Raw genomic sequence first — 55,984 nt, 5'->3', positions numbered from 1 at the left:
GGCTGAAGGGCAGCGGCCACGAGTGGCCGGAGTGGTCGAAGAAGCTGGGCCTCGCCTACATGCCCACGCAGGCCGGCCAGTCGCCCGGCAAGGTGAGCATGTCGGGCGGCTGGACCTGGGCCGTGCCGAGCAAGGCGGCCAACCCCGACCTGGCCTTCGAGTTCATCAAGACCATGCAGACGAAGGCGAACGCCCAGAAGTGGTACATCGCCAACTCCGGTATCGCGGTGCGCACGGACGTGGCCGAGGACCCGGCGTACGTGAAGGCGCAGCCCGGCATCGACTTCTTCACCGGTCTGGTGGCGAACACGCACTACCGCCCGGCCTACCCCGCGTACCCGAAGGTCTCCACGGCCATCCAGGAGGCGATGGAGGGCGTGACGACGGGCGACAGCTCGGTCGCGGAGGCGGCCAAGGGCTACGACGAGGAACTGAAGTCGGTCACGGACAACCAGGTCATCAAGAAGTGAGCGCAGCACGGCGAGAAGTGAGCACAGTGTGGTCGTAAGTCAGCGGGGGGCCGGTCCCGGTGAGCGCACGGTGGTCGTCAAGGAGGGCGGGAGCACCCGCGCTCCGCGGCTTCGCACCCTCACCCGGGCCCTCCCCGTCACCCCCGCCCTCGTCATCCTCGTCCTGTTCCTGGCCGGGCCGATCGCGTACTGCGCCTACATCGCCTTCACCGATCTGCAGCTCACCGGCCAGGCAGAGTCGTCCTTCACCGGGTTCGACAACTTCCGTACGGCCTTCAAGGACGACGCGTTCCTCAACGCCGTATGGCTGACGCTCGTCTTCACGTTCCTCAGCTCGATCGTCGGCCAGAACACGCTGGGCCTGGCCCTGGCCGCGCTGATGCAGCGCGCGTCGAAGCCGGTCCGTACGCTCACCGGCGGGATCGTCGTCACGGCCTGGGTGCTCCCCGAGGTCGTGGCCGGCTTCCTCCTGTACGCCTTCTTCCGCCGCGAGGGCACGCTCAACGCGATCCTCGACTGGCTGCATCTGCCGTCCCAGAACTGGCTGTTCACGCTGCCGATCCTGGCGGTGTCGTTCGCGAACGTGTGGCGCGGCACGGCCTTCTCGATGCTGGTCTACTCGGCCGCCCTGAACGAGATCCCCAAGGAGATCACCGAGGCGGCGGAGGTGGACGGCGCGGGCGGCTGGCGCCGGATGTGGCACATCACGCTGCCGATGATCCGCCGGTCGATCGGCACGAACCTGATGCTCAACACCCTCCAGACCCTGTCGGTGTTCGGGCTGATCTGGGTGATGACGAGGGGCGGCCCGGGAAACCGCAGCCAGACCCTGCCGCTCTTCATGTACGAGCAGGCCTTCCAGAAGAGCATGATCGGCTACGGGACCGCCGTCGCCCTCCTCCTGCTGGTGGTCGGCTCGCTCTTCTCCCTGGTCTATATGCGCCTGCTGCGGACGGAGGTCTGAGATGGCCGCGCGTACGACTCTCAACTCCCGGCGGGCCAACCGCCGTTACGCGGCCGACGCGAGCCTCCTGTTCGTCGCGGCGGCCTTCGTGCTGCCGCTGGCCTGGGTGGTCCTGTCCGCCCTGGACCCGCACGCCGGGCTGAAGGTGAAACTGCCGGACGGGGTCACGCTCGACAACTTCGACGCGGTCCTGAAGCCGGACATCACCTACACGCCGATGCTCAACAGCCTGATCCTGTGCGGCTTCGCGACGCTGCTGACGGTGGTCTGCGCCGCGCTGGCCGCGTATCCGCTCTCGCGGTTCCGGTCCCGGCTGAACCGCCCGTTCCTCCTCACGATCATCTTCGCGACGAGTCTGCCGATCACGGCGATCATGGTTCCGGTGTACGCGCTGTTCGTGCAGGTGAACCTGATCGACACCATGCAGGGCACGATCTTCTTCTTCACCGCGTCCCAACTGCCGTTCGCCATCTGGCTGATGAAGAACTTCATGGACGGCGTGCCGAAGGAGCTGGAGGAGGCGGCCTGGACGGACGGGGCCTCGTCGTTCCAGTCGCTGCTGCGGGTCGTGCTGCCGCTGATGGGCCCGGGGATCGCGGTGGTGACCGTCTTCTCGTTCGTGGCCATGTGGGGGAACTTCTTCGTCCCCTTCATGCTGCTGCTCTCGCCGGAGCAGATGCCGGCGTCGGTGAGCATCAACGACTTCTTCGGCAACCGCGGCACGGTGGTCTACGGACAGCTGGCCGCGTTCTCCATCATCTACTCGACGCCGGTGATCCTGCTGTACGTGCTGGTGGCGCGGAGGCTGGGCGGGGGGTTCGCGCTGGGCGGGGCGGTCAAGGGATGACCGCCCCGCCCAGGACTCGTACCGGACCCGTACCGGATCTACCGGATCTACCGGGGGGTCAGCTGGTCGTGACGGCCGTGTCGTCGACGACGAAGCTGGTCTGCAGTGAGGTGTCCTCCACGCCGCTGAACTTCAGGGCGACGGTGGAGCCCGCGTAGGAGGACAGGTCGAAGGTCTTCTGGACGTACCCCGTGGCCTTGTTGAGGTTGGAGTAGGTGGCCAGGGTGGTCGAGCCCGCGGTGACGGTGAGCTTGTCGTAGGCGGTGCTCGTGGACGTCTCCGCGGTGTCGATGTGCAGCCAGAAGGTGAAGCTGGCCTTGCAGCCGGCGGGGATGGTCACCGACTGGGACAGCGTGTCGGTGTGCGTGGACCCGTACCCGTCGAGCCACGCCTTGTACGAGCCGCCGTGGGCCGCCTGGTCGGTGTCGCTGGTGATGACACCGCTGGTCGCGGTCCAGGTGGTGTTGCCCGACTCGAAGCCCGCGTTGCCGAGCAGCTGCGCCGAGGTGCAGGTGCCGCCGCCGGTGGAACTGACGGTCCAGGTGAAGGACGCCGTGCCGGTCGCGCCGGTGCTGTCGGTGACGGTGACCGTGGTGCTGTAGGTCCCGGCCGCGGTCGGGGTCCCGGTGATCGCGCCGGAGCTGCTGATCGACAGGCCGGTGGGCAGGCCGGTGGCGGCGTAGGACAGCGAGCCGCTGTTGGTGCTGCTGGCCGAGATCTGCAGGCTGACCGCGGTGCCGACGACGGAGGACTGGCTGCCCGGGTTGGTGACGGTGACGCCGCCGGTCGGCGGGGTGACGTGGCTGCCCACGTTGATCCCGGCGAAGGCGTTCGCGACGCCCGCGTACTGGGTCGAACTGGCCCCGTACAGCGAGGTCGCGGCGTTCAGGGCGGCGGTGCGGGCGCCCGCGTAGTTCGTCGTCGACGTCATGTACGTCGTCAGCGCCTTGTACCAGATCTGCAGGGCGGCGGCGCGGCCGATGCCCGCGACGGCGACACCGTCGGAGGTCGGGCTGTTGTAGGAGACGCCGTTGATGACCTTGCTGCCGCTGCCCTCGGAGAGCAGGTAGAACATGTGGTTCGCGGGGCCCGAGGAGTAGTGGACGTCGAGGTTGCCGATGCCGGAGTACCAGCTGTCGGAGGAGCCGCCGTCCTTGTCGGGCTCGTCCATGTAGCGCAGCGGGGAGCCGTCGCCGTTGATGTCGATCTCTTCGCCGATGAGGTAGTCGCCGACGTCGTTGGAGTTGGCGGCGTAGAACTCGACGCCGGTGCCGAAGATGTCGGAGGTCGCCTCGTTCAACCCGCCGGACTCACCGGTGTAGTTGAGGTTCGCGGTGTTGGAGGTGACGCCGTGGCTCATCTCGTGGCCGGCCACGTCGAGCGAGGTCAGCGCGTGGGTGCTGCTGGTGCCGTCGCCGTACGTCATGCAGAAGCAGTCGTCGTCCCAGAAGGCGTTGACGTACGCCGAGCTGTAGTGGACGCGGGAGTAGGCGGCGACACCGTCGTTCTTGATGCCGCTGCGCCCGAACGTGTTCTTGTAGAAGTCCCAGGTCGTCTGGGCGCCGTAGGCGGCGTCCACGCCGGCGGTCTGGGTGTTGGAGCCCGACCCGGTGCCCCACACGTCGTCCGCGTCGGTCATCAGGGTGCCGGTGCCCGAGGTGCCGTTGTTGAGCGAGTACGTCTTGTGGCCGCCGCGGGTGGTGTCGTACAGCTGGTACGTCGAACCGGACAGCGTGGTGTTCAGCGTGACCGTGCCGCTGTACTGGCTGTTGCCGGTGCCGGTCTTGACGTCCTGGAACTCGTGGAGCTTCGCCCCCGTGCTCGCGTCGGTGATGACGTGCAGCCTGCTGGGGGTGCCGTCGTCCTGGAGGCCGCCGACGACGGTCTCCCAGGCGAGCTTCGGGGTGCCGTCGCCCGCCCAGATGACCTTGCGGGCGCTGTCGGCGGTGGGCTTCCGGGCGTCGAGCGCCCTGGCCGCCTTGAGGGCCTTGGTCTCGGCCGCCGCCTTGGTGTAGGTCGCGGTGGTGGAGGAGACCTTGAGGGTGCGCTTCCCGGCGAAGGTGGTGCTCACCGTTCCCTTGGCCACGGAGGCGGGCGGGGTGTGCACGACGAGGTCGCCGCCGAGGACGGGGAGCCCGGCGTAGGTGCGCTCGTAGCGGGTGTGGAGCGTGCCGTCGTTGTCCTTGACGACGTCCTTGACGAGCAGCTTCTCCTTGGCGCCGAGGCCCAGGGAGTCGGCCGTCGTGCCGGTCTTCTTCGCCGCGCTCCTGATCAGCGCGGTGTGCTGGGCCGGGGTCAGTTCGGCCGTGAGGCCCCCGCTGCGCACGGGGCTCGGGTGGGGGGCGGCGGGCTCGGCGGCTGCGGGGACCGTCTGTACGCCGACGGCGAGGAGGGCTGCGGTGGCCACCAGGGCTCCGGCTGCGGCCGCCTGGCGGGGGATTCGTCTCACTCGTACTCCTACTGCGACGGCCGCGGATCGGCGGCCGGTGACAGCCCGGACAGACGGGATGTGCTGCCCGGGACGAGCTGAGCAGGGGGTGCGGGACCGTCACCGCGGGCAGGCTGTGGGGGAAACCGGGCCGTGGCTGGGGGAAGGATGGCACCGTTGACCTATACATGTCAGTCCCCGGCAGATGATCCTAGGGTTATCCCTCTGTAGCCCTGTGTGACCCCTGTGCGGTCGCTGTACGACTCCTGTACGACGTCGTTCGGCCCACAGGCACCACCCTCGGGGCAGCCCCGACCGCTCGCCCCGACCGCCCGCCCCGACCGCTCGCCGCACACATCGGGCGGATGCCCGAAAGGGCAGCCTCCGTCACCCCTCGCTCTTCCCCGACGCCTCTTCCCGTCCGCCGCCACCGGCCCGACAATCGGCTCGGAGAAAACCCAGAGGAACGTGATGCACGGACACGACCGCTCGCAAGCAGCCGAAATGGGCAACAGCGCGGGGCACGCGCGACGCGGGGCCCCACGGCCGGGACCGGCGCACCGGTCGGCGGCCCTGCTGGCCGCCGGACGCCCGTCGGCCGACGCCCTGCGGTCGGTGCAGCGCTCCGCGGGCAACGCCGCCGCCGCGGCGTCCATGGCCGCACTGCCCGTCCAGCGCGCCAGCGCCTATGTCGCGACCGGCAGCAGGGAATCCCAGACGCTCGCGGACAAGCTCAAGGAACGCCACGGCCTGAGCGCGGACCCGAAGAGCGTCAAACCCGGCGAGATCCTCTGGATCATCGGACACGGTTCGGAGATCGGCGACGGCACCGCGTCGGCGAACGAGGTCCGCCGGGCAGGCTTCCGTCCGGGCGGTGGCAGGGAAGTACGGCTGGTGGTCTGCAACGCCGGGCGCCGGCCGGTGGACGCCCACGCCGCGCCCGCCCAGAACATCGCGAACATCCTGCGGACCCCGGTGCACGGCTCCACCGCCATGGTCATGCACGTCAACGGCGGCGACAGCGACATCATCGAGGGCAAGTTCCACAAGTTCATGCCGCAGAACCCCGTCGAGGACATCACCAGTCGCATGAGTCACCTGTCGACGAGAGACGCCGGCCCGACGGACGAGCTCACCAGCAGGATGGGGCAGTTGACCCTGGACGCGGACGGGTGGAGCTCCCACAACGGCGCGGGCGGCTCCTCCAGCCTGCGAGGGGACGGCGTGGACGCCGCCATCAGAGGCATGCGCCACCTGTCCGTGCGGGACCGGGACTCCGACTCCGGCGGAGGATGACGTCCCCGGCGGCACCCTCCGCCGGACGCCGTACACCGTACGCCTGGCGCACCGAACGGTTCGCGCCGTGCGTTTACGCTCCCCCACCCGTGCACCACACGCGCCAGGCGGTACCGGGACGGGCGGCACCCGCCATTCCCCGCCCGGCGTCGCACCCGCCGGAAGCACACGCTCCGCCACTGCGGCTTGCTTCCCGCATATGCCCTCCGACGCTGCTCATGGCGCGTGCCGCGGCGGCCCGGCGGCCCGACACCACCGCTGACCGCCCTCGCTCGCGCCGCGGTCCCGGCACATCGGCCTATGCACGCGTTCACTGGACAACTGTCCGAAATAGTAGGTTCACACAATCTGTGAGCCTGGCCGAACAGACCGTAGTCACCGCAGCCCCGCGGCCATACGTTGTGCCCGTGCACCAACAGTCGGCCCCGCAGCCCACCCCGCCCTTCGACGCCCCGGCCGCCCGGAAACTGCGTATCGCCCTCGGCATGGGTCCCGAACATGTCGCCTACGGGATACGGACCTCGTTCGGACTGCCCCATGTGACACCCGACCTGGTCGACGCCTGGGAGCGCGGCCTGGTCAGCCCCGGCAACGGTGAACTGATAGCCCTCGCGGGCGTGTTGTGGTGCTCGCCGGGCGAACTCATCGGCGCACCGAGGACGTTGCGCGAGCACCGGATCGCACGCGGCCTGCCCGCCGAGGACGTCGCGCGCTCCGTGGGGCTCGAACTCCTCGCGTACGTACGGATGGAGGAGGCGGACGAATGGCGCGGCAGCGAACGGCAGTCGGCGGCGCTCGCCCAGGTGCTGGACCTCTCGCCGGCCGACCTCGTCACGGTCACCGGCCGTGAGCCGAAACTGGCGATGATGCTGCGCGGCGCGGTGACGACCCGCTGGCAGGCGTACGTCCGCCCGGTGGGCAAACTCCTGACGATGGAGCGCCGGATCGTGGGGCACGCGCTGCGGGCCCTGCACACCGAGTACCAGGGCCGGATGGTGCCGACCCTGAGCTGGGGCGGCGGCGCGGCGGCGGCCGAGGCCGACGACGCGGGCCGGGACTTCCTGGACCGGATCGTCGACCGCTTCTGGTCGACGATCCGCCACGACGCCGAGAGGTACAGCGACGGGTGAGGCCCGCTGTCGGCTAGAAGACCGACTCCGCCTCGTCCATGCGGTCCTTCGGGACCGTCTTCAGTTCTGTGACCGCCTCGGCCAGGGGGACCATCACGACGTCCGTGCCGCGCAGCGCGGTCATCCGGCCGAACTCGCCGCGGTGCGCCGCCTCCACCGCGTGCCAGCCGAAGCGCGTGGCGAGGACCCGGTCGTACGCGGTCGGCGTGCCGCCGCGCTGGATGTGGCCGAGGATGACCGGCTTGGCCTCCTTGCCGAGGCGGCGCTCCAGCTCGTACGCCAGTGCCGTGCCGATGCCCTGGAAGCGCTCGTGGCCGAACTGGTCGATCTCGCCGTGGCCGTAGTCCATGCTGCCCGCGGCGGGGTGCGCGCCCTCGGCCACGCAGATGACCGCGAACTTCTTGCCGCGTGCGAAGCGCTCCTCGACCATCTTGATGAGGTCGGCCGGGTCGAAGGGGCGCTCGGGCAGGCAGATGCCGTGGGCGCCGGCGGCCATGCCGGACTCCAGGGCGATCCAGCCGGCGTGGCGGCCCATGACCTCGACGACCATCACCCGCTGGTGGGACTCGGCGGTCGTCTTGAGGCGGTCCATCGCCTCCGTGGCGACCCCGACGGCGGTGTCGAAGCCGAAGGTGCGGTCCGTCGACGAGATGTCGTTGTCGATCGTCTTGGGGACGCCGACGACGGGCAGGCCCGCGTCCGACAGCATCCGCGCCGCGGTCAGCGTGCCCTCGCCGCCGATCGGGATGAGGACGTCGATACCGAACTCGCGCGCCATGTCCTGCGCGTTCTCGCAGGCCTCGCGGAGGCGGTCGCGCTGGAGCCGGGAGGAGCCGAGGATGGTGCCGCCGCGGGCGAGGATGCCGCTGACGGCGTCCAGGTCGAGGGAGCGGTAGCGGCCTTCGAGCAGTCCCGCGTAGCCGTCCTCGAAACCGACGACCTCGGCGTCGTAGTTGGTGACGGCTCGGTGCACGACCGACCGGATGACGGCGTTCAGTCCCGGACAGTCGCCGCCTGCGGTAAGAACTCCGATACGCATCGTGCTGTGTCTCCTGCTCGCTGTGGGGCCGTGTCTCCTGGGGTGCCTGAGAGCCAGTCCGATTGTTTCATGGGCCACAGGGGGCCGCTGTCCGCACCCTTCGCGCCCCCGCGACAGCCGGCACGCCCCTCTCACGCCCCCGTCAGGCCCCCCGGGCCTCTCCCCCGCCCCTCCGGAGCGCCTGTCCGCCCTTGGCCTGACGGGCGCCTTAGCCATGCCCGGAGGTATTGTCAAGAGGGCTCAGCCGGCGACGTCGGCTGCGTTTTTACCGACATCGGAGGAAACGGAGAGCACGCGTGACGCGCAGCGTGTACGTGACCGGGATCGACCGAGGTGACGGCCGCCAGGTCATCGAGCTGGGAGTCATGGAGCTCCTGACCCGCCAGGTGGACCGGGTGGGGGTGTTCCGCCCCCTCGTCCACGACGGACCCGACCGGCTCTTCGAGTTGCTGCGTGCCCGCTACCGCCTCGCGCAGGACCCGGCGACGGTCTACGGCATGGACTACCACGAGGCGTCCGCGCTCCAGGCCGACCAGGGCACGGACGAACTGGTCTCGCAGCTCGTCGACCGTTTCCACGCGGTGGCCCGCGACTACGACGTGGTCCTCGTCCTCGGTACGGACTACGCCGACACCCAGTTCCCGGACGAGCTGGCGCTCAACGCCCGGCTGGCGAACGAGTTCGGCGCGTCCGTGATCCCCGTGGTGGGCGGCCGCAAGCAGACCGTGGAGTCGGTGCTCGCGGAGACCCGCAACGCGTTCCGCGCCTACGACGGCCTGGGCTGCGACGTCCTCGCGATGGTGGTGAACAGGGTCGCCCCCGCCGACCGCGGGGACATCCACGACCTGCTCGACAACCGCCTCCCCGTGCCCTGCTCCGTACTGCCGGACGAGCCCGCGCTCTCCGCGCCGACGGTCGCCCAGATCACCCACGCCCTCGGCGGCAAGGTGCTCCTCGGCGACGACGCGGGGCTCGCCCGCGACGCCCTGAACTTCGTGTTCGGCGGCGCGATGCTGCCGAACTTCCTGGGCGCGCTGACCCCCGGCTGCATGGTCGTCACCCCCGGCGACCGCGCCGACCTCGTGGTGGGCGCCCTCGCCGCGCACAGCGCCGGCACCCCGCCGATAGCGGGCGTGGTGCTCACCCTGAACGAGCGCCCGAGCGACCTCGTCCTCACCCTGGCCGCCCGCCTCGCCCCCGGCACCCCGGTGGTGGCGGTCGAGACGGGTTCCTTCCTCACGGCGTCCGAACTCTTCGCCATGGAAGGCAAGCTGAACGCGGCCACGCCCCGCAAGGCGGAGACGGCGCTGGGCCTCTTCGAGCGGTACGTGGACAGCGGCGACCTCCTCAAGCGTGTCTCGGCGCCCAGCAGCGGCCGTGTCACGCCGATGATGTTCGAGCACAAGCTCCTGGAGCAGGCCCGCTCCGACAAGCGGCGCGTCGTGCTGCCCGAGGGCACCGAGCCGCGCGTCCTGCACGCCGCCGAGGTGCTGCTGCGCCGCGTTGTCTGCGACCTCACCCTGCTCGGTCCCGTCGACCAGATCCGCAAGAAGGCCGCCGACCTCGGCATCGACCTCGGCGCCGCCCAGCTGATCGACCCGCAGACCTCCGGACTGCGCGACCGGTTCGCCGAGCGGTACGCCGAACTCCGTTCCCACAAGGGCGTGTCCGTCGAGCTGGCGTACGACGTCGTCTCGGACGTGAACTACTTCGGCACGCTGATGGTCCAGGAGGGCCTCGCCGACGGCATGGTCTCGGGGTCGGTGCACTCCACGGCGGCCACCATCCGCCCGGCCTTCGAGATCATCAAGACCAAGCCGGAGGCGTCGATCGTCTCCTCGGTCTTCTTCATGTGCCTCGCCGACAAGGTCCTCGTGTACGGCGACTGCGCGGTCAACCCCGACCCGGACGCGGAGCAGCTGGCCGACATCGCCATCCAGGCCGCCGCCACGGCCGAGCAGTTCGGTGTCGAGCCGCGGATCGCGATGCTCTCGTACTCGACCGGCACGTCCGGCTCGGGCGCGGACGTCGACAAGGTGCGTACGGCCACCGAGCTGGTCCGCTCGCGGCGGACCGATCTGAGCATCGAGGGACCGATCCAGTACGACGCGGCCGTCGAGCCGTCCGTCGCGGCGACCAAGCTGCCGGGGTCGAAGGTCGCCGGGCAGGCGTCCGTGCTGATCTTCCCGGACCTCAACACCGGCAACAACACGTACAAGGCCGTGCAGCGGTCGGCCGGCGCGATCGCCGTCGGGCCGGTCCTCCAGGGTCTGCGCAAGCCGGTCAACGACCTGTCCAGGGGCGCGCTCGTCGGGGACATCGTGAACACGGTCGCCATCACCGCGATCCAGGCGCAGGCGCAGCCCCCGGCCGCCTCGGCGCACGAGGCCCCCGCCCCCGACGCCACCCCCACCGCGCCCCCGACCCCGAAGGTTTCCGCCCAGTGAGTGCCACCCGCGTCCTCGTCCTCAACTCCGGTTCGTCCTCGGTGAAGTACCAACTGCTCGACATGAGCGACGGCAGCCGGCTGGCCGCGGGGCTCGTCGAGCGCATCGGCGAGGAGACCTCCCGGCTCAAGCACTCCCCGCTGGCCACGGGCGGCGGGACCCGCGAGAGCGACGGGCCGATCGCCGACCACGAGGCCGCGCTGAAGGCCGTTGCCGGGGAGCTGTCCCGCGACGGGCTCGGCCTGGACTCCCCCGAGCTGGCCGCGATCGGCCACCGGGTGGTCCACGGCGGCCGGCAGTTCACGCAGCCGACCGTCGTCGACGACGCGGTCCTCGCCGAGATCGAGCGCCTCATCCCGGTGGCGCCGCTGCACAACCCGGCCAACCTCACCGGCATCCGTACCGCACAGGCACTGCGCCCGGACCTCCCCCAGGTCGCCGTCTTCGACACGGCGTTCCACACGACGATGCCGGAGTCCGCGGCCCGCTACGCGATCGACGTGCGGACGGCCGACGAGCACCGCATCCGCCGGTACGGCTTCCACGGCACCTCGCACGCGTACGTGTCCCGCAAGGCCGCCGAGCTGCTCGGGCGGGCCCCCGAGGACGTGAACGTCATCGTGCTGCACCTGGGCAACGGCGCGTCGGCGTCGGCGGTCGAGGGCGGCCGGTGCGTGGACACGTCCATGGGGCTGACGCCTTTGGAGGGGCTCGTGATGGGTACGCGCTCGGGAGACGTGGATCCCGCGGTCATCTTCCATTTGATGCGCGTTGGCGAAATGTCCACGGACGAGATCGACACTCTGCTCAACAAGAAGAGCGGACTGCTCGGACTGTGCGGTGACAACGACATGCGGGAGATCCGCCGCCGTATCGACGAGGGCGGTGAGGACGCCGCACCGGCGCGGCTCGCCTTCGACATCTACATACACCGACTGAAGAAGTACATCGGCGCGTATTACGCGGTACTGGGCCGGGTCGACGCGGTCGTCTTCACGGCCGGCGTCGGGGAGAACGCGGCCCCGGTGCGCGAGGCCGCGATCGCTGGCCTCCAGTCGCTGGGCCTGGCCGTCGACGGCGACCTGAACGCCGTACGGTCCGGCGAGGCGCGGCTGATCTCGCCCGAGGGCGCGCGGGTCGCGGTGGCCGTCGTGCCGACCGACGAGGAACTGGAGATCGCGCACCAGACGTACGCGCTCGTGGCGGACGGGACCGCCGGGGCCGCCTGAAAAAGCCTCGAAAACATTAAAAAGTCTGCCGGGAGAACGACGGGAAAACAGCCGGTCAGGTCCACGCCTGAGCGCGCACCCGCCCATTTGTATCTTCCACCAGACGGAATATTCCGAAGCGAAACAAACCGATAGGATCGCCCCCATGCGCCGTTCCAAAATCGTCTGCACACTCGGTCCCGCCGTCGACTCCCACGAACAGCTCGTCTCGCTGATCGAGGCCGGCATGAACGTGGCCCGTTTCAACTTCAGCCACGGCTCCCACGCCGAGCACCAGGGCCGCTACGAGCGGGTCCGCTCCGCCGCCCGGGAGACCGGCCGCGCCATCGGCGTCCTGGCCGACCTCCAGGGCCCGAAGATCCGGCTGGAGACCTTCGCCGAGGGCCCCGTCGAGCTGGAGCGCGGTGACGAGTTCACCATCACGACCGAGGACGTCCCGGGCGACAAGTCGATCTGCGGCACCACCTACAAGGGTCTGCCGGGCGATGTCTCCAAGGGCGACCAGGTCCTGATCAACGACGGCAACGTCGAGCTGCGGGTCGTCGAGGTCGACGGCCCGAACGTGAAGACGATCGTCATCGAGGGCGGCGTCATCTCGGACCACAAGGGCATCAACCTGCCCGGTACGGCCGTGAACGTGCCGGCGCTGTCCGAGAAGGACGTCGACGACCTGCGCTTCGCCCTGCAGATGGGCTGCGACCTGGTCGCGCTGTCCTTCGTGCGCGACGCCCACGACGTGAACGACGTCCACAAGATCATGGACGAGGAGGGCCGCCGGGTCCCCGTCATCGCCAAGGTGGAGAAGCCCCAGGCGGTGGAGAACATGGAGGCCGTCGTCGCGGCCTTCGACGGTGTCATGGTGGCCCGTGGCGACCTGGCCGTCGAGTACCCGCTGGAGCGGGTCCCGATGGTGCAGAAGCGCCTCGTGGAGCTGTGCCGGCGCAACGCCAAGCCGGTGATCGTCGCGACCCAGATGATGGAGTCGATGATCACCAACTCCCGCCCGACGCGCGCCGAGGCGTCCGACGTCGCCAACGCGATCCTGGACGGGGCGGACGCGGTCATGCTGTCGGCCGAGTCCAGCGTCGGCGCGTACCCGATCGAGACCGTGAAGACGATGTCGAAGATCGTCGTCGCGGCCGAGGAGGAGCTGCTCTCCAAGGGTCTGCAGCCGCTCGTGCCGGGCAAGAAGCCCCGTACGCAGGGTGGTTCGGTGGCCCGTGCCGCGTGCGAGATCGCGGACTTCCTGGGCGGCAAGGGCCTGGTGGCGTTCACCAAGTCCGGTGACACCGCCCGCCGTCTGTCCCGCTACCGCGCGGCCCAGCCGATCCAGGCGTTCACCACGGACGAGGGCACCCGCAACCAGCTCTCGCTGAGCTGGGGCGTCGAGTCGCACGTCGTGCCGTTCGTGCACAGCACCGACGAGATGGTCGAACTGGTCGACAGCGAACTGCGCAAGCTCAAGAGCTTCAGCGAAGGCGACATCGTCGTGATGACCGCCGGCTCGCCCCCCGGCGTCACGGGCACCACGAACATGGTCCGAGTCCACCACCTGGGCGGCTGACCGCTTCCCGTACACGGCTGAGGGCGCTCCCTGGTTCACAGGGGGCGCCCTCGGTGCGTTCTGCCGTTCCGCCTACCGCGTCCCGGGGTCTAGCCGAGTGGGGTGTTGTACTGCCTCATTCCGGGGATCGTCAGGTCTCCGCCGAACTGGGCGGCCTGGACGACCTTCACCTTTGTGAAGTAGATCAGCGGGATGTTCAGCGGTGGAGGGTTCTCCGGGTCGAACGTGATCGGGATCAGCCCGAGCAGGTTCCCGGAGATGCTCTCCGTGTACATGACCGTCTTGCCGTCCTTGATGGTGGACGTCGTGCCGCTGCCCGCCTGGACGTGGTAGCGCACTCCGGCGTCCTTGTCGTCGACCGTCTGGTGCAGGTCGCCGATGTCGGTGCCGTTGGAGATCACGTACTTCAGGACCTTCTTGACCGAGCCGTTGGCGGTCTTCACCTTGACGATGCCCTGGTAGTCGGCGCCCTTGAGGGTCAGGGAACTGGCCTCCAGCATCCACGGGTCGTCGGCGAGGGCGGGGATGCCCTGCTCGACACCGCTCTCGTCGTCCGTGGCGGCCGGGCAGTCGTCGGGGTCCGTGGTGGAGCTCGCGGACGGGCTGGGCGTCGGGGAGGCGGTGGCCTCGTCGGCCGCGTCCTCCGCCTCGTCCTTGGCGTCCTTCGCGGCCTCGGACGCCTTGTCGGTCACGTCCTTGACCGTGTCCTCGGCCTTGCCGGCCGTGTCCTTGACGGTGTCCTCGACGTCGTCGACCGCGTCGGACGCGCCCTTCGTGGCCGAAGGGCTGGGCGTGGCGGACGGCTCCGCGGTGGGGGTCGCGGTGTCCTTCCCGCCGGGCGTGAGGATGTCCTCAAGCGCGTCGCCGATCTCGTCCAGGACGTTGCCGCTGCTCTGCGAGGGGGTGGGCGTCGGTGTGGACGCGCCGCCCCCGGACTCGGCCGGCTTGCTCGTCGAGGCGGACGGCGTGGGGTCGGGCTTGTCCTCGGAACCTGAATCCGAGGAAGAGCCGTCGCCCGTCGAACCGTCGCCCGCGGAGTCGTCGTCCGAGGAGTCCTCGTCGTCGGCGGGAGCGCTCGTCGAGGCGGAGGGCGACGGGGTGGCCGTCGTGTCCTTCTCCTCGTCGGCCTTGTCGTCCTTGGCGCTGTCGTCCAGCGCCTCGACACAGTCCTTGTACTCGTCGATCGTGAGGTTCTTCGCCGACGGCTTGTCGTCGGCCTGGGCGAGGGTCGGTGTGAACCCCATGCCCATGAGGATCGCGGTCGGCATCGACGCTATGGCTATCGCCTTGCCCGCGGGCACGTGCAGCCTGGTGAACAGCGGCTTCCTGGGGGCTGCGTGCCGCGGCCCGGTTCTCGCACGGGACTCGCCCGCGGAGTCCGCGTAGTGGACCTCGTCAGCCGGCACTGTGCCTCCCGTTCGCCCCGTCGTTGGGGCTCGTTCCTGACAGATCGTTCGGCCCGCTCGCCCCGTCGGCCGGCGCGGCCTGCGGAACGCCTCCCTTGTCCGTACGGTCCGTCCCGGTCCGGGCTCCCGCCGTCTCGTCGCCGGGCACCCACGCGACCGCCATCCCGCCGCCCACCAGGGCCAGCAGGAAGCCGATCAGGAAGCCGCCGAGGTTCGACACGGGGATGGAGACCAGTCCCAGCAGGATCGCCGCGACACCGGCGAAGACCCGCACGTGCTTCTGGTACCAGAGGCTGATTCCGAGAACGCCCAGGAGTACTCCGATGATGAGCGAACCGGCACCCGCGGTCGTCGCCATGGCCAGCGTGAGATGCCCGATCTGAAGGTTCGCATACGGGAAGTACGCGATCGGGAATCCGGCGAGCAGGATGAACAGGCCGGCCCAGAACGGGCGGCCACCACGCCAGACACGGAACCGCAGCCGCCAGTAGTCGAATTGACCGCGCGCGGCAGGATTCCCTGCAGGAGTCTCGGCGCTCATGGAAAACAGCTCCCTGGAACGGCGTTGCTGTGAGAGGTTCACGTACTGCTCAGAATGAGTGAGCAAGGTACTACTCAGGAGAACTGAGCAGGGGACGGGCGGGCGAGGCAGCACAGGCTCCCTCACCCGCCCAGGGAGTGCTTAGTAGCACTCCTTGACACCCTTGGACAGCGACATCTTCAGACCGCTGAGCTTGAAGGTGCCGGCGGTGGTCGCCCACGCCGTCTGCTTCACGTCGGTCAGCACGGCCTTCTCGGCCTGCTGCGCGAAGCCGTAGGGGTTCGCCTGGTCACCCTTGGCGATTCCCGGACCCTTGCTCGCGTCCTTGGCCGCAACACCGATGTCGATGTTGGTGAAGGTCGCGTTGGCCGAGAGGTCCTCGACGTCGATGTAGAGGTTCTCGGCCTCTACGGGCTTGCTGCCGCCGCCCGCCTTGAGGGTCAGGCTGACCGACCCGAGCAGCGGGATGTCCGGGGTGACCACGGACTGGCACATGTTCGTGATCGAGGCGGACTTGAACGCCGACACCGCGACCGGGTGCGCCGTCTTGTCGCCCTTGAGCGTGTACCCCTGGTCGATGGCTCCGTACTGCGAGAAGCCGGTACCGACCAATTCGTCAGCCGTCACCTTGAACGACTGACCCGACACGCTGAACGACGCGGCGAGAGCGCCTTGTGCAAGGGCGATGCCTATGCACGCCGTGGCAGCCACGCTGGGCACCATGACGACGGCGAACCGCTTCCATCTGGTCCCGCCACGCACCTGGGACTCCATATTTCCTCCTTCTCGGACGTACATCTCCGGCCCTGGCCGTCGCCAGACAGCGACTCAGCCGGGCAGGGATGGGAGAAGTGCTACGTCCTCGGGAAGGAGAGCGCCCGAACCCGGAGGCGCGCAACGCACCCGAATCACCGGCGATCACCCCCGAGCGACAACCACTGGTCGCGCCTGAACACTTCACGCACAACCTGCCGGACAGGCTCCGCCGAACGGCGAAGACCCCCCTGTCCAAGGACCGGCGCCACTGCCGCCGCCCCTACTCGGTGGGGACCCAAGAAAACCCGCTGACCCGAGTGGCTGTCGGGGGAGGGTAATGGACCGAGCGTCGCCGATCGTGGTGCATTCTCGCCGCCCGCACAAGGGGGTTCGTTACTGGCTAGTAACGGCCGGATAACCGAACAACGACCCGTCGGTGTCGACCGACCACCGAGGGTGGCCCCGAAGGAGGTGACAAAGTGATCGAAGATTGGACGGAATCCGACAGATCACCGCCCTGGGCTTACTCCCAGTAACAGCGGCCGCGTTTACCAAGTTTTGGTAAAACGCGGCCACTATGTAGCCGTGTCGGCAAATCCTTCACCCGGGCATCACGGGTCGCGGCGTTTAGCGACTGGTCAGAACAGAGCGCGCGCCAGCGCCCTGCGCGCGGCCGTCACACGCGGATCGTCGCCGCCGACGACCTCGAACAGCTCCAGCAGCCGTACGCGCGCCGCCTCGCGGTCGTCGCCCGCCGTACGCGCCACGGTGTCGACGAGCCGCCCCAGCGCGTCCTCCACATGGCCGCCCACCAGATCGAGGTCGGCCGCGGCGATCTGCGCCGGTACGTCATTGGGCTTGTCCGCGGCCTCCTTGCGCACCAGCTGGGGGTCCGCGCCCTGCACCCGCTGGAGCAACTCGGCCTGCGCGAGGCCCAGCTTGGCCTCCGTGTTCCCCGGGTCGTCGCTCAGCACGTTCCGGTACGCCTGGACCGCGCCGCCCAGGTCTCCCGCGTCCAGCGCCTGCACGGCGGCTTCGAGCAGCGCGTCGTACGGGCCGACCGGAACCTCGGGGGCCGCGGCGGCCCCGTCCTGTCCGGCACTGTCCGCACTCTGGTCCACGGTCACGCCCGTGAGCCCGAACCGCTCCTCGGCGACCTGGACGAGCTGGTCCAGGGTGCCCCGGATCTGCGCCTCGGGAGCGGCGCCCTGGAACAGCGGCAGGGCCTGGCCGGCCACCACCGCGAAGACGGCCGGGATGCCCTGGATCCCGAACTGCTGCATCAGCATCTGATTGGCGTCGACGTCGATCTTGGCGAGGACGAACCGGCCGTTGTACTCGACGGTGAGCCGCTCAAGGAGCGGACTGAGCTGCTTGCACGGCTCGCACCACTCGGCCCAGAAGTCGATGACGACCGGCACCTCGGTGGAGCGCTGCAGGACGTCCCGCTCAAAACCCGCCTCGTCGACGTCGATGACGAGACTCGACGCGGACACGGCGGGAACGGCCCCGCCCCCCTGTCGTACCGCTTCGGCGCGCGCCTGCTCCGCCTTCGCCTTGGCCTCCTGGGCCGCTTTCACCGCGGCGAGGTCGACGACTCCGCTCATGGACATGTTCCGTGGCTGCATGCGTCTATCCTCCCCCCTCCGCGCGCCTGTGTGAAAAGCGCTGTGAAAGCCAGTCCTGATGCGTGTTTCTGACGCCGGGTCCCCACTCGGCGCCGCGTGGTCGTCGCGCTTTCGCTACGGCCCGTAGCGTAACTGTCCCGGTACGGCCGGGGGAAGCCCGTTCCGGTGATCTCCCTCACCCGTCCACAGGATCCCCCTCGGCGGAACGCCCGGATATGGTCGCCGACATGCAAAGTCGCAGTTCCGCACCCCGTACGGGCCGTACGGGACGTCCGCGCAGCGCCGAGGCCGACGAGGCGATCCTGGCGGCGACGCGTGAGGCTCTCGTGGAACTGGGCTGGTCGGGGCTGACACTGGGCGACGTGGCCACCCGCGCGGGTGTCGCGAAAACGACCCTCTACCGGCGCTGGGCGGGCAAGAACGAGCTGGTGGTCGACGCGGTGGCCGTGCTCTTCGACGAGCTGGAGCTGCCCGACCGGGGCAGCCTCGCCGCCGACGTGGAGGGCGTGGTCCTGCAGTTCGCCGGGCTGCTGGAGCGTCCGGAGACCAAGACCGCGCTGATGGCGGTGGTCGCCGAGTCGACCAGCGACGCCGTTCTGCGCGACCGCATCCGCTCGTCCATCGTCGACCGCCAGAAGCGTCTCGTCCTGGAAGGGCGCGCCCGCGCCCAGGCCCGGGGGGAGCTGCCGCCGGAGAGCGACCCGGAGACCGCGGCCCGCGGCTCCGACCTGATCTTCGACGTGATCGCCGGCTCGGTCGTCCACCGCTGCCTGGTGAGCTCGAAGCCCGTCGACACGGACTGGGCCCGCGACTTCACCCAGCTCCTGCTGAGCGGGCTGACCGCGATCTCACCGGCCTGACCGGTCGGCAACGGCTCAGCTCGTCAGCAACGGTTCAGCTCGTCAGCTCGCACCAGACGAGCTTTCCGCCCGTACGGGACAGCCCCATCGAGTAGTGCCCCCACTGGTCGGCCAGCTCCGCCACGATCCCCAGCCCACGCCCGCCCTCGGCACACGCGCCGGTCACGCGTGGGCGGGGCGGCACACCACTGGTGTCCCACACCGAGAGCCGCAGCCATTTCTCCGAGCGCTTCACCCGGAGGCAGGACGGCCCCGGGGCGTGCACATGCGCGTTGGTGACCAGCTCGGAGACCAACAGCTCTGCCGTGACGACGAGTTCACCGAGCCCGTGCGCACGGAGCATCAACCGCAGGGCACCGCGTGCGACGCCGACGGCGAGGGGGTTGTGGGGGAGGTTGATGCTGTACTCCCAGTCGTCCGCGTGGCTCATGAGGTCTCCGTCCGTCCCAGGGAAGATTCGCAACTCGGATGCACACACTGTGTGTTCATTGCGATACTGACGGTAGATGGAGCGGGCCAGGTTTTCCACCTGCTTCCCCGAACGAGTGACGCTCAACTAGCTAGGAGAGAAGCAGCCTTGGCACTACGGACCAGGATCAGCGAGCGACAACGGCGCGTGGCGGCCGAGCTGCGCAGGATGCGCGAGGACCGCAGCATCACCACGAACGACGCAGCCGCCGCAGCAGACATGAGGGCCCCTTTCCTGAGCAAGATCGAGGCCGGCCGAACGGCCATCGCTACCGAGCGGATCCACAAGCTATGCAGGCACTACGGGGGCATTTCTGACCCATACCGTGAAGCCTTGGTCGCGATGTCCGAGTCCAGCGGCAAGGGCTGGTGGAGCGCCTATCAGGGACGGGTCCATCAGTACGCGCTGAACCTCGCGGAACTGGAAGCCGGTGCGGTTGAACTCTGCCTCTACGACCCTCTGCTCGTCCCCGGCCTGTTCCAGACCGAGGAGTACATCCGGGCTCTGTTCGGCGACGTACGGCCCAAGCACGCCACCACGGAAGACGCCATCGCCTTCAGACTGGCACGCCAGAGGCTCCTCACCGGCGAGAACGCCCCTGCCGTGCACGCGGTGATTCACGAGGCTGCTCTGCGTATGCACTACAGCAGCCCCAGCGTCACTCGCGGACAGCTGCTGCACCTGATCGAACTGGCGAGACTGCCGAACGTGACCATCCAGATCTTCCCGTTCCGCACTCGCACCTTCCCCGGCGTCACCAGCCCGTTCCTGTACGCACAACCGCGAGTCGAAGACCTGGCCACCGTGGTACTGGAACATCCGAGCGAGCCGATCTACCGTGACACGCAGGAACACTTGTCCCAATACCGCACGCTCTTCGCTCAGTTGAAAGAATGCGCGCTTCCTCCGATCACCCCCACAGTCGCGCCCGAGATGTCGGCGGCGCCAGGCTCCCTGATGCTGATCCAGCATCTGCTGTACGACTTGTAGAAAGGCACTCAGTGCGCCAACTCAGCTGGCAGAAGTCCTCGTTCAGCGGCGATGAGAACAACAGCTGCCTCTACCTCGCCGCCACCCCCGCAGGGGTCCTCCTCCGCGAGAGCGACGCCCCCGCCGAAATAATCGCCACCACACCCGCCCGCCTGGGCCACCTCATACGGGCGCTGAAAGCAGACCGCCCGGCGGACGCGCCATGAAGACGTCGATCGGATCCTGGTCCTCGACGACGAACCCGTGGCGCTCGTAGAGACGACGGGCGGCACTGCCCTGCAGGACGTTCAGACTCACGGTCGCGTCCTGTGCGTCGGTCCGCTCCAGCACCGTGCGCAGGACGGCGGATCCGAGCCCTCGGCCCTGCTGGTGGGGAGCGAGGTAGAAGTGCTCCAGCCACTGCCTGCCTTCGGAGGGCCGGACCGTGACGCAGCCCACGAGTTCGCGGTCGATCTCGATGATCGACGTGTGCCGCGTGGAGAAGGAATCCCGCAGCCGCTGCCGCACCCGGTGCTCGTCGTAACGTCCAAGGCGTTCCAGATCCGGACGCATCACCGTGGCGCGCAGTTCCGCGACCACCTCGACGTCCGATGACACCGCGGAACGCAGCGTCCAGTCGACGGGACACACGACCAGCACCCCCTGTACGACTTCCGGAGAGGCCCGAAGTGCCCCAACTCAGCTGGCAGAAATCGTCGTACAGCAGCGACGAGTCCAACGACTGCCTATGCCTCGCCGCCACCCCCGACGGAGTCCTCCGCCTACGCGAGAGCGACGCCGCCGACACGATCATGGCGGCCACACCCGCAGGGCTGGACCACCTCATCCAGGCGCTGAAAGCGGGCCGCTCGTCGGTCAGGCCTTCGCGACCGCGGCCGGGTCGTCGACGACCTTCGACTCCAGCTCGCGGCTGACCTTGCGCTCCACGAAGAACGCGGCCGTCGGGACCGTGCCCGCGAGCAGCACCCACAGCAGCTTCGGCACCGGCCACTTCGCCTTGGAGCCCAGGTCGAAGGCGAAGACCAGGTAGACGACGTACAGCCAGCCGTGCGCGACGCTGACGACACGCGTGAAGTCCGCGGCGCCGTCCAGGTCGAGCACGTACTTGCCGATCATGCCGAGGACCAGCAGGACCAGCAGGACACCGGTGACGTAGGCCATGACGCGGTAGCGGGTCAGCACGCTCTTTTTCATGGCTACGAGCCTAACCACCGGTTTGCCACGATCTTCGCGCGGGCCCTACTCCTCGTCGAAGTCGTGCGCCGCCACCCTCAGCGGTCGCAGCATCGCGAAGATCTCCCGGCACTCCTCGGCGTCGTACGCGCCGAGCCCGAAGTCCATCGCCATCAGATCGCGGGTGGCCGCGTCGCAGACCTCGCGGCCCTTGTCGGTGATGGAGGCGAGGGTGCCGCGGCCGTCGTTGGGGTTGGGCCGTTTGTCGACGAGCCCGGACCGTACGAGCCGGTCCACCGTGTTCGTCACGGACGTCGGGTGGACCATCAGCCGCTCGCCGATCTTGGACATCGGCAGCTCACCCGCCTTGGAGAAGGTGAGCAGTACCAGCGCCTCGTAGCGGGCGAACGTCAGTCCGTACGGCTTGACGACCGCGTCGACCTCGGCGAGGAGAATCTGGTGCGCGCGCATGATCGAGGTGATCGCGCCCATGGACGGCACGGACCCCCAGCGCTGTTTCCAGAGTTCGTCGGCTCGGGCGATGGGATCGAAGGCAAGGCTGAGCGGCTTCGGCACGGCAAAACCCTACCGGCCGGTCATATCGCGGTCAGCCCCGTCTCGCCTTTCGGTATTCGCCCGCTTCCGCACCCTTCTTCCCCGCCCTTCGCCTTCACCCCTTCCGGGCGGCCTCGCCCCCCGCTTTCCCGTGCGCCGCACCTCCGCCGCCAGGAGCAGACAGCACACCGTCCCGAGCACGCCGACCCCGCCCACCACCGTGCTGACCGGCCAGAACTCGGCCGCCGTCCCGGCCAGCGCCATGCCCACGCCCTGGATGGTCATGAGCCCGGCCGTGTGCACGGTCATCGCCCGGCCGCGCAGTTCCTCCGGCACGGCGTCCACGAACCAGCGGTCGAGCCCCAGCGTGTACGCGCCCGTCGACCCGGCGACCAGCAGCGCGAGCAGGATCCAGCCGAGGTCCGGGTGGAAGGGGTAGGCGAGGAGCGGCAGCAGGCCGCAGCCGGCGAGGGGCAGCACGATCCGGGAGCGGGTCGCCGGGGAGAGGGCGGAGCCCGCGTACAGCTCCCCCGCGATCGTGCCGATCGGCATCGCGCACATCAGCAGGCCGATCCAGGCCGTGCCCACCCCGATCTCGTCGGCGTACGCGGCGGCCAGTGCCTCCGGCGCGACGACGAACATCGGCGGCACCCAGAGCAGCAGGAGCAGCGCCCGGATGCGGCGGTCGGCCAGGACCTGCCGGGTGCCCGCGAGCGAGTACCGCATCAGCGGTCCGGCGCCGGTCCGCGCGGGCCTGCGCCGGGTGCCGACGCGCAGCAGCAGCGCGGAGGCGAGGAAGGTGCCGAACGTGATGCCCAGGGCCCCGCGCGGGGACACGAACGTCAGCAGGATGCCGCCCAGGCCGAAGCCCACGAGCACGGCGCTCTGCGACACGATCCGCAGCAGGGAGCGGCCGAGCACGAACAGGTCGCCGTCCCCGAGGATCTCCGCCAGCGTGGCCATCCGGGTGCCGCTGAACACCGGGGAGACGGCGGCGATGGCGCACCGCAGGGCGAGCAGGGCGACGACGGGGGTGGCGGGCAGGGCCATCAGCGCCGCGCATCCGGCGCACACGAGGTCGCACACGACGAGCACCCGGCGGGCCGGGAACCGGTCGGCCACTCCGGACAGCAGCGTCCCGCCCACGAGGTACGGCAGGAAGCCCAGCGCGAAGGCCAGTGCGCTGAGCAGCGGCGATCCCGTCAGCTCGTACACGAGGACGGTCAGGGCGATCTCGCTGACGACGACGCCCAGCAGGGACAGGGCGTGCGCGGCGAAGACGACCCTGAACTCCCGGACGGCGAAGGCCCGGCCGTACCCGCTCCCCCGCGTGTCGACGGAGGGTTCGGGGGCCGCCGTCGCGGTCTGTGTTTCTTCTGGCATGGGGTGCAGCGTCGCGTGACCGCGCCGGGCACCATAGAGTTTCGGCCCAGGCCGAATCTTCGGACTCGATCTTCGGGCTGAATCTTCGAGCCGAACCTCCCGGGAGGCGTGATGCCGTACCACCTCCACTTCGGGGAGGACGACTTCCTCAACTGCCGGTTCGCGCTGTCGCCCCTGTGGGAGACGCACGAGGCGGTACGCACCCTGCGGCGCCCCGAGCGGCAGGGCTACCACCCCGCCTGGCTGCGCCGCATCCGCTCGGCGGCGGCCGAGCTGGACCTGGAGCCGCTGTGGCTGCTGATGCCGCAGCGCGGGAACAGCCCGGACTGTCTGATGCCCCCTCCGATCGGGCCGGCGGCCACGTTCGAGGAGGAGATCGCCGCCGTGCGCGCCACGGACCCCGAGCTGGCGCGGACCGAACTCGCGATCTCCCTCGCGGACACCCCGGGCGCCACCGAGTCCCCGGCCGGCCGGGCGATGCTCGCCGACCCCGCCCGTGCGGTACGGGAGCTGGCGGACACGACGGAGGCGGCCTGGCACGCCCTCGTGGAACCCGCCTGGCCGAGGCTCCGGGCCCTCCTGGAGGCCGACATCGCCTTCCACTCCCGCCGCCTCGCCGAGGTGGGCCTCGCCGGGCTGCTGCCCGAACTGGACCGGCGGGTCGCCTGGGACGCGGGCAGGCTCACGGTCGACTCGCGGGGCGAGCACGTACGCGAACTGGGCGGCCAGGGGCTGGTGCTGATGCCCAGCGTCTTCACCTGGCCGGACGTGGTGAGCGGCTTCGACCCGCCCTGGCAGCCCGCTCTGGTCTATCCGGCGCGCGGCATCGGGGGCCTGTGGGCCGAGCCGTCCGACCGTACGCCCGAGGCCCTCGTACGGCTGCTGGGCCGGGGCCGGGCCGCCGTACTGGCCGCGCTCGCGGAACCCGCCGCCACCACGGCCCTCGCACACCGTCTCGGCCTCGCGCCCTCGTCCGTCTCCGCGCATCTGTCGACGCTGCGGGACGCGGGTCTGCTCGTCGCGCACCGGTACGGGCACCAGGTGCTGTACGAGAGGACACCGCTCGGCATCGCGCTGGCCTCGGGCGGCGCCTGACGGGCCGACAGGGCCGGGGGCTCGCGGCCCCGCACTGTCACAGCCCCGCGCCGCAGCAGCCCCGCGCTGTCGGGGCCTCCCGGTGTAGCCGCCTCACGGTGTCGCACCCCTGACCGATAGGACCGTTATGTCACGATGGCCGGAAAACCGTCACTGACGGTCACCTTCGCCCAAGGGGGCAGGATGTACCGGCCGACCCGTACCCGAACCCGTACCCGCGCGGCGCGCGCCGTGCTCGTCGCGTCCGCCGCGACCGCCGCGCTGGGACTCGTGACGGGCTGCTCGTCCCCGTCCGAGGGCGGCCCGGCCGCCGCCGTCCAGGAGACCCGCGCGGCGAACCCCGCCGCCGGCTCCCCGTTCTGGATCGACCCGCAGAGCCCCGCCGCACGGCAGGCCCGTGCGTGGGAGCGGCAGGGCCGGGGGAACGACGCGAAGCTGCTCAAGCGCATCGCGGACCGGCCCGCGGCGCTGTGGCCGGCCGGCGACCACCCCGAGCCGAGGATCAGGGAGGCGACCGCGGCGGCGGCCGGCGACGGCCGTACACCCGTGTTCGTCGCGTACGACATCCCGCACCGCGACTGCGGTCAGCACTCGGCGGGCGGGGCGCAGGACGCGGCGGCCTACCGGGACTGGATCGACCGGTTCGCGGGGGCCCTGGGCGACAGTCCCGCGCTGGTCGTCCTGGAGCCCGACGCGGTCGCGCACATCGTGGACGGCTGCACACCGGGCGAGTACCACGCGCAGCGCGAGCAGTTGCTCTCCGAGGCGATCGTGCGGCTGAAGGCCCAGCCGAACACGAAGGTGTACCTGGACGCGGGCAACCCGGACTGGATCGAGGAGCCGCAGAAACTCGTCGAACCCCTCGGCCGGGCCGGGGTCGCGAACGCCGACGGCTTCGCCCTGAACGTCTCCAACTTCCAGACGGACGGGATCACCAAGGAGTACGGCCGCCGCCTCTCGGAGGCCCTCGGCGGCAAGCACTTCGTGGTGGACACCAGCCGCAACGGCAACGGCCCGCTGCGGGGCGACCGTGCGCAGGCCTGGTGCAATCCGCCGGGCCGGGCGCTCGGCACGCCGCCCACCACCGACACCGGCGACCCGGTCGTGGACGCGTACCTGTGGATCAAGCGTCCCGGCGAGTCGGACGGACAGTGCCGCGGAGGCCCCGCGGCCGGTCAGTGGTGGGCGGACTACGCGCTGGGCCTGGCCCGCAACTCCAAGCCCCAGTAGGTCGCCCGGACGCCGCGGGCAGCCCTTCGGTACGTCACTTCACCTGCACCCACTTCGCCTCGGACGGCGTCCCGTCCGCGTCCGACACGAACAGCATGTACCAGCCGGGCGGCACCAGCGTCCGGTCCTTCGGTACGGCCACGGTCACCGAGTCCTTCGACCTGGTGAGCTCCAGCGCGATGGACCGCTGCTCGACGTCCGTGGTGTGCGTGACCGCGCTGGGCCGCATCAGCCGGGCGTTCACGACCTTCTCCGGGTGCCGGGTCGCGAAGGTGGCGCGGCCCTCGCCGTCCACCTCCTGCGGTCCGTCGCCGAGGACGGGGCGGCCCTTGCCGTTCTTGTGCAGGGCGGGCGGGGTGAAGATCTCCATGCGCTGCTCGAAGTGGCCGAGCTTGGTGTTCTGCTGGTCGTCGAAGAGCGGGTCGGAGCCGAAGGTGGCGATCCGGCCGTCGGGCAGCAGAAGCGCCTCGGAGTGGTAGTTGCGGCCTACCTTCGGCGAGGCGGCCGTGCGGAACGAGTTGGACTTCGGGTCGTAGAACTGCGCCTTGTGGATGTTGCTGGCGCCGCGCCCTCGGTAGTCCTTGGCGCCGTTGGACGTGAACACCGAGTCGTCCGGCATGATCACGCTGTTCAGATAGCGGGTGCCCTGCGGCAGGTCGGGGCCGTCCTTGAAGGCGGGGTTCTCCTTCTTGAGGTCGACGACGGCCGTGCGCGAGGTCGACTTCTTGGACTCGCCGACCCCTCCGCCGCCGAGGATCATCACCTTCTGGTCCTGGGCGGGCGGCAGCAGGAGCGAGGTCGACGTCTCCGTCTCGTCCGCGTCGCTCAGTCCGGGCACCTTCTGGAACTTGTTGGTCTTCAGGTCCCACAGGCCCGCGTCGCGGCCGAGTTCGGCGGGCCCGTAACCGGCGTTCGAGGCGGGGTAGAAGAGCTTGCCGCCCTTGGTGAGGAAGAGGGCCGGGTAGGTGGGGAAGTAGCGGTGGGGTCCCGGGGTCCACTTCTTCGTCCTCGGGTCGTAGATCTCGTTGTCACCGGGGTCGATCACGCCGACGTCGTCGAGCCCGGAGACCGCGAGCACCTTCCCGTCCTGGAGTCCGACGAGCGTCGGGTACCAGCGGGCCTTGTCCATCGGCTCGACGGGCACGTACTTCTCCGCCGTCGGGTCGAACTCGTAGGCGGCCTTGATCCCCTGGAAGTCCTGCTTCTCCATGGTGATCTTCTCGGAGAGGCCGTACGTGTTGTCGGCGTCCTTGCCCTTGAGGCCGAGGATCTCGTACTGGGCGCGCTTGTCCGTGACCGGCGCCGGGCCGTCCTCGGTGGCCTCGACGAAGACCCGGGCCTCGCTCGCCTTGACCTTCGTCTTCCAGGGCTGCATGACGCCGGCCCTGTTGTAGGTGATCTCCTGGGTGCGCTTGGCCTTGGGGACGGTGACGTCGAAACGGCTGATGTACTCGACGCCGGACGGCGAGCGGAAACGGGTGCCCTTCTTGAGGGCGATCGTCTTGTCCGGGTTCTCGTTCTTCACCCGCATACCGCCCCCGGCCCGCTCGACCTCCCCGTCGAGCAGTTCGTAGCGGGCCGTGCCGCCGGCCACCAGCATGCGGCCGCTGGGCAGTTGGGCGTGTCCGGCGCAGAAGAAGTCGGCCGGTGTGGCGATCTTCTTGAAGGTGTCGGCCTTCGGGTCCCACAGGATCGTGTCGAAGGACCCCTTGTCGAACTTCTTCTGCTCGTTGCCGGAGCCCGCGACGATCAGCACCTTGCCGGTGTGCAGGAGCGCCGCGTGGATGGCGTTGGTGCGGAACTCCTCCGGGATGTCGAGCTGCTTCCACGAGCCGTACTTCGCCTGGTAGCCGGGCTGGGCGATCTTGTACTCGTAGTACTGCTCCGAGGCGAAACCGATGGCGGCCGGCGCGTTGAGTCCGGCGAGCAGCGCGACGCCGCCGACACCGAGCAGCCGCTTCTGGGTCTTCTTCGAGAGCGTCGTCTTCAGCGACCCGCTCTTCACGGACGCCTTCTTCAAGGGCCGGTGGGCCATGGCCTAGCTACCTCCTGTCGTACTGCTGGAGACCGTTCCGGCGGCGGCGCTGCCCGCGAGGGCCGGGGCGGGCTCGGCCGCTTCGCCGATCCGGACGGAGGGCACGAGGCGGCTCTCCGCCCTGCGGGCCCTGGCCCGGGCCACGGTCCACACCGCCACCGGGGAGAGGGAGATGGCCAGCGCGAGGACCGCCCAGGTGCGCATGGCCGCGTGGGTGTGGTCGAGCACGAACGACGCGACCAGGGACGACGTCAGGACCGCCGCCCAGAACAGATGGATACGGAAGGTCGCGACGCGGTCGGGGCTGGTGTCGCCGCCCTTGGGGGTGATGACGAACCGGCTGGGACGGCGGATCAGGGCCGCGCCCAGGGACTTCAGGTAGATGGGCGCGGAGAGGGCCGACATCGCCATGCCCGCCAGACCGCCCGAGCCCTCCGGTTCGTGCGGGGAGACGTTGTGCCGCCGGTTCCACAGATACAGCCCGACCTGGAGTGCGGCGGCGTCGCTGTAGAGCATCAGCCACATGGAGGCCGAGACCTGCGTACCGGACGCCCCGAAGCACAGGAACAGGACGCAGCTGAGGATGCCCAGCAGCCAGTTGACGGCCGTCATCGGGTAGTAGACGAGCATCAGCGTGTACGAGAAGAGCCGTCCCGGCGGCATCGTGAAAGGTGCCTTCCAGTACTGCTTGAACAGCGTCTCGTAGGTGCCGCGCGACCAGCGCATCTGCTGGGTGAAGAAGTCGGTCCAGGACGCGGGGCCCTCACCGACGGCCAGCACGTCAGGGGTGTAGACGGACTGCCAGTGGTGACCGGTCCTCGGGTTCTTGTGCCGGTGCATCTCGAAACCGGTGGCCATGTCCTCGGTGATCGAGTCGTACAGGCCGCCGACCTGCTTGACGGCCGCGATCCGTACGACGTTGTTGGTGCCGACGAACATGGGCGCGCGGTAGCGGTTGCCGGCGCGCTGGATCAGGGCGTGGAAGAGGAACTGCTGGGACTCGGCCGCCTTGGTGACGGGGGTGGTGTAGTTGCCGTACACCTGCGGGCCGACGACGAAGGCGACGTCCGGGTCGCGGAAGTAGCCCATCATCCGTTCCAGGAACTCCGGGAGCGGGACGTGGTCCGTGTCGACGGAGGCGAAGAAGTCGTACTCGCCGCCGTGCATCGCGATCCACGCGTTGTAGTTGCCGTGCTTGGTACGGGTCTTGTGGACGCCCTTGGCCCTGTTCCACTCCGGGACACCGTGCCGGGTGAAGTGCCGGACGCCCAACTCCTCGCAGAGCGCCTTGGCCTGCCCGTCGTCCCCCTCGTCCAGGAGCCAGACGTCGACCGGGCCCGTGTGGGTGACCCTGACGGCCCCTTCGAGGGTGGCGCGGACCATCGAGAGCGGTTCCTTGCCAGGGACGAACGTGGTCAGGAAGGCGACCCGGGTGCCCTTCGCGGGGGTGACGGGGACGGGGTCCCTGGCCACCATCGTCGCGTGCGCGATCGACACGACGTTGACGACCATGAAGAGCTCGATCAGGCCGATCGCCACGAGCATCGTGATGTCGAGGCCGACCAGCCAGCGGGCTCCGCCCTCGCGCTCCACCCAGTGGGTGGGCCACACGAGATAGACCAGCAGGAGTCCTGTGAGCACCGGGGCGAGCGTCATGAGCAGGACGGCTCGTATTCGGTGCGGCTCGCTCGACAGGAGCTTGGTGTACTGCACCCGGTAGGCCGAGCCGGACGGCTCCGTGAGCGGTCCGGCCAACCTGCTGTGGGTGTCGTAGTCGTAGCCCTCCGGCCGCACAGCGCCCTCCAGTGCCCAGTGATCGAACAAGCCGATACCCACACAAAAGTGGCATTACGTCGGCGTGTCGAACGGAGGGGGTCCAGGTGGGTGTTGCCTCCGACGGTTGGGCGGGGGGCTGCGTCGTCGGGTACGGGTCGCCTACGGCTGGCCACGCAGTTCCCCGCGCCCCTGAAAACCACCGGGCGCGACCCCGGCGGGCACCATGCGCGCCGTTCCCCGCGCCCCTAAAGACGGTGGTCGGGTGCGGGTCGTACGTGGCTGAGCGCGCCGTTCCCCGCGCCCCTAAAAGCGGTGGTCGGGTGCGGGTCGTACGTGGCTGAGCGCGCCGTTCCCCGCGCCCCTAAAAGCGGTGGTCGGGTGCGGGTCGTACGTGGCTGGCCGCGCAGTTCCTCGCGCCCCTGAAAGATTGGGCCGGCGCCGGCGCCCTGCTTTTAGGGGGCGCGGGGAACTGCGCGAACGGCCCCCACCGGGGCCGCACCCGGGACTGAACCCGCGGAGCCACGCACCTCTCAGGGGCGCGGGGAACTGCGCGGGCAACCCCCACCGGGCCGCAGCCGGTAGTGGATCCGCGGCGCCGCGCACCAGCGCCGCCGGGATCACAACAGCCGTGTCACTTCGACAAGTGGTGTTCCACCGTGGAGACCTTGGACGTGAGTCCATCCGTCACGCCCGGCCGGATGTCCGCCTTCAGGACCAGCGACACCCGAGGCGCCCGCGCCTCAACCGCGGCGACCGCCCGCCGGACGACGTCCATCACCTCGTCCCACTCCCCTTCCAGCGACGTGAACATCGCGTCCGTCCGGTTCGGCAGCCCCGACTCACGAACGACCCGCACCGCGTCCGCCACGTACTCCCCCACGTCCTCCCCGACCCCGAGCGGCGTCACGGAAAAGGCGACGATCATGCGCCCACGATCCCCTCGTTGCGCGCGCGGGACTTGATGACCGCGGCCTCGGCCTCGCCCTTGAGCTTGCGCTCGGCGAAGAAGCCGCCCGTCGGCAGCACGGACAGCACGAAGTAGAGTGCCGCGGTCTTCAGCCCCCACTTCGCCCGGTTCCACGCGTCGGCCCAGAAGATCACGTACAGCACGAAGAGGACGCCGTGGATCATGCCCATCACCGGCACCGCGTTGAAGTCCGTGGTCCGCTTCAGCACAGAGCAGACGAGCAGCAGCAGGAACGAGACGGCTTCCGGGCCGGAGACCAGACGGAGGCGGCGGAGGGCGGAGGCGGTCTTGATGTCCACGGGTCACCTTCGATGTTTGTGAATGAGAGCACAAGCGCCCGCCCATTGTGGCATTGGAGTGCCGGCGGACCGCCTCAGGGGTCCCGGGACGAGGCCCCTAGGGGGACGGTCCGGGTCGTTCTCCACCCGTGGGACCTGTCGGCGGAGACTTCCCGCCCGCTACCTTCACTTCGTGGCGATGTTCCGACTACAAGGCAGCAAGGTGCTGGCCGTCGACATGACCGGCGACGCCGTGAAGGCGAAGAACGGCTCCATGGTCGCGTACGACGGTCAGATGGCCTTCAAGAAACTCAGCGGCGGCGGCGAAGGCATCCGCGGCATGGTGACGCGCCGGATCACCGGCGAGCAGATGACCCTCATGGAGGTGAAGGGCCAGGGCACGTGCTGGTTCGCCGACCGGGCCAGCGAGATCAACCTGGTGAGCCTCCAGGGCGACAAACTCTTCGTCGAGTCGAGCAATCTCCTGGCGACCGACTCGGGCCTGCGTACGGGCACGTCCTTCACAGGACTGCGGGGCGCCTCGCAGGGCAACGGGCTCTTCACGACGACGATCGAGGGCCACGGCCAGGCGGCGATCATGTCCGACGGCCCGGCGGTGGTGCTGCGGGTCAGTTCGCAGTACCCACTGACCGTCGACCCGGGCGCGTACATCGCCCATCAGGGCAATCTGCGGCAGTCGTTCCAGTCCGGCGTGACGTTCCGCACGTTCATGGGCGAGGGCGGCGGCGAGGCCTTCCAGATCCGCTTCGAGGGTGACGGCGTCGTCTACGTCCAGCCCAGTGAGCGCAACTCGATCGCGGGAGACGTGTGACATGCCCTTCCGTGAGATCAACTCGAAGATGATCGAGGCCACCGTCGCACCGGGCCAGAAGCTGTACAGCCAGCGCGGCGCGATGCTCGCCTACAAGGGCGAGGTCTCCTTCACCCCGAACCTGCAGAGCGGCCAGGGCGGCGTGATGTCGATGATCGGCCGCCGGGCGGCCGGTGAGGCGGCGCCGCTGATGACCGTGGAGGGCTCCGGCACGGTCCTGTTCGGGCACGGCGGCCACCACATCCAGGTGATCACCCTCGAAGGCGACACCCTGTACGTGGAGGCGGACCGACTGCTGGCCTTCGACGGCACCCTCCAGCAGGGCACGATGTTCATGGGCTCGCAGGGCGGCGTCATGGGCATGGTGCGCGGCCAGGTGACGGGGCAGGGCCTGTTCACCACGACCCTCAAGGGCCACGGGTCGGTGGCCGTCATGGCGCACGGCGGGGTCATCGAGGTCCCCATCACCCCGCAGCGCCCGGTGCACGTCGACCCGCAGGCGTACGTCGCCCATCACGGGGACGTCCGCAACAAACTGTCCAGCGCGCTCGGTCTGCGCGATCTGATCGGCCGCGGTTCGGGCGAGGCCTTCCAGCTGGAGCTGAGCGGCAGTGGCGCGGTGTACGTGCAGGCGTCGGAGGAGAAGCTGTGACCACCTACCCGGGCACGGGCCCCGTGATCCACGACCCGGCGACCCTGCCGGTCGACGACAACGTGAACGCGTACACCTTCTGCGTGGAGCTCAAGGGGAGCGAGTGGTTCCTGCAGAAGGGCAAGATGATCGCCTACTACGGCTCGATGGAGTTCAACGGCATCGGGCACGGCCGCCTCGACCGCCTCGTGCGAACGTCTTTTCATTCGCCGTTGCACGCGAGCGACTGGGTGGTGGCGTCCGGCTCGGGCAAGATGCTGCTCGCCGACCGGGCCTTCGATGTGAATTCCTTCGACCTGGAGGAGGGCAACCTGACCATTCGCTCGGGCAACCTCCTCGCTTTTCAGCCAAGTCTCGCGCTGAAGCAGTCGATCGTGCCGGGCTTCCTGACGCTCATCGGAACGGGCAAGTTCGTCGCCGCCTCGAACGGCCCGGTGGTGTTCATGGAACCCCCGATCCGGGTCGACCCGCAGGCCCTCGTCGGCTGGGCCGACTGCCCCTCGCCCTGCCATCACTACGACCACGGGTACATGACGGGCCTGATGGGCGGTCTACGTGCGATGACGGGCATCGGCGGGGCCTCCGGCGAGGAGCACCAGTTCGAGTTCGTGGGGGCCGGCACGGTGCTGCTGCAGTCCAGCGAGGCCCTGATGGCGGAGCAGGCCGCGGGGGCGCTGCCGAACGAGCCGGGAGTGCCCGGCGGCGGCGGGGGGCCAGGTCACCAGGGACAGCCGGGCGGCGCACCGCGTCTTCCCGGACAGCTGGGGGACCTCCAGCGTCGCTTCGGGCTGTGAGCGGTAGTCTGCAGAGTGTGACGTCGAACGTGTGCACGTCGTCACACCACCCTCACTAGTTCGCCTTTCAACCTTTTAGGTAGACTTGATTCATGGAGACCGAGACGGCCACCCGCTGGCTGACCGATGCGGAGCAGTGCGCATGGCGCACCCACCTGGAGGTCAACAGGCTGTTGACGTACCAGCTCGAAAGGGACCTCCAGCCGTTCGGCCTGACGATGAACGACTACGAGATCCTGGTGAACCTCTCGGAGTCCGAGGGCGTACGGATGCGGATGAGCGACCTCGCGTCCGCCACCCTCCAGTCCAAGAGCCGCCTCTCGCACCAGATCACCCGCATGGAGAACGCGGATCTGGTCCGGCGCGAGAACTGCGAGTCCGACCGCCGCGGCCTGTTCGCGGTGCTCACCGACCACGGCCTGGAGACGATGCGGAAGGTCGCACCCCATCACGTGGGTTCCGTACGCCGCCACTTCATCGACCTCCTCTCGCCGGAGGCCCTGGAAGAACTCCACAAATCCCTGACCCCCATCGCAGAACACCTGAGAAGCCAACGAGGCCGCCCGTAACGGGCCGCCCCGCCAAGGGGCACCCGACAGGGGCGCGGGGAACGGCGCAGTCTTTTTGCTTTCAGGGGCGCGGGGAACGGCGCAATCCTTTGCCCTCAAGGGGCGCGGGGAACGGCGCGACCAGCCCCCACCGGCCCGCAGGCTGATCACCGGCCTCCGGCAGGCCGCTCAGGCCACGGCAGCCGGAGCTCGAACAGAGCTCCGCCTGCCGCAGCCTCCCGCACAGTGAGCGCGCCACCGTGCCGCACAGCCACATCCCGAGCGATGGCAAGCCCCAGCCCGGCCCCACCGTCATCCCGGGCACGGGCCTCGTCGAGCCGCACGAACCGCTCGAAGACCCGCTCACGCTCACCCGCAGGCACCCCCTCCCCGTCGTCGGCGACCTCAAGAAGCACCCACTCCCCCACCCGCCGCACGCTCACGGAGACCGACGACCGGGTGTGCCGCTGGGCGTTGTCCAGCAGATTGCCGAGCACCCGCGCCAGCTGCCCGCGGGACCCGCTCACCTCCAGGGAGTCCGCGGTGTCCGCGGCCACGGACACCGCGACCCGGTCACCGGTCCGCTGTCCGGCCTCCGCCCGGACGAGAGCGACCAGATCGAACCGCGCGTCCGCAGGCCGTTCCCCCGCGTCCAGCCGGGCGAGCAGCAGCAGGTCGGCGGCGAGCCGCTGCAGCCGTACGGTGTCCTCGACGGCCCCTCCCACGTCGAGCAGTTCCGGGTGCGCGGCGCCCACTTCGAGCTGGGTGCGCAGTGAGGCGATGGGGCTGCGCAGTTCGTGCGAGGCGTCGGCGACGAACCGGCGCTGCCGTTCCACGGACTGTTCCAGGGCGGCGAGCGTCTCGTTGGTCGTCCGGGCGAGCCGGGCGACCTCGTCGTGCGTGTCCGGCACGGGAACCCGCCGGGTGAGGTCCTCGGACGCGGTGATCGCGGCCATCTCGCCGCGGATGTCCTCGACGGGGCGCAGCGCCCGCCGGGTGACCAGCCAGGTCACCAGGGCCACCACGGCCAGCAGCAGCGGGAAGCCGATGAGCATGACGGTCAGCGCCGTGCTCACGGCCTCCTGTTCGGCGGTCAGCGGCGCGCCGGCGTGGACGGTGAGCGTGCCCTTGCCGTCCACCTCGACCGGCACGGCGGCGAAGCGGTAGTCCGCCGTGTCGCCGTCGATGGTGGCGGAGCCGTCGCTGAAGGAGGCCTCGCCGAGTTCGCCGGCCTCGTGCGGGTCGTCGTCGCTGCCGCCGTCGCCGTCATCGTCGTCGTCACCGCCGCTGACGGCCCCGGGGGCCTGCGGTGTGACCCGGTCGACGCCCGTGCCGCTGATGCGCTCCAGGTCCTCGGTGACGGCGACGAGCCTCCCCGTCGCGTCCACGACCTGGACCGGCTGGTCGTCGCTGTCCAGCGAGAGGTCGCCGTAGGACTGCCCGGACGCGATGTCGGTGGCGACCTTCTGGGCGGCGCGTTCCGCCTCCGTACCGGCCTGTTCGCTCAGATTGGTCCACAGCGACAGCAGGACGGCGGCGCCGGCCGCGGCGAGCGCGACGGCCACCACGACGCTCGCGGCGAGGGTGGCCCTGGCCCGTACGGACCCGAGGACGCGTCTCATCTCGACTCCAGGCGGTAACCGGCACCGCGTACGGTCCGGATCAGCGCGGCCCCCAGCTTGCGGCGCAGCGTGCTGATGTAGACCTCGACGATGTTCGGGTCGCCGTCGTACGCGAAGTCCCAGACGTGTTCGAGGATCTCCGCCTTGGACACCACCTCGCCCGCCCGCACGACGAGTTGTTCGAGGACCGAGAACTCCTTGGTGGTGAGGGCGATCTCGTCCTCACCGAGGTGGACGCGCCGGGCGGCGGTGTCGACCTTGAGGTCACCGAGCACATGCACGGGCGACGCCCCGCCCGAGGGCCCGCGCCGGCGCAGCAGCGCCTTCACCCGGGCGACCAGGACGACGTACGAGAACGGCTTGGTGAGGTAGTCGTCGGCGCCCGTGTCCAGGCCTTCCGCCTCGTCGTACTCGCCGTCCTTGGCGGTGAGCATCAGGATCGGCACGTCGTGCCCGGCGGAGCGCAGGGCGCCGCACACCCGGTAGCCGTTCATGCCGGGCAGCATGATGTCGAGGATGACGAGGTCGTACGAGCCCTCGCCCGCCATGTGCAGCCCCTCCAGGCCGTCGTGGACCACGTCGACGGCGTACCCCTCGGCCGTCAGGCCCTTGGCGAGCGACAGGGCGAGCCGCTTCTCATCCTCCACGATCAACAGGCGCATGCGTAAAGAGTCGCAAACCGAACCTGAAGAAGCCTTCAGGGTGCTTCAGGTTCGCTTCAGCGTCGGTCGGCCAGATTGGGACACGTCGAAACGCACCAGACCAGTCGATCCCGGAGGAATCCCCATGAAGCGCAACATCGTCATCGCCACCGTCGCCGTCGCCGCTCTCGTCGGAGGCGGTACGGCGACGGCCCTCGCCGTCACGGGTGACGGAGACGCGCCGGGCAAGCAGTCCAGCGTGCGGGCCGCGGACGACGACCGCAACGACCGGGACGACCGGGACGACTCCGCCGACGACGACCGGGACGGCCGTGACGACGACAAGGCCGACCGGGCCGACGACGCCGCCGACGCGAAGGCGGCGAAGGTCTCGGCGGCCGACGCGATCACGGCGGCGCTCAAGAGCGTGCAGGGTACGGCTGTCTCGGCCGAGCTGGACGACGAAGGCAGCAGCCTGGTGTGGGACGTGGACGTGCTGTCCTCGGGCGGCGCCTGGCACAGCGTCCGGATCGACCCGGGCACGGGCACGGTGCTCGGGTCGCACACCGAGCAGGAGGACGCCGACGACACGGCGGAGGCGCGGGCCGCGCTGAAGGGGTCGTCCGTCACCGCCGTGGAGGCCGCGCGGGCCGCTGCCGCGAAGGGGACGGTCACGTCCGTCGAGCTCGACGACGACTCCCGTACGTCCGCGTGGGACGTGGAGACGACCGCCTCGAACGGCGCCGAGAAGGACTGGAAGGTCGACCTGAAGTCCGCGGCGGTCACCGCGGACACGTCGTCGGACGACAACTCGGACGACGACGGCTCCGACGACTGACGGGCGGCTGCCCCGGCGGGCCTTTCCTCGCCCCCGCCGCCCCTACCCGTTCCCGTCCACGCATGGGGGCTGCGCCCCCTCGCCCCCCTTTGTCCTCAAACGCCGGACGGGCTGGATTTCCAGCCCGTCCGGCGTTTGAGGACACACTGACGGGAAGGGTAGGGGCGGCGGGGGCGAGGAAAGGCAGTTCAGGGGCCCGTCAGGTCCTGGATCAGGGAGTCCGCCGCCCGGTACGGGTCCAGGTCTCCCGAGACGATCCGGGCCGCGAGCGCGCCGAGACGGCGGTCTCCGTGCAGGGAACCGATCCGCTCCCGCAGCGCCGTGACCGCGATCGCCTCGACCTCCCGGGACGCGCGGGCGAGCCGCCGCGCAGCGAGCTCCCCCCGTTCGTCCATCCACGCCCGGTGTTTCTCCAGCGCCTCGACGACCTCGTCGATGCCCTCCCCGCGCGAGGCCACCGTCTTGACGATGGGCGGCCGCCAGTCCCCCGGGCCCCGGGACTCGCCGAGCCCGAGCATGTGGTTCAGCTCACGTGCCGTCGCGTCGGCCCCGTCCCGGTCGGCCTTGTTGACCACGTACACGTCGCCGATCTCCAGGATTCCGGCCTTGGCCGCCTGGATGCCGTCCCCCATGCCGGGGGCGAGGAGCACCACGCTCGTGTCCGCCTGTGAGGCGATCTCCACCTCGGACTGGCCGACGCCGACGGTCTCGACGAGGACGACGTCGCAGCCGGCCGCGTCGAGCACCCGGACGGCCTGGGGCGCGGCCCGGGCGAGCCCGCCGAGGTGCCCGCGGGTGGCCATGGAGCGGATGTAGACGCCGGGGTCCGAGGCGTGGTCGGACATCCGGACGCGGTCGCCGAGCAGCGCCCCGCCGGAGAACGGCGACGAGGGGTCGACGGCGAGGACGCCGACCCGCTTGCCCTGCCGCCGGTAGGCGGACACGAGCGCCGATGTGGACGTCGACTTGCCGACGCCCGGTGATCCGGTGAGGCCGACGACGTACGCGTTGCCCGCGAGCGGGGCCAGCGCGGCCATCACCTCGCGCAGTTGCGGGGACGCCCCCTCGACCAGGGAGATCAGCCTGGCCACGGCCCTCGGCCGGCCTTCCCTGGCCGCGGCCACCAGCGAGGGGACGTCCTGCATCACAACTCCGTTCGGTAGATCGGCCGGCCCGCGGTGCGGGTCAGGCGCCGGGGACCCGCACGATCAGCGCGTCGCCCTGGCCGCCGCCGCCGCACAGCGCCGCCGCGCCCACGCCGCCGCCTCGCCGCTTCAGTTCGAGGGCGAGGTGCAGGACGAGCCGGGCGCCGGACATGCCGATCGGGTGGCCCAGTGCGATGGCGCCGCCGTTGACGTTCACCTTTTCCGTGGACACGCCGAGATCCTTCATTGACTGGACCGCGACGGCGGCGAAGGCCTCGTTGATCTCGATCAGGTCAAGATCCTCGACGCCGATGCCCTCCTTCTTGAGGGCGTGCTGGATGGCGTTCGACGGCTGCGACTGCAAAGAGTTGTCGGGTCCCGCGACGTTTCCGTGGGCGCCGATCTCCGCGATCCAGTCGAGGCCGAGCGCCTCGGCCCTGGCCTTGCTCATGACGACGACGGCGGCGGCGCCGTCGGAGATCTGCGAGGCGGAGCCCGCCGTGATCGTGCCGTCCTTGGTGAAGGCGGGGCGCAGCCGGCCGAGCGACTCGGGGGTCGTCTCGCCGCGGATGCCCTCGTCCTGGCTGAAGACGACGGGCTCGCCCTTGCGCTGCGGGATCTCGACGGGGGTGATCTCCGCCTCGAAGGTGCCGTTCTTCTGCGCGGCGGCGGCCCGCTGGTGGGACAGGGCGGCGATCTCGTCCTGCTCGGGCCGCAGGATGCCCAGGCGGGTGTTGTGCTTCTCCGTCGACTCGCCCATGGCGATGTTCTCGAAGGCGTCGGTCAGCCCGTCGTGCGCCATCGCGTCGAGCATCTCGATCGCGCCGTACTTGTAGCCCTCACGGGACTTCGGCAGCAGGTGAGGGGCGTTGGTCATCGACTCCTGGCCGCCCGCGACCACGATGTCGAACTCACCGGCGCGGATCAGCTGGTCGGCGAGCGCGATGGCGTCGAGGCCCGACAGACAGACCTTGTTGATCGTGAGCGCCGGGACGCTCATCGGGATGCCCGCCTTGACGGCGGCCTGGCGTGCCGGGATCTGCCCTGCCCCGGCCTGGAGCACCTGGCCCATGATCACGTACTGCACCTGGTCGCCGCCGATGCCCGCACGGTCGAGGGCGGCCTTGATCGCGAATCCACCGAGGTCGGCTCCCGAGAAGGACTTCAGGGAGCCGAGCAGCCGTCCCATCGGGGTGCGTGCACCCGCAACGATGACGGAGGTGGTGTTGTTCGTTCCAGACATGAGGAGCGATCCCCTTCCAGCTTGCACAGCCGAGGAGTGAACGAGGGTTTACTCAAGAAGGTACTGAGCGGTAGGCCAGCCGTCATCCGGCCCGTGGTGTGATCGCGCGCACGTTGCGTAACCGCCCTCGGAGCGCTGCACTGACAGCATGCTGACGCGAATCGACCACATCGGGATCGCCTGTTTCGACCTCGACGCGACCGTCGAGTTCTACCGGGCCACGTACGGCTTCGAGGTGTACCACTCCGAGGTCAACGAGGAGCAGGGCGTGCGCGAGGCCATGCTCAAGATCAATGAGACGTCCGACGGAGGCGCCTCCTACCTGCAGCTCCTGGAACCCACCCGCGAGGACTCCGCGGTCGGAAAGTGGCTGGCCAAGAACGGTGAGGGCGTACATCACATCGCCTTCGGCACGGCGGACGTGGACGCGGACGCGGCCGGCATCCGGGGCAAGGGCGTACGCGTGCTGTACGACGAGCCGCGCAGGGGTTCGATGGGGTCCAGGATCACCTTTCTGCACCCGAAGGATTGCCATGGCGTCCTGACAGAACTGGTCACTTCGGCGCCAGTTGAGTCACCTGAGCACTGACCTCCGTATATCTGGGCCGGTAGGGTTGGGCACGGCCGTCGCCTCTTCGGGGCGGTCCGGGTCCTCATCGTCAGGATCCGAGGGCCGGGGTCCAGGTTTCGGGGGACGAGCGTCGGGGGAGCAGCCCTTGCTCCGCCGTTGATCTGACACCATTCCCCGGGGGCCCTGTCCGGCGGATGGACGGTGCTCGTTTGGAGAGACTTGCGACCAGGGGACGGATGGGACCGCGCAGTGCGGGGCTACGAACGCCAGGAGCGAGAGCCGGCGGCTGACGTCGACCACCTCTCTCGGTTCGAGGCCGAGATGGAACGGCTGAAGACCGAGCGGGAGAAGGCCGTCCAGCACGCCGAGGACCTCGGCTATCAGGTCGAGGTGCTGCGCGCCAAGCTGCATGAGGCGCGCCGCAGTCTGGCGACCCGGCCTGCCTACGACAGTGCCGACATCGGCTATCAGGCCGAGCAGATGCTCCGTAATGCCCAGGTTCAGGCCGATCAGCTGCGCCAGGACGCCGAGCGGGAGCTGAGCCAGGCCCGCGCGCAGACGCAGCGGATCCTGCAGGAGCACGCGGAGCAGGCCGCCCGTCTCCAGGCGGAGCTGCATCAGGAGGCGGTCACCCGCCGCCAGCAGCTCGACCAGGAGCTGGCCGAGCGCCGCCAGAGCGTCGAGTCGCACGTCAACGAGAACGTGGCGTGGGCCGAGCAGCTGCGGGCCCGCAGCGAGCAGCAGGCCCGCCGGCTGGCCGACGAGTCGCGCGGCGAGGCCGAGCAGGCCCTGGCCGCCGCCCGCGCGGAGGCCGAGCGGGTCGCGGGAGAGGCCCGTCAGCGGCTGCAGAGCGACGCCGAGCGGGCGCGTGCGGAGGCCGAGGCGCTGCTGCGCCGGGCCCGCACCGACGCGGAGCGGCTGCTGAACGCGGCTTCGACGCAGGCCCAGGAGGCCACCGACCACGCCGAGCAGCTGCGCAGCTCGACCGCGTCCGACTCGGACAACGCCCGCCGGCAGGCCGGCGAGCTGAGCCGCGCCGCCGAGCAGCGCATCAACGAGGCCGAGACGGCCCTGCGCGAGGCGCGGGCCGAGGCGGAGAAGGTCCTCGCCGAGTCCAAGGAGGCCGCGGCCAAGGCGCTCTCCGGCGCGGAGTCGGCGAACGAGCAGCGCACGCGTACGGCCAAGGAGCAGGTCGCCCGGCTGGTCGGCGAGGCGATCAAGGAGGCCGAGGCCACCAAGGCCGAGGCCGAGCAGGTCGTCGCCGACGCCCGTGCCAAGGCCGAGAAGATCACCGCGGAGGCCGAGGAGAACGCCCGCAGTCTCACCGCCGAGGAGACCGCGTCCCAGCTCGCCAAGGCGGCCCGTACCGCCGAGGACGTGCTGAACAAGGCGTCCGAGGAAGCCAAGACGACCACCAAGGCCGCCTCCGAGGAGGCCGAGCGGATCCGCGCCGAGGCCGAGGCCGAGGCGGACCGGCTGCGCGCCGAGGCGCACGACATCGCCGAGCAGCTCAAGGGCACGGCGAAGGACGACACCAAGGAGTACCGCGCCAAGACGGTCGAGCTGCAGGAGGAGGCGCGCAGGCTGCGCGGCGACGCCGAGCAGCTGCGCGCGGACGCCAACGAAGAGGGCGAGCGGATCCGCTCCGAGGCCCGGCGCGAGGCCGTCCAGCAGATCGAGGAGGCGGCCAGGACCGCCGAGGAGCTGCTGTCCAAGGCGAAGGCCGACGCTGACGAGCTGCGGTCGAACGCCACGACGGAGAGCCAGCGGGTCCGCACCGAGGCCATCGAGCGCGCGACGACGCTGCGCCGGCAGGCCGAGGAGACCCTGGAGCGCACCCGTGCGGAGGCCGAGCGGCACCGCACGGAGGCCGTCGAGCAGTCCGACGAGATCAAGGCCGAGGCCGAGCGGGCCGCAGGCGAACTGCACGAGGAGACCGAGCGGGCCATAGCGGCCCGGCAGGCCGAGGCGGCCGAAGGCCTGACCCGGCTGCACACGGAGGCCGAGGAGCGCCTCGCCTCCGCCGAGCAGGCGCTCACCGACGCCCGGGAGCAGTCCGAGCGGATCCGGCGCGAGGCCTCCGAGGAGATCGACCGGCTGCGCGCCGAGGCCGCCGAGCGGATCCGTACGCTCCAGGCGCAGGCCGAGACGGAGGCCGAGCGGCTGCGCACGGAGGCCGCCTCGGACGCGTCCGCGTCCCGTGCCGAGGGCGAGGCCATCGCCGTCCGGCTGCGTTCGGACGCCGCGGTGGAGGCCGAGCGGCTCAAGACGGAGGCACAGGACACCGCCGACCGCGTACGGGCCGAGGCACAGGCCGCCGCCGAGCGGCTGGCCACCGAGGCCGCCGAGGCGCTGTCCGCGGCCCAGGAGGAGGCGGCCAGGCGCCGCCGCGAGGCCGAGGAACTGCTCGGCGCCGCACGCCAGGAGGCCGACCAAGAGCGCGAGCGGGCCCGCGAGCAGAGCGAGGAGCTGCTGGCCTCGGCGCGCAACCGCGTGGAGGAGGCCCAGACCGAGGCCGTACGACTGGTCGAGGAGGCGGACCGCCGGGCGACCGAGATGGTGTCGGCCGCCGAGCAGACCGCGCAGCAGGTGCGCGACGCCGTGGCCGGGCTGCACGAGCAGGCCCAGGAGGAGATCTCGGGCCTGCGCAGCGCCGCCGAGCACGTCGCGGAGCGCATGCGCACGGAGGCCCAGCAGGAGTCCGACCGGGTCCGCGCCGACGCCCACGCGGAGCGGGAGCGGGCCGCCGAGGACGGCAACCGGGTCCGGCGCGAGGCCCAGGCCGAGTCGGAGGCCGCGAAGTCCCTCGCAGAGCGCACGGTCTCGGAGGCGATCGCGGAGTCCGAGCGGCTGCGTTCGGACGCCTCGGAGTATGTGCAGCGGGCGCGCACGGAGGCGTCGGACGCCATCGCGTCGGCCGAGCAGGACGCCTCGCGTTCCCGGGCCGAGGCCAGGGACGACGCCAACCGCATCCGGTCGGACGCGGCGACGCAGGCGGACACCCTCATCACCGAGACGACGGCCGAGGTCGAGCGGCTCACCGCGGAGACCAACCAGGAGGCGGAGCGCGTCCGCGCCGAGTCCGTGGCGAAGGCCGAGAAGCTGATCTCGGACGCGACGGGCGACGCGGAGCGGCTGCGCGCCGAGGCGGCCGACACGGTCGGCTCCGCCCAGCAGCACTCCGAGCGGATCCGCACGGAGGCCCAGCGCTTCAAGGCCGAGGCCGCCCAGGAGGCCGACCGCCTCATGTCGAACGCCCGCGACGAGGCCGACGACACGCTGGACAAGGCGCGCCAGGAGGCCAACAAGCGGCGCTCCGAGGCGGCCGAGCAGGTCGACAAGCTGATCACGGAGACGACCGCCGAGGCCGACAAGCTCCTCTCGGAGTCGCAGCAGAGCGCGCACAAGACCACCGCGGACGCCGAGGCGCAGGCCGACACGATGGTGGGCGCCGCGCGCCACGAGGCGGAGCGGCTGCTGTCCGAGGCGACGGTCGAGGGCAACACCCGGGTGGAGCGGGCCAGGACGGACGCCGACGAGCTGCTGGTCGGCGCGCGCCGGGACGCGACGGCCATAAGGGAGCGGGCCGAGGAGCTGCGGGACCGGATCACCGGCGAGATCGAGGAACTGCACGACCGGGCCCGCCGGGAGTCCGCCGAGACGATGAAGGCGGCGGGCGATCGGTGCGACGCGCTGATCAGGGCCGCCGAGGACCAGCTGAAGGAGGCCGAGGCGAAGGCCAAGGACCTCGTGTCGGAGGCCGGTTCCGAGGCGAGCAAGGTCCGCATCGCCGCGGTGAAGAAGGCGGAGGGGCTCCTCAAGGAGGCCGAGCAGAAGAAGGCCGCGCTCATCGCGGAGGCCGAGGGCATCAGATCCGAGGCGGTCCGCGAGGCGCGGGCCGCGGTCGAGGAGGGCAAGCGCGAGCTGGAGGTGCTGGTCCGCCGTCGGCAGGACATCAATGCCGAGATCTCCCGTGTCCAGGACGTCCTGGAGGCGTTGGAATCCTTTGAGGCGCCGTCGAGTGGCAAGGACGGGGGCGTCAAGGCGGGCGCGGCGGCCGGTGCGACCCGTTCGGGTGGCAAGCCGTCCGAGGGCTAGCCAGATGGGCAACTTCCGTGCATGCCGGGGGGCTTCGGTGAAGCTCCCTGGCAAGCGTTCCGGCCGTTAGCCACCAAAAAGGGTGTCATTCTCCATATCAATCGGGCTACTGCTCGATGACACACCGTTTTGGCCCCTAGGATTCCACCTATCACCTCACCGGTCTCATTCGACAGGAACCCCATGAGCGACACTTCCCCCTACGGCTTCGAGCTTGTGCGGCGTGGGTACGACCGCGCTCAGGTGGACGAACGCATTTCGAAGCTCGTCTCCGACCGTGACAGCGCTCTGGCCCGTATCACTGCTCTCGAAAAGCGCATCGAGGAACTCCATCTCGAAACGCAGAACGCCCAGGCCCAGGTAAGCGACGCCGAGCCGTCGTACGCCGGCCTCGGCGCCCGCGTCGAGAAGATCCTCCGCCTCGCCGAGGAGGAGGCCAAGGACCTGCGCGAGGAGGCCCGTCGCGCGGCGGAGCAGCACCGTGAGCTCGCCGAATCGGCGGCCCAGCAGGTGCGCAACGACGCAGAATCGTTCGCTGCGGACCGCAAGTCCAAGGCGGAGGACGAAGGCGTCCGGATCGTCGAGAAGGCCAAGACGGACGCCTCGCAGCTCCGTCAGGAGGCGACGAAGGACGCCCAGTCGAAGCGCGAGGAGGCGGACGCCCTCTTCGAGGAGACCCGCGCGAAGGCCGCGCAGGCCGCCGCCGACTTCGAGACGAACCTCGCCAAGCGGCGTGAGCAGTCCGAGCGCGACCTGGCCTCGCGTCAGGCCAAGGCCGAGAAGCGTCTCGCGGAGATCGAGCACCGTGCGGAGCAGCTTCGGCTCGAGGCCGAGAAGCTGCGTACGGACGCCGAGCGTCGTGCCCGTCAGACCGTCGAGACGGCTCAGCGCCAGGCCGAGGACATCGTGGCCGACGCGAACGCGAAGGCCGACCGGATCCGGTCGGAGTCCGAGCGGGAGCTTGCGGCTCTTACGAACCGGCGTGACTCGATCAACGCGCAGCTCACGAATGTGCGCGAGATGCTGGCGACGCTCACCGGTGCGGCTGTTGCCGCCGCCGGGTCGCCCGCCGAGGACGAGCCGATCACTCGTGGGGTGCCGGCTCAGCAGTCGCGCTAGGCGCTGGCCCTGGCCCCGTACGGGTCGGGTTGAGGTTGTGGGGATCTGCGGGCCCGTTGTGGCTGGTCGCGCAGTTCCCCGCGCCCCTCACGGGGCGCCTGCGGAGCCCTCTGCCTTTAAGTGGCAGGGGGCTTTGTTGCGTTTTAGCGTGGGCGCATGATCGAGGTTGCGGGGCTGACCAAGCGGTACGGCGAGAAGATGGCTGTGAATCAGCTGACGTTCGACGTGCGGCCCGGGATCGTCACCGGGTTTCTCGGGCCGAACGGGGCCGGGAAGTCAACGACCATGCGGATGATGCTCGGGCTCGACCGGCCGACCGCGGGTGACGTGCGGATCGACGGGCAGCACTACGACCGGCTCAAGGACCCGCTGACGTACATCGGCGCCCTGCTCGACGCCAAGGCCATGCACGGTGGCCGCAGCGCCTTCAACCACCTGCTGTGCCTCGCGCAGAGCAACGGCATCCCGCGCAGCCGGGTGCACGAGGTCCTGGACACCGTCGGGCTCACCGCGGTGGCGAAGAAGAAGGCCAAGGGCTTCTCGCTCGGCATGGGCCAGCGGCTCGGCATCGCGGGCGCGCTGCTCGGCGACCCCCGGATCCTGATGTTCGACGAGCCGGTGAACGGGCTCGACCCCGAGGGCATCCACTGGATCCGGAACCTGATGAAGTCCCTGGCCTCCCAGGGCCGTACCGTCTTCGTCTCCTCGCACCTGATGAGCGAGATGGCGCTGACCGCCGACCATCTCGTCGTGATCGGCCAGGGCCGGCTGCTCGCCGACACGTCCATGGCCGACTTCATCCGGGAGAACTCCCGCTCGTACGTACGTATCCGGTCGCCCCAGCGTGAGCTGCTGCTCGACGTGCTGCACCGGGCCGGGGTCGTCGTCGTGGAAGCCGGCGTCGGAACGCTTGAGGTGGACGGGCACCGGCCCGAGGACATCGGTGAGCTGGCCGCGCGGAACCGGATCGTGCTGCACGAGCTGAGCCCCCAGCAGGCCTCGCTGGAGGAGGCGTTCATGCAGCTCACGGCGGAGTCGGTGGAGTACCACGCGCACACCGGCGCCCCGCTCGGCGCCCCTCCGCCGCCCCTCCCCGGCGAGCGGCCGGGACCGCCGACGCCCGGACCGCAGGTGCCGGGACCCCAGTGGGGCAACGACTGGAAGAAGGGCTGATTCCATGGCCGCGACCCAGGTCCTGAGGTCCGAGTGGACCAAGATCCGGTCGGTGGCGTCCACCCTGTGGACGCTGAGCCTCGCCGCCGTGGTGACCGTCGTGCTCGGTGTGCTGATCTCGCTGCTGTCGAAGAACGAGTTCGACAAGATGAGCGCGAAGGACCGGCTCTCCTTCGACCCCACCTACATCAGCTTCGCCGGGATGAGCCTCGGCCAGCTGGCGATGATCGTGTTCGGCGTGCTGGTGGTCTCCAACGAGTACAGCACCGGCATGATCCGCACCTCGCTCTCCGCCGTCCCGCGGCGCGGCACGTTCCTGTTCAGCAAGATGGCGGTGGCGACCGGACTCGCCTTCCTCGTGGGTCTCGTGACCAGTTTCGTCGCGTTCTTCCTCGGCCAGGCGATGCTCGGCTCGCACAAGGCGGCGATCGGCGACCCGGGTGTCCTGCGCGCGGTCATCGGCGGCGGCCTCTACATGACCCTCATCGCCGTCTTCTCGATGGGCGTCGCCACGATGCTCCGCAGCCCGATGCTGTCCCTGGGCATCCTGATGCCGTTCTTCTTCCTGATCTCCGCGATCCTCGGCAATGTCTCCGCGACCAAGAAGATCGGTCAGTTCCTGCCCGACCAGGCCGGCAGCAAGATCATGCAGGTGGTCACCCCGCTCGACGACGACGTACCGTACGGACCCTGGGGAGGGCTGGGCATCATGGTGCTGTGGGTCGTCGTCGCGGTGATCGGCGGTTACGCGCTGCTGAAGAGGCGGGACGCGTAGCGAGAGGTTTTTTACCCGCTCTTGAGGGGAACCGTCAGCGCCCCGATATCCTCCTAACCCTTACGGGGGCGTGTGCCCCGACGTCCTGAACCTTTCGATGGGTGCGGAGAATGATCGAGGCAGTCGGCCTGACGAAGCGCTACGGCGACAAGACGGCCGTGTACAACCTTTCCTTCCAGGTCAGGCCGGGCTCGGTCACCGGCTTCCTCGGCCCCAACGGGTCGGGCAAGTCCACGACCATGCGGATGATTCTCGGGCTGGACAACCCCAGCGCCGGGCAGGTGACGATCGGCGGCTACCCGTACCGCAGGCTGCCCAACGCCCCGCGCCAGGTGGGCGCGCTGCTCGACGCCAAGGCCGTGCACGGCGGCCGGCACGCCCGCAACCACCTGCTGTGCCTGGCGCAGCTGTCGGGCATCCCCGCCCGCCGGGTGGACGAGGTGCTCGGGGTCGTGGGCCTCCAGGACGTGGCGAAAAAGCGCTCCCAGGGCTTCTCCCTCGGCATGGGCCAGCGGCTCGGCATCGCGGCCGCGCTGCTCGGCGACCCGCAGGTCCTCCTCTTCGACGAGCCGGTCAACGGACTCGACCCCGAGGGCATCCTCTGGGTGCGCAACCTGATGAAGTCGCTGGCCGCGGAGGGCCGGACCGTCTTCGTCTCCTCGCACCTGATGAGCGAGATGGCGCTGACCGCCGACCACCTCATCGTGATCGGCCGCGGCCAGCTGCTGGCCGACATGAGCGTCCGCGACTTCATCTCGCACAACTCGGCCGACTTCGCACGGGTGCGCACCCCCGCCACCGACCCCGCCCAGCGCGAGAAGCTGACGGCCTCGCTCACGGAGGCGGGCGGTCAGGTGCTGCCGGAGCAGGACGGCGCGCTGCGTGTCACCGGGCTGCCGCTCCCCCGCATCAGCGACCTCGCCCACGACGCCGACGTACGGCTGTGGGAGCTGTCCCCGCACCAGGCCTCGCTGGAGGAGGCGTACATGCGGATGACGCAGGGCGCGGTCGACTACCGCTCCACCACCGACCAGCTCGCGGGCTTCTCGCAGCCGCTGCCGCCGGGGGCGATGCCGCCGCCGCAGATGCCCGTGCCGGGACAGGGCCAGCCGGGCTGGTACGCGCCGCCGTCGCCCCAGCACGGCGGGCAGCCGTTCGCGATGCCCCAGGGACAGCCGCCCGCGGGCCCCTACGGCGCTCCGGGCGTCCCGGGCGCCGGGGAACCCAACCCGTACGCCCAGCCCGCTCAGCCGGCCCCTGCGCAGTCCGCTCCCGTGCAGCCCCCGGCCGCCCCCGCGCAGCCCTCCGCCGCCGCCCCCGACCTGACCAAGCCCGAGGACGCCCGATGAGCACGCCCCAGCCGCAGACGCACCAGCAGGCCGCCCCTGCCCCGAACTGGCAGTCGGTGCCCGGGACTTCGTACACCTCGCCGATTCCGATCACGCGCACCCATCTCGGGCACGCGCTCACCTCGGAGTGGACGAAGATCAAGTCGGTGCGCTCCACGATGTGGACGATCGGCGTGTTCCTGCTCCTGGTCGTGGGGATCGGTCTGCTCGTGGCCGCCCAGACGAACGACAACGACTACGCGGACGTCCCGTACACGATCCCCGCGTTCTTCGGGCTGATCCTCGGGCAGATCTGCCTGATCACCCTGGGCGTGCTGGTGGTCTCGTCCGAGTACGGCACGGGCATGATCCGTACGACGTTCACGGCCTCGCCGCAGCGCCACCGGGTGCTCACCGCGAAGCTGCTGATCTTCTTCGTCGTCGCGTTCGTCGTGTCGGCGCTGGCCATCGGGTTCGTCGGCCTGATCACGTCGGGCATGCACGGCGGGTCCTCGGACAACGCGTGGGGCGGGACCGTCCTGAAGGGCGCGCTGTACGTGTCGCTGCTCGGCGTGCTCGCGCTCGCCGTGGGCTCGATGCTGCGGCACTCCGCGGGCGCGATCACCGCGATGCTCGGCCTTGTGCTGGTTCCGGCGATCATGCCGGCGTTCCTGCTGATGTCCGAGAGCCTGCGCACGGTCGGCGAGAAGATGATGGACTACAACGCCCCGAACGCACTCGCCAAGATCTTCGAGATCGACTCCGAGAACGGTGGCGGCACCTCGCAGCTCCTGCTGCTCGTCGGGGTGACCGCCGCGGCGATCGCGGGCGCGTACGTGCTCCTTGAGCGACGGGACGTCTGAGCTCCACCGTGTCCGCGTGTGCGCAGGGGGTCTAGAACCTCGGCGCGTTCCGGGACCGCTGCACCCTCGTGGTGCGGCGGTCCTTCGCGTTCCAGCACGACTTGTGCCAGTGGCGGCGCTCGTCCACCCCGGAGTGCTCGGGCCAGGCGACCACGTGCGGGACGCCGGAGGGAATCTGCTGGTCGCAGCCCGGGCAGCGGTAGGTCTTGCCCTGCGCGCTCGCGCCCGCCACGTGCCGTACGCTCCAGGACTCGCCCTGCCAGCTCTCGGCCGACTGCCAGCCGCCGTACCGGTCGGACGGATCCTCGTCCGCGCTCCGGCCGGAGCCACCGACGTGGGGACGGTTGCGACGCGGGGACACAGGACACCTCACGGAGCTATACAGGGAGCAGGGGCTGCGTCCAGCCTACGCGGAGCTCCCAGGGGTACGCGTACGTCACCAATCCCCACAGACCTCCCGCACGGTCGGCTCATTCTCCAGACAATCCGCCAATCTCCCCGCCAAGCCGTGACTTTGGCACGTGTCAGACGGTTATGCGGGATGGGGGAGCCTCGTCGGCACAAGGAGGCAGGAGCGCGATGCGCGTAGGAAGTTTCGTTCTGGCAGCCCAGTTTCCCGGTCAGGGACAGGGCGAGGCGCTGCACCGCGCGGTGCGGTCGGCGGAGGTCGCCGAGGAGGCCGGGCTCGACACGGTATGGCTGGCCGAGCACCACTTCGTGCCGTACGGGACGTGCCCGTCGGCCGTGACACTCGCGGCGCTGCTGCTGGGCCGCACCCGGCGGATCCGGGTCGGTACGGCGGTCAGCGTGCTGCCCACCGTGCACCCGGTGGCACTCGGCGAACAGGCCGCGCTGCTGCACGTGACCTCGGGCGGACGTTTCTCGCTCGGGGTGGGGCGCGGCGGACCGTGGGTCGACCTGGAGGTCTTCGGAACGGGCCTCGAAGCGTACGAACAGGGGTTCCCGGAATCACTCGATCTGCTGATGAGCTGGCTGCGCCGGCCGTCCGTGGCGGGCGGCTCCGAGCGATTCGGCTTCCGTGAGGTCCCGGTCGTACCGCGGCCCTCGGAGGCCCTGTCGGGCGGCGAGAGCCCCGAGGTCGTCGTCGCGTGCACCTCGCCGTCGAGCGTCAGGATGGCCGCCGAGCGCGGGCTTCCGATGCTCCTCGGCATGCACGTGGGGGACGAGGAGAAGGCCGAGATGGTCGCGCTGTGGCGGACGTACGCGCTCGCCGCGGGGCACTCCCCCGACGACCTCGCGGTCGCCGGCGCCTCCCATGTGTCGGCCGGGGTCGCGCAGATCGCGGACCGGCGGACGGACGCCGTCGAGACGCTGCAGAAGGCCATGCCGGGCTGGCTGCGGCAGGGTCTTGAGGCCCATGTGACGGTGGACGACCGCAAGCGCTCGATGCGCGACCCCGTGGCCTACACCGAACTCCTCTGCGGGCTGCACCCGGTGGGCACGCCCCAGCTGTGCGCGGACCGCCTCGCGGCGACCTCCGAGCGCACGGGGATCACCCGCTTCGCGCTCCTCGTGGAGGGCTCGGGCGATCTGGCCGCCACGGAGGAGAACGTACGGCGGCTGGGGGGCGAGGTACTGCCACGGCTCCGGTGATCGGCGGACCGGCGCACCGGACCGGGATCACCGCACCCGCCTCCGCGGACCCGTGGTCCGGGCCGAACAGGCCCGGACCACGGGAAGCCCGCCGCTCCGGTACAGAACACCTCCCGCGTACGGAGCGGCAGGCAGGGTGGCATCACCGCATCAGCAGTCCCGGAACTCCGGCGACTGGTTCAGCAGCTGACTGCGCACCGACGTGAAGCGGGTCAGGGTGTCGTCCACCGAGCCGTCCAGCGGGAACACTGCCACCCGGTGGCAGTTCTGGAAGGCCAGCCTCACCCCGAAGTGCCGCTGCAACGCACCTCGTATCGCGTCACTCGCGAGGGCACGCAGCAGCTGGCCCCGCGCCTGCTCGTCCGGCGGAGGCGTCTGGTTGTCGGCGAAGTTGCCGCCGTCCACCTTCAGCTGTGCCACCAGGGAGCTGATCATCTCCCATGCGTAGGGCAGGGAGGTCCGGACGCAGTCGACGAATTCCGCTTCGTCGACCTCGCCTCGCTCGGCCTTTTCGAGTAGGGCCGGTGAGACGTCCAGCGACATGGGTTCTCCTCTCGCACCCCCTCGGCAGAGGGGGTTGACGGACAGGGAAGGAGACCGCGATGTCGAACACGCTGAGTACATGCATCGCGACCTCCCGTTCATACGGTAGGCAACTGTTCGTGGCCGCACCAGGACATTGGGCACACAGCGAAGACCCAACGTGCACACAACCGGCCACTTTCGAACAGGGCTTATCCGGGGAAACAGGGGCGACAGGGAAGTCGGCGGGAGAGACTCCGGTCAACTCCGGTCGCCGAGCACCCTGGCCGGATCGCGCCGACCCGTGCCGGTCGAGTAGCGTTGCCGACCATGCGTCTCGTCATTGCCCGCTGCTCCGTTGACTACGCGGGCCGGCTCACCGCCCATCTCCCGTCGGCCCCCCGTCTCATCCTCGTGAAGGCGGACGGCAGCGTCTCGATCCACGCGGACGACCGGGCCTACAAGCCCCTCAACTGGATGTCGCCGCCCTGCACCCTGAAGGAGGGGTCGGGTGACGACGAAGGTGTGTGGACCGTCATCAACAAGGCGGGCGAGAAGCTCATCATCACCATGGAGGAGGTCCTCCACGACTCCTCGCACGAGCTCGGCGTCGACCCCGGCCTGATCAAGGACGGCGTGGAGGCGCACCTCCAGGAACTGCTCGCCGACCGGATCGAGATCCTCGGCGAGGGCTACTCGCTGATCCGCCGCGAGTACATGACGGCCATCGGCCCGGTCGACATCCTGTGCCGCGACGCGGACGGCAAGACCGTCGCCGTGGAGATCAAGCGGCGCGGCGAGATCGACGGCGTGGAGCAACTGACGCGCTACCTCGACCTGTTGAACCGCGACCCGCATCTCGCGCCGGTCCGCGGCATCTTCGCCGCCCAGGAGATCAAGCCGCAGGCCCGCGTGCTCGCCACGGACCGGGGCATCGGCTGCACGGTCCTCGACTACAACGCGATGCGGGGCATCGAAGACGACAAGCTGCGGCTGTTCTGACCCGGGCCGGAATCGTTCGTACGGCATGACGGTGGGCCGGGACCTGTGAAAGGTCCCGGCCCACCGTCATGCCGTGTCTGTGTCATGCCATGTCTGTCAGATCACCGTCGGCGACCCGGGCGCGCTGCCGCTCGCGGAGCTGCTCGTGACCGGGCTGGACGCGGGGCCGCTGGCCGAGTCGGAGGTCGACGGTTCGGTCGGCGGGGTCTCGCTGGGCTCCCCGGAGGGCTCGGTCGGCGTCGGAGTGGGCGTCGGAGTCGAGCTCGGCGGCTTCGTCGTGTCCGACGGCTTCGGCGAAGTCGGCGGCTTCGTGGACGACGGCGGCTTCGTCGTGGACTTCGTCGGGCTCGGTTCCTTCGACCCGCTCGGGTCGTCCGACGGCTCACCGGTCGACGTCGGTGTCGGGTCGTCCGAGGTCCCGAGGACGCCGTCCTCGCCCGGGTCGGTCGGCCGGGCGGTCGAGTCGACGTCGCTGCTGCCCTTCTTCGGCCGGTCCGCTCCGAGCCCCTCGCCCTCGTCGTCCGCGCTGGCCGACGGGGTGACGCCGACCTTCTCCGACGGGGTGTTGTCGTCGGGGTTGGAGGTCGCGCCGAGCGTCACCACCGTGCCGAGCACGGCGGCGAGCAGGGCGCCCGCCCCGGCGGCCACCAGGTTGCGCCGGGTGCCGTTGACCAGGCCCTTCACCCCGCCCGCCTTGACTCCGCCGGCCTTCGCCGAGGAGGTGGACCCGGTGCGGTGCGTGATCAGCGTGGCGGGCTCGCCGGGTCCCTGCAGCGAGGGGACCGCCGCGAGCGCGGCCGGTACGCCGCCGGGCGGGGACGCCGACTCCTCGTACCGCGCGTCGGGCACCTCCTCGCCGGACGTGGAGCCGGCCCCCGCGGGCAGCGCCAGGAGTCCCTGTCCCGGCGGAACCGGGAGGCCGGCGAAGCCCGAGCGGTCCGCGACCAGGGCCAGGGCGCGCCGGCCCGCGACGGTGCCGCGCTTGTCGGCGAGGGCGCCGCGCAGGCCCACGGAGGCTTCCAGTTCGGCGCGGGCCCGGTCGAGCTGTCCGCCGCAGAGCGCGAGGATGCCCAACTCGTGGTGGAAATAGGCTTGATCCGAGACCTCGCCGGCGAGCCGGGCGGCCTCGCTCCCGGAGCGCAGCGCGCGCTCCCAGGCGCTCCAGTGCAGTCCCGCGGCGAAGGCGGGCGCGGCCGTCCGGGCCAGCTCCACCGCCGGGGCGTTCTCCTCGTCCTCCACCGGCGGCACGGTCAGCGGCACCAGGGCGGCCAGGGCGGCGAGCACGGCGTCCGCCTCGGCGCAGACCCGCTCCGGGGTGACGGACGGGTGCCCGGCCCACCAGGCGTAGTGCCGGGCGGCGGCGCGGGCCGTCTCCTCGGCGTCCGCGGCGTAGCCGGCGCTCTCCAGCTGGGTCTGCACACCGGGCGCGAGCCGGTAGTGCGAGCCGACCGGGGTGACGAGCGCGCAGCCGACGAGTTCCGCGAGCGCGGCGTCCGCGTGCGTGTGGCCCACGATGGCGGGCAGATGCGCCTGGTGCGGCACCTCGCCGCTCAGGGCGACGGCGAAGCGCAGGGTGGCGCGGGCCGACTCGCTGAGCCGGGAGGCGAGCAGCGCGGCGGGCGCGGCACCCTCGGCGAGCGAGGGCAGCGATACCTCGTGGCGGTCCTCGGTGCCGGAGGCGTCGGTGGGCACGTCGGTGGACGCGTCCACGGGTGCGTCCGGGTGGGCGTCCGCGGGCGCGTCGTCGTATTCGCCGGAGTAGCGGCCGAAGTCGTCGAAGGCCTCCGGGTCGGTGCTCAGCTGGTCGCGCTGCCGCAGCAGGGCGCCGGCCTGGACGAAGCGCAGCGGGAGGCCCTCGGACTCGAACCAGAGGTCGCCCGCCCAGTTGGCCTCCTCCTCGGTGAGGACGCGGCCGACGGCACGCTCCAGCAGTTCGAGTCCGCCGGCGCGGCCGAGGCCGCCGAGGAAGACCTCTTCGAGGAGCGAGTCGGCGACCGGCGCGGCGATCTCGGGCGTCGCGGAGACGAGGAAGGCGCACTCGGGTGTGGCGTCGAGCAGGTCTTCGAGCGCGTTGCCGCCGAACTCCACGTCGTCCAGGACGACGACCGCGCCGATCTCGTGGACGAGTGCGAGCAGTTCGTCCTGTTCCGGCCGGTACAGCGGGGCGTCGTAGACGGTGGCGAAGAGTTCGTGCAGCAGATCGTCGGCCGTGCGGCGATGGCCGCTGAGGCGGATCACGCCGTCGGGCGCGAGGTCCGCGCAGTCGTCGGCGACGGCGTCCAGCAGAACGGTGCGGCCCGAGCCCGGGGGCCCGGTGAGCCGTACGGAACGGCCGCGCGCGAGCAGCCGTACGAGCCGCTCACGCTCCTCCTGGCGCTCCAGGAGCGGCAGTCCGGGCCCCGGCGCCCCGGGCGGGACGGGCGGCCGTGCGGCGCGGGTGTGCTCGGTCCGCTCGGCGGCGCTGAACTTCGTGGGCCGCGGCGGCCGCTCGCCCGGCGGGCAGAGCTCGATCTCGCTGCCGTCGACGGGATTGACGGTGAGCAGATGGTCGCCCGCGACGAGCTGGACGGTGCGGGCCGGTGCGGGTGTGTGCTGGACGCCACCCTGCCCCAGCGCGTGCGTCAAAGGCTCGCGCGGTGGGCGCTGTCGTGGCGCCGAGTCGTCGTCGTGACCGTGGTCTTCGGGTCCCCGGTTGGTCGGGTCCATAGGTCCAAGCCCCCCAAAAGCGTCGTGTGCGAGCCCCCTCCGGCCTGCCGCACACTGCGCTGTCGCTTCTGGTCCGGTGCCCACTGACGGGTTCATCAACACGCGGGCACGCGAACCCTAAACCTTCGCACAGTATCTACGAACACACGGGGTACCGCGCCGTCCGAGACGTCACAGCTTCGTGAGGATTGTTCGCGAGGTACGGGTTTCGTACGCCGCTTCCGATCCGATCTTCGCCGTTTGCGGCAGTGACGCGAAGCTTCACACCCGGGGCAGTGATTCGACCCCGATACCGCCCTCGATCGCCAGGATGCGGTGGAGGCGGGTGGCCACCAGCAGGCGCTGCATCTGCGGCTTGACGCCGCGCAGCACAAGCCTCCGGCCGCACCGCCCCGCCCGCCGGTGGGCCCCCATGATGACACCGAGTCCGGTGGCGTCCCAGGAGTCCAGCTCTGACAGGTCGAGCACCAGGTCGCCGACGCCGTCGTCGATGGCCGTGTGCAGGACCGTACGGGCGTCCGCCGCGCTGCGGACGTCGAGGCGGCCCCCGACGACCAGCTCGGCGTGGTCGCCCCTGATGTGCATATGCGCTCCCCGAGAGTGCGTTTTTCGTACTCGGCGTCTTCGTCTGTCCTGTGGTGCGAGGTGTTGCCAGGACTGACTGCCGTACCGGGGCAGAAGTTGCCGTCCGTGAGCGAACCGATACCCAAATCACCCTGACGAGTGACGGTGTGACGGGTCGTGGTCCACCACGGAACCGGTACGTGTGTCAGTACGTGTAGAAGCCCTGCCCGCTCTTGCGTCCGATGTCACCGGCGTCAACCATCCGGCGCATCAGTTCCGGCGGGGCGAACTTCTCGTCCTGGGACTCGGTGTAGATGTTGCCCGCCGCGTGCAGCAGGATGTCGACACCCGTGAGGTCGGCGGTGGCGAGCGGTCCCATGGCGTGACCGAAGCCCAGCTTGCAGGCCAGGTCGATGTCCTCGGCGGTGGCCACGCCCGACTCGTACAGCTTGGCCGCCTCGACGACGAGTGCCGAGATGAGCCGGGTGGTGACGAAGCCGGCCACGTCGCGGTTGACGACGATGCAGGTCTTGCCGACCGACTCGGCGAACTCCCGGGCGGTGGCGAGCGCTTCGTCGCTGGTCTTGTAGCCGCGGACCAGCTCGCAGAGCTGCATCATCGGCACCGGCGAGAAGAAGTGCACGCCGACGACCCGCTCCGGGCGCCCGGTGGCCGCCGCGATCTTGGTGATCGGGATGGCGGAGGTGTTGGAGGCGAGTACGGTCTCGTCCTTCACCAGCTTGTCGAGCGCACGGAAGATCTCGTGCTTGACTTCCAG

At 70.3% G+C, this 55,984-nt stretch carries 52 protein-coding genes (2 of these 52 cut by a window edge); 28 read left to right on the top strand and 24 right to left on the bottom strand.

What is annotated here, in order from left to right; translation table 11 throughout:
- The 3 genes from ACZ60E_RS23050 to ACZ60E_RS23040 form a co-directional block, all read left to right on the top strand.
- Positions 1-470, top strand: partial view of an extracellular solute-binding protein gene (locus ACZ60E_RS23050; protein WP_384813538.1) — the 3' portion only. 898 nt of this gene lie to the left of the window's left edge; only the last 470 of its 1,368 coding nucleotides appear in the window; the start codon falls outside the window, past its left edge; its stop codon occupies positions 468-470.
- A 70-nt stretch (positions 471-540) separates the two neighbouring features.
- Positions 541-1,434, top strand: coding sequence for a carbohydrate ABC transporter permease (locus ACZ60E_RS23045; RefSeq protein ID WP_469442750.1), 894 nt, complete (start codon positions 541-543; stop codon positions 1,432-1,434).
- 1 nt (position 1,435) lies between these two features.
- Positions 1,436-2,281, top strand: coding sequence for a carbohydrate ABC transporter permease (locus ACZ60E_RS23040; protein ID WP_469442718.1), 846 nt, complete (start codon positions 1,436-1,438; stop codon positions 2,279-2,281).
- A gap of 58 nt (positions 2,282-2,339) precedes the next feature.
- Here the strand turns inward: ACZ60E_RS23040 and ACZ60E_RS23035 are convergent, their stop codons facing one another.
- Positions 2,340-4,730: a M4 family metallopeptidase gene (locus tag ACZ60E_RS23035; RefSeq protein WP_469442716.1), complete on the bottom strand. Its 2,391-nt coding sequence runs from the start codon at positions 4,728-4,730 to the stop codon at positions 2,340-2,342.
- Positions 4,731-5,213: 483 nt separating this feature from the next.
- Here ACZ60E_RS23035 and ACZ60E_RS23030 point away from each other — a divergent pair, with 483 nt between their 5' ends.
- Positions 5,214-6,005 carry a hypothetical protein gene (locus ACZ60E_RS23030; protein WP_469442714.1) on the top strand — a complete coding sequence of 264 codons (792 nt, stop codon included), beginning with the start codon at positions 5,214-5,216 and terminating at the stop codon, positions 6,003-6,005.
- 401 nt (positions 6,006-6,406) lie between these two features.
- Entirely contained in the window at positions 6,407-7,135 is a 729-nt protein-coding gene (locus ACZ60E_RS23025) for a helix-turn-helix transcriptional regulator (RefSeq protein ID WP_469442712.1), read from the top strand.
- A 13-nt stretch (positions 7,136-7,148) separates the two neighbouring features.
- On the opposite strand, the gene ACZ60E_RS23020 is transcribed toward ACZ60E_RS23025, so the two are convergent.
- Entirely contained in the window at positions 7,149-8,174 is a 1,026-nt protein-coding gene (locus tag ACZ60E_RS23020) for an ATP-dependent 6-phosphofructokinase (RefSeq protein WP_189773386.1), read from the bottom strand.
- 296 nt (positions 8,175-8,470) lie between these two features.
- On the opposite strand from ACZ60E_RS23020, the gene pta reads away from it, so the two are divergent.
- From pta to pyk, 3 genes are all read left to right on the top strand, one after another.
- Positions 8,471-10,621 carry a phosphate acetyltransferase gene (pta, locus tag ACZ60E_RS23015; RefSeq protein WP_469442710.1) on the top strand — a complete coding sequence of 717 codons (2,151 nt, stop codon included), beginning with the start codon at positions 8,471-8,473 and terminating at the stop codon, positions 10,619-10,621.
- Positions 10,618-11,850, top strand: coding sequence for an acetate kinase (locus tag ACZ60E_RS23010; protein WP_469442707.1), 1,233 nt, complete (start codon positions 10,618-10,620; stop codon positions 11,848-11,850). Before pta ends, ACZ60E_RS23010 begins: the two co-directional genes overlap by 4 nt.
- Before the next feature lie 145 nt (positions 11,851-11,995).
- A complete protein-coding gene (gene pyk / locus ACZ60E_RS23005; protein WP_107021248.1) occupies positions 11,996-13,414 on the top strand; it encodes a pyruvate kinase in 1,419 nt (472 codons plus the stop codon).
- A gap of 89 nt (positions 13,415-13,503) precedes the next feature.
- On the opposite strand, the gene ACZ60E_RS23000 is transcribed toward pyk, so the two are convergent.
- The 4 genes from ACZ60E_RS23000 to ACZ60E_RS22985 form a co-directional block, all read right to left on the bottom strand.
- The gene (locus ACZ60E_RS23000; RefSeq protein ID WP_384813521.1) at positions 13,504-14,820 is read right to left on the bottom strand and encodes a hypothetical protein; all 1,317 of its coding nucleotides are present in this window, start codon (positions 14,818-14,820) and stop codon (positions 13,504-13,506) included.
- The gene (locus ACZ60E_RS22995; RefSeq protein WP_384813518.1) at positions 14,810-15,361 is read right to left on the bottom strand and encodes a DUF6114 domain-containing protein; all 552 of its coding nucleotides are present in this window, start codon (positions 15,359-15,361) and stop codon (positions 14,810-14,812) included. The genes ACZ60E_RS23000 and ACZ60E_RS22995 overlap by 11 nt, the downstream gene beginning before the upstream one ends.
- Positions 15,362-15,502: 141 nt before the next feature.
- Positions 15,503-16,135: a DUF6230 family protein gene (locus tag ACZ60E_RS22990; RefSeq protein ID WP_384813516.1), complete on the bottom strand. Its 633-nt coding sequence runs from the start codon at positions 16,133-16,135 to the stop codon at positions 15,503-15,505.
- A gap of 620 nt (positions 16,136-16,755) precedes the next feature.
- Positions 16,756-17,745 carry a tetratricopeptide repeat protein gene (locus ACZ60E_RS22985; protein WP_469442703.1) on the bottom strand — a complete coding sequence of 330 codons (990 nt, stop codon included), beginning with the start codon at positions 17,743-17,745 and terminating at the stop codon, positions 16,756-16,758.
- A 227-nt stretch (positions 17,746-17,972) separates the two neighbouring features.
- Between ACZ60E_RS22985 and ACZ60E_RS22980 the strand changes: the two genes are divergently transcribed.
- The gene (locus tag ACZ60E_RS22980) at positions 17,973-18,605 is read left to right on the top strand and encodes a TetR/AcrR family transcriptional regulator (protein WP_384813511.1); all 633 of its coding nucleotides are present in this window, start codon (positions 17,973-17,975) and stop codon (positions 18,603-18,605) included.
- Between the two features lie 34 nt (positions 18,606-18,639).
- Here the strand turns inward: ACZ60E_RS22980 and ACZ60E_RS22975 are convergent, their stop codons facing one another.
- Positions 18,640-19,035 (bottom strand): ATP-binding protein, encoded by a 396-nt coding sequence (locus ACZ60E_RS22975; RefSeq protein WP_469442700.1) that lies wholly within the window; start codon positions 19,033-19,035, stop codon positions 18,640-18,642.
- A gap of 186 nt (positions 19,036-19,221) precedes the next feature.
- On the opposite strand from ACZ60E_RS22975, the gene ACZ60E_RS22970 reads away from it, so the two are divergent.
- Positions 19,222-20,064 (top strand): DUF5753 domain-containing protein, encoded by an 843-nt coding sequence (locus ACZ60E_RS22970; RefSeq protein ID WP_469442698.1) that lies wholly within the window; start codon positions 19,222-19,224, stop codon positions 20,062-20,064.
- On the top strand, positions 19,968-20,270 hold the full coding sequence (locus ACZ60E_RS22965; protein WP_469442696.1) for a DUF397 domain-containing protein: 303 nt from the start codon (positions 19,968-19,970) through the stop codon (positions 20,268-20,270). Before ACZ60E_RS22970 ends, ACZ60E_RS22965 begins: the two co-directional genes overlap by 97 nt.
- Here the strand turns inward: ACZ60E_RS22965 and ACZ60E_RS22960 are convergent.
- Positions 20,227-20,616, bottom strand: coding sequence for a GNAT family N-acetyltransferase (locus ACZ60E_RS22960; protein WP_469442749.1), 390 nt, complete (start codon positions 20,614-20,616; stop codon positions 20,227-20,229). The genes ACZ60E_RS22965 and ACZ60E_RS22960 overlap by 44 nt on opposite strands.
- A gap of 38 nt (positions 20,617-20,654) precedes the next feature.
- Between ACZ60E_RS22960 and ACZ60E_RS22955 the strand changes: the two genes are divergently transcribed.
- A complete protein-coding gene (locus ACZ60E_RS22955; protein ID WP_469442694.1) occupies positions 20,655-20,978 on the top strand; it encodes a DUF397 domain-containing protein in 324 nt (107 codons plus the stop codon).
- Here ACZ60E_RS22955 and ACZ60E_RS22950 read toward each other — a convergent pair.
- The 3 genes from ACZ60E_RS22950 to ACZ60E_RS22940 are packed head-to-tail and all read right to left on the bottom strand — an operon-like array spanning position 20,920 to position 23,175.
- A complete protein-coding gene (locus tag ACZ60E_RS22950; protein WP_453795111.1) occupies positions 20,920-21,258 on the bottom strand; it encodes a DUF3817 domain-containing protein in 339 nt (112 codons plus the stop codon). The genes ACZ60E_RS22955 and ACZ60E_RS22950 overlap by 59 nt on opposite strands.
- 45 nt (positions 21,259-21,303) lie before the next feature.
- Positions 21,304-21,813 carry a MarR family winged helix-turn-helix transcriptional regulator gene (locus ACZ60E_RS22945; RefSeq protein WP_189773407.1) on the bottom strand — a complete coding sequence of 170 codons (510 nt, stop codon included), beginning with the start codon at positions 21,811-21,813 and terminating at the stop codon, positions 21,304-21,306.
- Positions 21,814-21,822: 9 nt separating this feature from the next.
- Positions 21,823-23,175, bottom strand: coding sequence for an MFS transporter (locus ACZ60E_RS22940; RefSeq protein WP_469442691.1), 1,353 nt, complete (start codon positions 23,173-23,175; stop codon positions 21,823-21,825).
- A 111-nt stretch (positions 23,176-23,286) separates the two neighbouring features.
- On the opposite strand from ACZ60E_RS22940, the gene ACZ60E_RS22935 reads away from it, so the two are divergent.
- Positions 23,287-24,270: an ArsR/SmtB family transcription factor gene (locus ACZ60E_RS22935; protein WP_385836350.1), complete on the top strand. Its 984-nt coding sequence runs from the start codon at positions 23,287-23,289 to the stop codon at positions 24,268-24,270.
- A gap of 183 nt (positions 24,271-24,453) precedes the next feature.
- Positions 24,454-25,500, top strand: coding sequence for a glycoside hydrolase family 6 protein (locus ACZ60E_RS22930; protein ID WP_384813479.1), 1,047 nt, complete (start codon positions 24,454-24,456; stop codon positions 25,498-25,500).
- Between the two features lie 34 nt (positions 25,501-25,534).
- Here the strand turns inward: ACZ60E_RS22930 and glxA are convergent, their stop codons facing one another.
- From glxA to ACZ60E_RS22910, 4 genes are all read right to left on the bottom strand, one after another.
- Complete coding sequence (gene glxA, locus ACZ60E_RS22925; protein WP_469442690.1) at positions 25,535-27,535, bottom strand: radical copper oxidase GlxA; 2,001 nt, start codon at positions 27,533-27,535, stop codon at positions 25,535-25,537.
- A 3-nt stretch (positions 27,536-27,538) separates the two neighbouring features.
- Entirely contained in the window at positions 27,539-29,329 is a 1,791-nt protein-coding gene (locus ACZ60E_RS22920; protein WP_469442747.1) for a glycosyltransferase family 2 protein, read from the bottom strand.
- Positions 29,330-29,942: 613 nt separating this feature from the next.
- Positions 29,943-30,236 carry an MTH1187 family thiamine-binding protein gene (locus ACZ60E_RS22915; protein ID WP_384816548.1) on the bottom strand — a complete coding sequence of 98 codons (294 nt, stop codon included), beginning with the start codon at positions 30,234-30,236 and terminating at the stop codon, positions 29,943-29,945.
- Entirely contained in the window at positions 30,233-30,577 is a 345-nt protein-coding gene (locus ACZ60E_RS22910; RefSeq protein ID WP_107021265.1) for a DUF3817 domain-containing protein, read from the bottom strand. The genes ACZ60E_RS22915 and ACZ60E_RS22910 overlap by 4 nt, the downstream gene beginning before the upstream one ends.
- A gap of 178 nt (positions 30,578-30,755) precedes the next feature.
- Between ACZ60E_RS22910 and ACZ60E_RS22905 the strand changes: the two genes are divergently transcribed.
- The 4 genes from ACZ60E_RS22905 (at position 30,756) to ACZ60E_RS22890 (ending at position 33,403) form a co-directional block, all read left to right on the top strand.
- Entirely contained in the window at positions 30,756-31,388 is a 633-nt protein-coding gene (locus ACZ60E_RS22905) for an AIM24 family protein (RefSeq protein ID WP_210890576.1), read from the top strand.
- A 1-nt stretch (position 31,389) separates the two neighbouring features.
- Positions 31,390-32,040 carry an AIM24 family protein gene (locus ACZ60E_RS22900; protein ID WP_384816554.1) on the top strand — a complete coding sequence of 217 codons (651 nt, stop codon included), beginning with the start codon at positions 31,390-31,392 and terminating at the stop codon, positions 32,038-32,040.
- Positions 32,037-32,834: an AIM24 family protein gene (locus ACZ60E_RS22895; protein ID WP_385836353.1), complete on the top strand. Its 798-nt coding sequence runs from the start codon at positions 32,037-32,039 to the stop codon at positions 32,832-32,834. The genes ACZ60E_RS22900 and ACZ60E_RS22895 overlap by 4 nt, the downstream gene beginning before the upstream one ends.
- A gap of 92 nt (positions 32,835-32,926) precedes the next feature.
- On the top strand, positions 32,927-33,403 hold the full coding sequence (locus ACZ60E_RS22890) for a MarR family winged helix-turn-helix transcriptional regulator (RefSeq protein ID WP_385836354.1): 477 nt from the start codon (positions 32,927-32,929) through the stop codon (positions 33,401-33,403).
- Between the two features lie 146 nt (positions 33,404-33,549).
- Here ACZ60E_RS22890 and ACZ60E_RS22885 read toward each other — a convergent pair whose 3' ends face one another.
- Positions 33,550-35,004 (bottom strand): sensor histidine kinase, encoded by a 1,455-nt coding sequence (locus ACZ60E_RS22885; RefSeq protein ID WP_469442688.1) that lies wholly within the window; start codon positions 35,002-35,004, stop codon positions 33,550-33,552.
- On the bottom strand, positions 35,001-35,666 hold the full coding sequence (locus ACZ60E_RS22880) for a response regulator transcription factor (protein WP_210889765.1): 666 nt from the start codon (positions 35,664-35,666) through the stop codon (positions 35,001-35,003). The genes ACZ60E_RS22885 and ACZ60E_RS22880 overlap by 4 nt, the downstream gene beginning before the upstream one ends.
- A 124-nt stretch (positions 35,667-35,790) precedes the next feature.
- On the opposite strand from ACZ60E_RS22880, the gene ACZ60E_RS22875 reads away from it, so the two are divergent.
- A complete protein-coding gene (locus ACZ60E_RS22875) occupies positions 35,791-36,483 on the top strand; it encodes a PepSY domain-containing protein (protein ID WP_469442686.1) in 693 nt (230 codons plus the stop codon).
- A gap of 188 nt (positions 36,484-36,671) precedes the next feature.
- On the opposite strand, the gene meaB is transcribed toward ACZ60E_RS22875, so the two are convergent.
- Both meaB and ACZ60E_RS22865 read right to left on the bottom strand, forming a co-directional pair.
- The gene (gene meaB, locus ACZ60E_RS22870; protein ID WP_469442684.1) at positions 36,672-37,628 is read right to left on the bottom strand and encodes a methylmalonyl Co-A mutase-associated GTPase MeaB; all 957 of its coding nucleotides are present in this window, start codon (positions 37,626-37,628) and stop codon (positions 36,672-36,674) included.
- 40 nt (positions 37,629-37,668) lie between these two features.
- Entirely contained in the window at positions 37,669-38,871 is a 1,203-nt protein-coding gene (locus tag ACZ60E_RS22865) for an acetyl-CoA C-acetyltransferase (protein ID WP_384803090.1), read from the bottom strand.
- Positions 38,872-39,019: 148 nt separating this feature from the next.
- On the opposite strand from ACZ60E_RS22865, the gene mce reads away from it, so the two are divergent.
- The 7 genes from mce (at position 39,020) to ACZ60E_RS22830 (ending at position 48,798) form a co-directional block, all read left to right on the top strand.
- Positions 39,020-39,460, top strand: coding sequence for a methylmalonyl-CoA epimerase (gene mce / locus ACZ60E_RS22860; protein ID WP_384803093.1), 441 nt, complete (start codon positions 39,020-39,022; stop codon positions 39,458-39,460).
- A gap of 231 nt (positions 39,461-39,691) precedes the next feature.
- On the top strand, positions 39,692-43,540 hold the full coding sequence (scy, locus tag ACZ60E_RS22855; RefSeq protein WP_384803096.1) for a polarized growth protein Scy: 3,849 nt from the start codon (positions 39,692-39,694) through the stop codon (positions 43,538-43,540).
- Between the two features lie 183 nt (positions 43,541-43,723).
- Positions 43,724-44,659: a coiled-coil domain-containing protein gene (locus ACZ60E_RS22850; protein ID WP_107021278.1), complete on the top strand. Its 936-nt coding sequence runs from the start codon at positions 43,724-43,726 to the stop codon at positions 44,657-44,659.
- A 156-nt stretch (positions 44,660-44,815) separates the two neighbouring features.
- A complete protein-coding gene (locus ACZ60E_RS22845; protein ID WP_469442681.1) occupies positions 44,816-45,832 on the top strand; it encodes an ABC transporter ATP-binding protein in 1,017 nt (338 codons plus the stop codon).
- 4 nt (positions 45,833-45,836) lie between these two features.
- A complete protein-coding gene (locus ACZ60E_RS22840; RefSeq protein WP_469442679.1) occupies positions 45,837-46,607 on the top strand; it encodes an ABC transporter permease in 771 nt (256 codons plus the stop codon).
- Positions 46,608-46,717: 110 nt separating this feature from the next.
- On the top strand, positions 46,718-47,956 hold the full coding sequence (locus ACZ60E_RS22835; protein ID WP_469442677.1) for an ABC transporter ATP-binding protein: 1,239 nt from the start codon (positions 46,718-46,720) through the stop codon (positions 47,954-47,956).
- Positions 47,953-48,798, top strand: coding sequence for an ABC transporter permease (locus tag ACZ60E_RS22830; protein WP_469442676.1), 846 nt, complete (start codon positions 47,953-47,955; stop codon positions 48,796-48,798). Before ACZ60E_RS22835 ends, ACZ60E_RS22830 begins: the two co-directional genes overlap by 4 nt.
- A 31-nt stretch (positions 48,799-48,829) precedes the next feature.
- On the opposite strand, the gene ACZ60E_RS22825 is transcribed toward ACZ60E_RS22830, so the two are convergent.
- Positions 48,830-49,159 carry an ATP/GTP-binding protein gene (locus tag ACZ60E_RS22825; RefSeq protein WP_189773446.1) on the bottom strand — a complete coding sequence of 110 codons (330 nt, stop codon included), beginning with the start codon at positions 49,157-49,159 and terminating at the stop codon, positions 48,830-48,832.
- Between the two features lie 218 nt (positions 49,160-49,377).
- On the opposite strand from ACZ60E_RS22825, the gene ACZ60E_RS22820 reads away from it, so the two are divergent.
- Positions 49,378-50,412, top strand: coding sequence for an LLM class flavin-dependent oxidoreductase (locus ACZ60E_RS22820; protein WP_384803111.1), 1,035 nt, complete (start codon positions 49,378-49,380; stop codon positions 50,410-50,412).
- Between the two features lie 150 nt (positions 50,413-50,562).
- Here ACZ60E_RS22820 and ACZ60E_RS22815 read toward each other — a convergent pair whose 3' ends face one another.
- A complete protein-coding gene (locus ACZ60E_RS22815; RefSeq protein ID WP_107021284.1) occupies positions 50,563-50,955 on the bottom strand; it encodes an SCO5389 family protein in 393 nt (130 codons plus the stop codon).
- A 309-nt stretch (positions 50,956-51,264) separates the two neighbouring features.
- On the opposite strand from ACZ60E_RS22815, the gene nucS reads away from it, so the two are divergent.
- Positions 51,265-51,936, top strand: coding sequence for an endonuclease NucS (gene nucS, locus ACZ60E_RS22810; protein WP_107021285.1), 672 nt, complete (start codon positions 51,265-51,267; stop codon positions 51,934-51,936).
- A gap of 96 nt (positions 51,937-52,032) precedes the next feature.
- On the opposite strand, the gene ACZ60E_RS22805 is transcribed toward nucS, so the two are convergent.
- The 3 genes from ACZ60E_RS22805 to ACZ60E_RS22795 all read right to left on the bottom strand — a co-directional run.
- Positions 52,033-54,642 (bottom strand): ATP-binding protein, encoded by a 2,610-nt coding sequence (locus ACZ60E_RS22805; protein ID WP_469442673.1) that lies wholly within the window; start codon positions 54,640-54,642, stop codon positions 52,033-52,035.
- Between the two features lie 261 nt (positions 54,643-54,903).
- Positions 54,904-55,227: an STAS domain-containing protein gene (locus ACZ60E_RS22800; protein WP_107021287.1), complete on the bottom strand. Its 324-nt coding sequence runs from the start codon at positions 55,225-55,227 to the stop codon at positions 54,904-54,906.
- A 184-nt stretch (positions 55,228-55,411) separates the two neighbouring features.
- A protein-coding gene (locus ACZ60E_RS22795) for a 3-hydroxyacyl-CoA dehydrogenase family protein (protein WP_469442670.1) crosses the window boundary here: on the bottom strand, positions 55,412-55,984 show its 3' portion. 276 nt of this gene lie beyond the right edge of the window; the window shows 573 of its 849 coding nt (coding positions 277-849); its start codon lies beyond the right edge, outside the window — the gene reads right to left on this strand; the stop codon is at positions 55,412-55,414.

Source organism: Streptomyces sp. NPDC102514, assembly GCF_055584525.1.
This window is presented reverse-complemented; position numbering and strand designations above follow the sequence as displayed.

What these genes read in the sequence shown, in the direction of transcription:
- ACZ60E_RS22880 (WP_210889765.1), bottom strand. Translation starts at nt 35,666, where the DNA reads ATGCGCCTGTTGATCGTGGAGGATGAGAAGCGGCTCGCCCTGTCGCTC.
- ACZ60E_RS23020 (WP_189773386.1), bottom strand. Translation starts at nt 8,174, where the DNA reads ATGCGTATCGGAGTTCTTACCGCAGGCGGCGACTGTCCGGGACTGAAC.
- ACZ60E_RS23030 (WP_469442714.1), top strand. Translation starts at nt 5,214, where the DNA reads ATGGGCAACAGCGCGGGGCACGCGCGACGCGGGGCCCCACGGCCGGGA.
- ACZ60E_RS22960 (WP_469442749.1), bottom strand. Translation starts at nt 20,616, where the DNA reads ATGCGTCCGGATCTGGAACGCCTTGGACGTTACGACGAGCACCGGGTG.
- ACZ60E_RS22890 (WP_385836354.1), top strand. Translation starts at nt 32,927, where the DNA reads ATGGAGACCGAGACGGCCACCCGCTGGCTGACCGATGCGGAGCAGTGC.
- ACZ60E_RS22975 (WP_469442700.1), bottom strand. Translation starts at nt 19,035, where the DNA reads ATGAGCCACGCGGACGACTGGGAGTACAGCATCAACCTCCCCCACAAC.
- ACZ60E_RS23040 (WP_469442718.1), top strand. Translation starts at nt 1,436, where the DNA reads ATGGCCGCGCGTACGACTCTCAACTCCCGGCGGGCCAACCGCCGTTAC.
- ACZ60E_RS22985 (WP_469442703.1), bottom strand. Translation starts at nt 17,745, where the DNA reads ATGCAGCCACGGAACATGTCCATGAGCGGAGTCGTCGACCTCGCCGCG.
- ACZ60E_RS22815 (WP_107021284.1), bottom strand. Translation starts at nt 50,955, where the DNA reads ATGTCGCTGGACGTCTCACCGGCCCTACTCGAAAAGGCCGAGCGAGGC.
- ACZ60E_RS22955 (WP_469442694.1), top strand. Translation starts at nt 20,655, where the DNA reads ATGACACCGCGGAACGCAGCGTCCAGTCGACGGGACACACGACCAGCA.
- ACZ60E_RS22850 (WP_107021278.1), top strand. Translation starts at nt 43,724, where the DNA reads ATGAGCGACACTTCCCCCTACGGCTTCGAGCTTGTGCGGCGTGGGTAC.
- ACZ60E_RS22905 (WP_210890576.1), top strand. Translation starts at nt 30,756, where the DNA reads ATGTTCCGACTACAAGGCAGCAAGGTGCTGGCCGTCGACATGACCGGC.
- pyk (WP_107021248.1), top strand. Translation starts at nt 11,996, where the DNA reads ATGCGCCGTTCCAAAATCGTCTGCACACTCGGTCCCGCCGTCGACTCC.
- meaB (WP_469442684.1), bottom strand. Translation starts at nt 37,628, where the DNA reads ATGCAGGACGTCCCCTCGCTGGTGGCCGCGGCCAGGGAAGGCCGGCCG.
- ACZ60E_RS22840 (WP_469442679.1), top strand. Translation starts at nt 45,837, where the DNA reads ATGGCCGCGACCCAGGTCCTGAGGTCCGAGTGGACCAAGATCCGGTCG.
- ACZ60E_RS22830 (WP_469442676.1), top strand. Translation starts at nt 47,953, where the DNA reads ATGAGCACGCCCCAGCCGCAGACGCACCAGCAGGCCGCCCCTGCCCCG.
- ACZ60E_RS22965 (WP_469442696.1), top strand. Translation starts at nt 19,968, where the DNA reads ATGCGCGCTTCCTCCGATCACCCCCACAGTCGCGCCCGAGATGTCGGC.
- glxA (WP_469442690.1), bottom strand. Translation starts at nt 27,535, where the DNA reads ATGGCCCACCGGCCCTTGAAGAAGGCGTCCGTGAAGAGCGGGTCGCTG.
- nucS (WP_107021285.1), top strand. Translation starts at nt 51,265, where the DNA reads ATGCGTCTCGTCATTGCCCGCTGCTCCGTTGACTACGCGGGCCGGCTC.
- ACZ60E_RS22995 (WP_384813518.1), bottom strand. Translation starts at nt 15,361, where the DNA reads ATGAGCGCCGAGACTCCTGCAGGGAATCCTGCCGCGCGCGGTCAATTC.
- ACZ60E_RS22875 (WP_469442686.1), top strand. Translation starts at nt 35,791, where the DNA reads ATGAAGCGCAACATCGTCATCGCCACCGTCGCCGTCGCCGCTCTCGTC.
- mce (WP_384803093.1), top strand. Translation starts at nt 39,020, where the DNA reads ATGCTGACGCGAATCGACCACATCGGGATCGCCTGTTTCGACCTCGAC.
- ACZ60E_RS22990 (WP_384813516.1), bottom strand. Translation starts at nt 16,135, where the DNA reads ATGGAGTCCCAGGTGCGTGGCGGGACCAGATGGAAGCGGTTCGCCGTC.
- ACZ60E_RS22800 (WP_107021287.1), bottom strand. Translation starts at nt 55,227, where the DNA reads ATGCACATCAGGGGCGACCACGCCGAGCTGGTCGTCGGGGGCCGCCTC.
- ACZ60E_RS22865 (WP_384803090.1), bottom strand. Translation starts at nt 38,871, where the DNA reads ATGTCTGGAACGAACAACACCACCTCCGTCATCGTTGCGGGTGCACGC.
- ACZ60E_RS22980 (WP_384813511.1), top strand. Translation starts at nt 17,973, where the DNA reads ATGCAAAGTCGCAGTTCCGCACCCCGTACGGGCCGTACGGGACGTCCG.
- ACZ60E_RS22940 (WP_469442691.1), bottom strand. Translation starts at nt 23,175, where the DNA reads ATGCCAGAAGAAACACAGACCGCGACGGCGGCCCCCGAACCCTCCGTC.
- ACZ60E_RS22885 (WP_469442688.1), bottom strand. Translation starts at nt 35,004, where the DNA reads ATGAGACGCGTCCTCGGGTCCGTACGGGCCAGGGCCACCCTCGCCGCG.
- ACZ60E_RS22805 (WP_469442673.1), bottom strand. Translation starts at nt 54,642, where the DNA reads ATGGACCCGACCAACCGGGGACCCGAAGACCACGGTCACGACGACGAC.
- ACZ60E_RS22900 (WP_384816554.1), top strand. Translation starts at nt 31,390, where the DNA reads ATGCCCTTCCGTGAGATCAACTCGAAGATGATCGAGGCCACCGTCGCA.
- ACZ60E_RS22915 (WP_384816548.1), bottom strand. Translation starts at nt 30,236, where the DNA reads ATGATCGTCGCCTTTTCCGTGACGCCGCTCGGGGTCGGGGAGGACGTG.
- ACZ60E_RS22835 (WP_469442677.1), top strand. Translation starts at nt 46,718, where the DNA reads ATGATCGAGGCAGTCGGCCTGACGAAGCGCTACGGCGACAAGACGGCC.
- ACZ60E_RS22930 (WP_384813479.1), top strand. Translation starts at nt 24,454, where the DNA reads ATGTACCGGCCGACCCGTACCCGAACCCGTACCCGCGCGGCGCGCGCC.
- ACZ60E_RS22820 (WP_384803111.1), top strand. Translation starts at nt 49,378, where the DNA reads ATGCGCGTAGGAAGTTTCGTTCTGGCAGCCCAGTTTCCCGGTCAGGGA.
- ACZ60E_RS22935 (WP_385836350.1), top strand. Translation starts at nt 23,287, where the DNA reads ATGCCGTACCACCTCCACTTCGGGGAGGACGACTTCCTCAACTGCCGG.
- ACZ60E_RS22950 (WP_453795111.1), bottom strand. Translation starts at nt 21,258, where the DNA reads ATGAAAAAGAGCGTGCTGACCCGCTACCGCGTCATGGCCTACGTCACC.
- ACZ60E_RS22845 (WP_469442681.1), top strand. Translation starts at nt 44,816, where the DNA reads ATGATCGAGGTTGCGGGGCTGACCAAGCGGTACGGCGAGAAGATGGCT.